Annotated in this window: 45 protein-coding genes and 1 riboswitch (1 of these 46 running past the window's edge); of the genes, 29 read left to right on the top strand and 16 right to left on the bottom strand. The window is 44.5% G+C overall.

The window, feature by feature from the left end:
• Positions 1–2,079 carry the 3' portion of an ATP-dependent Clp protease ATP-binding subunit ClpA gene (clpA, locus tag AB4375_RS13850; RefSeq protein WP_017062108.1) on the top strand. Its footprint begins 195 nt before the window's first position, so the window shows 2,079 of its 2,274 coding nt (coding positions 196–2,274); its start codon lies beyond the left edge, outside the window; it ends in the stop codon at positions 2,077–2,079.
• Positions 2,080–2,280: 201 nt separating this feature from the next.
• Here clpA and infA read toward each other — a convergent pair whose 3' ends face one another.
• The 3 genes from infA to aat form a co-directional block, all read right to left on the bottom strand.
• A complete protein-coding gene (gene infA, locus AB4375_RS13855; protein WP_001040192.1) occupies positions 2,281–2,499 on the bottom strand; it encodes a translation initiation factor IF-1 in 219 nt (72 codons plus the stop codon).
• 81 nt (positions 2,500–2,580) lie between these two features.
• Entirely contained in the window at positions 2,581–3,279 is a 699-nt protein-coding gene (locus AB4375_RS13860) for an arginyltransferase (RefSeq protein WP_017070019.1), read from the bottom strand.
• Positions 3,279–3,989, bottom strand: a complete 711-nt coding sequence (gene aat, locus AB4375_RS13865) for a leucyl/phenylalanyl-tRNA--protein transferase (protein WP_017063504.1) — start codon at positions 3,987–3,989, stop codon at positions 3,279–3,281. Before aat ends, AB4375_RS13860 begins: the two co-directional genes overlap by 1 nt.
• A gap of 53 nt (positions 3,990–4,042) precedes the next feature.
• Between aat and AB4375_RS13870 the strand changes: the two genes are divergently transcribed.
• Together AB4375_RS13870 and aroA are read left to right on the top strand one after the other, a co-directional pair.
• Positions 4,043–4,498, top strand: a complete 456-nt coding sequence (locus AB4375_RS13870; RefSeq protein ID WP_372051820.1) for a glycine zipper 2TM domain-containing protein — start codon at positions 4,043–4,045, stop codon at positions 4,496–4,498.
• A 162-nt stretch (positions 4,499–4,660) separates the two neighbouring features.
• Positions 4,661–5,941, top strand: coding sequence for a 3-phosphoshikimate 1-carboxyvinyltransferase (gene aroA / locus AB4375_RS13875; RefSeq protein ID WP_017062105.1), 1,281 nt, complete (start codon positions 4,661–4,663; stop codon positions 5,939–5,941).
• A 61-nt stretch (positions 5,942–6,002) separates the two neighbouring features.
• On the opposite strand, the gene AB4375_RS13880 is transcribed toward aroA, so the two are convergent.
• Positions 6,003–6,248 carry a YciN family protein gene (locus AB4375_RS13880; RefSeq protein WP_017062104.1) on the bottom strand — a complete coding sequence of 82 codons (246 nt, stop codon included), beginning with the start codon at positions 6,246–6,248 and terminating at the stop codon, positions 6,003–6,005.
• Between the two features lie 439 nt (positions 6,249–6,687).
• On the opposite strand from AB4375_RS13880, the gene topA reads away from it, so the two are divergent.
• The 4 genes from topA (at position 6,688) to AB4375_RS13900 (ending at position 13,599) form a co-directional block, all read left to right on the top strand.
• Entirely contained in the window at positions 6,688–9,318 is a 2,631-nt protein-coding gene (gene topA / locus AB4375_RS13885) for a type I DNA topoisomerase (RefSeq protein ID WP_017067846.1), read from the top strand.
• 524 nt (positions 9,319–9,842) lie between these two features.
• Positions 9,843–11,072 carry a glucose-1-phosphate adenylyltransferase gene (glgC, locus tag AB4375_RS13890; protein ID WP_080582251.1) on the top strand — a complete coding sequence of 410 codons (1,230 nt, stop codon included), beginning with the start codon at positions 9,843–9,845 and terminating at the stop codon, positions 11,070–11,072.
• Positions 11,062–12,516 (top strand): glycogen synthase GlgA, encoded by a 1,455-nt coding sequence (gene glgA, locus AB4375_RS13895; protein ID WP_102394106.1) that lies wholly within the window; start codon positions 11,062–11,064, stop codon positions 12,514–12,516. Before glgC ends, glgA begins: the two co-directional genes overlap by 11 nt.
• 285 nt (positions 12,517–12,801) lie before the next feature.
• Positions 12,802–13,599 carry an alpha/beta fold hydrolase gene (locus AB4375_RS13900; RefSeq protein ID WP_017062100.1) on the top strand — a complete coding sequence of 266 codons (798 nt, stop codon included), beginning with the start codon at positions 12,802–12,804 and terminating at the stop codon, positions 13,597–13,599.
• Between the two features lie 131 nt (positions 13,600–13,730).
• Here the strand turns inward: AB4375_RS13900 and AB4375_RS13905 are convergent, their stop codons facing one another.
• Both AB4375_RS13905 and AB4375_RS13910 read right to left on the bottom strand, forming a co-directional pair.
• A complete protein-coding gene (locus AB4375_RS13905) occupies positions 13,731–14,048 on the bottom strand; it encodes a DUF2007 domain-containing protein (protein ID WP_017062099.1) in 318 nt (105 codons plus the stop codon).
• A 64-nt stretch (positions 14,049–14,112) separates the two neighbouring features.
• Positions 14,113–14,793 carry a TVP38/TMEM64 family protein gene (locus tag AB4375_RS13910; RefSeq protein WP_102394105.1) on the bottom strand — a complete coding sequence of 227 codons (681 nt, stop codon included), beginning with the start codon at positions 14,791–14,793 and terminating at the stop codon, positions 14,113–14,115.
• Positions 14,794–15,170: 377 nt separating this feature from the next.
• Here AB4375_RS13910 and AB4375_RS13915 point away from each other — a divergent pair, with 377 nt between their 5' ends.
• Positions 15,171–15,530 carry a DUF3316 domain-containing protein gene (locus AB4375_RS13915; RefSeq protein ID WP_017067843.1) on the top strand — a complete coding sequence of 120 codons (360 nt, stop codon included), beginning with the start codon at positions 15,171–15,173 and terminating at the stop codon, positions 15,528–15,530.
• Positions 15,531–15,627: 97 nt separating this feature from the next.
• Here the strand turns inward: AB4375_RS13915 and AB4375_RS13920 are convergent, their stop codons facing one another.
• The 3 genes from AB4375_RS13920 to torD all read right to left on the bottom strand — a co-directional run bounded on the left by AB4375_RS13920 (position 15,628) and on the right by torD (position 18,570).
• Positions 15,628–16,218: a TfoX/Sxy family DNA transformation protein gene (locus tag AB4375_RS13920; RefSeq protein WP_019820997.1), complete on the bottom strand. Its 591-nt coding sequence runs from the start codon at positions 16,216–16,218 to the stop codon at positions 15,628–15,630.
• 127 nt (positions 16,219–16,345) lie between these two features.
• Positions 16,346–16,431, bottom strand: a riboswitch (cyclic di-GMP riboswitch).
• Between the two features lie 170 nt (positions 16,432–16,601).
• The gene (gene purR / locus AB4375_RS13925; protein ID WP_017062096.1) at positions 16,602–17,606 is read right to left on the bottom strand and encodes an HTH-type transcriptional repressor PurR; all 1,005 of its coding nucleotides are present in this window, start codon (positions 17,604–17,606) and stop codon (positions 16,602–16,604) included.
• Between the two features lie 316 nt (positions 17,607–17,922).
• Positions 17,923–18,570, bottom strand: coding sequence for a molecular chaperone TorD (gene torD, locus AB4375_RS13930; RefSeq protein WP_017067842.1), 648 nt, complete (start codon positions 18,568–18,570; stop codon positions 17,923–17,925).
• A gap of 285 nt (positions 18,571–18,855) precedes the next feature.
• Here torD and torR point away from each other — a divergent pair, with 285 nt between their 5' ends.
• Positions 18,856–19,569 carry a two-component system response regulator TorR gene (torR, locus tag AB4375_RS13935; protein ID WP_017062094.1) on the top strand — a complete coding sequence of 238 codons (714 nt, stop codon included), beginning with the start codon at positions 18,856–18,858 and terminating at the stop codon, positions 19,567–19,569.
• 166 nt (positions 19,570–19,735) lie between these two features.
• Here the strand turns inward: torR and elyC are convergent, their stop codons facing one another.
• Positions 19,736–20,587, bottom strand: a complete 852-nt coding sequence (elyC, locus tag AB4375_RS13940; protein WP_017062093.1) for an envelope biogenesis factor ElyC — start codon at positions 20,585–20,587, stop codon at positions 19,736–19,738.
• A 115-nt stretch (positions 20,588–20,702) separates the two neighbouring features.
• Here elyC and cmoM point away from each other — a divergent pair, with 115 nt between their 5' ends.
• The 5 genes from cmoM (at position 20,703) to fdhF (ending at position 32,840) form a co-directional block, all read left to right on the top strand.
• On the top strand, positions 20,703–21,488 hold the full coding sequence (cmoM, locus tag AB4375_RS13945) for a tRNA uridine 5-oxyacetic acid(34) methyltransferase CmoM (RefSeq protein ID WP_017063509.1): 786 nt from the start codon (positions 20,703–20,705) through the stop codon (positions 21,486–21,488).
• A 125-nt stretch (positions 21,489–21,613) separates the two neighbouring features.
• Positions 21,614–22,951, top strand: a complete 1,338-nt coding sequence (gene mukF, locus AB4375_RS13950; RefSeq protein ID WP_017062091.1) for a chromosome partition protein MukF — start codon at positions 21,614–21,616, stop codon at positions 22,949–22,951.
• Complete coding sequence (gene mukE, locus AB4375_RS13955) at positions 22,932–23,738, top strand: chromosome partition protein MukE (RefSeq protein ID WP_102482869.1); 807 nt, start codon at positions 22,932–22,934, stop codon at positions 23,736–23,738. Before mukF ends, mukE begins: the two co-directional genes overlap by 20 nt.
• Entirely contained in the window at positions 23,735–28,195 is a 4,461-nt protein-coding gene (gene mukB / locus AB4375_RS13960) for a chromosome partition protein MukB (RefSeq protein ID WP_372051822.1), read from the top strand. The genes mukE and mukB overlap by 4 nt, the downstream gene beginning before the upstream one ends.
• 415 nt (positions 28,196–28,610) lie before the next feature.
• The gene (gene fdhF / locus AB4375_RS13965) at positions 28,611–32,840 is read left to right on the top strand and encodes a formate dehydrogenase subunit alpha (protein WP_372051824.1); all 4,230 of its coding nucleotides are present in this window, start codon (positions 28,611–28,613) and stop codon (positions 32,838–32,840) included.
• A 124-nt stretch (positions 32,841–32,964) separates the two neighbouring features.
• On the opposite strand, the gene AB4375_RS13970 is transcribed toward fdhF, so the two are convergent.
• The 6 genes from AB4375_RS13970 to AB4375_RS13995 form a co-directional block, all read right to left on the bottom strand.
• Positions 32,965–33,945 (bottom strand): alpha-L-glutamate ligase-like protein, encoded by a 981-nt coding sequence (locus AB4375_RS13970; RefSeq protein WP_029235672.1) that lies wholly within the window; start codon positions 33,943–33,945, stop codon positions 32,965–32,967.
• 3 nt (positions 33,946–33,948) lie between these two features.
• A complete protein-coding gene (locus AB4375_RS13975; protein WP_372051825.1) occupies positions 33,949–35,454 on the bottom strand; it encodes an inactive transglutaminase family protein in 1,506 nt (501 codons plus the stop codon).
• 17 nt (positions 35,455–35,471) lie between these two features.
• A complete protein-coding gene (locus AB4375_RS13980; protein WP_017062085.1) occupies positions 35,472–36,212 on the bottom strand; it encodes an ATP-dependent zinc protease in 741 nt (246 codons plus the stop codon).
• Between the two features lie 312 nt (positions 36,213–36,524).
• Positions 36,525–37,496, bottom strand: a complete 972-nt coding sequence (gene cmoB, locus AB4375_RS13985; protein ID WP_017062084.1) for a tRNA 5-methoxyuridine(34)/uridine 5-oxyacetic acid(34) synthase CmoB — start codon at positions 37,494–37,496, stop codon at positions 36,525–36,527.
• A gap of 186 nt (positions 37,497–37,682) precedes the next feature.
• Entirely contained in the window at positions 37,683–38,411 is a 729-nt protein-coding gene (gene cmoA, locus AB4375_RS13990; protein ID WP_017062083.1) for a carboxy-S-adenosyl-L-methionine synthase CmoA, read from the bottom strand.
• 139 nt (positions 38,412–38,550) lie between these two features.
• Positions 38,551–39,456 carry a DUF72 domain-containing protein gene (locus tag AB4375_RS13995; RefSeq protein ID WP_029235140.1) on the bottom strand — a complete coding sequence of 302 codons (906 nt, stop codon included), beginning with the start codon at positions 39,454–39,456 and terminating at the stop codon, positions 38,551–38,553.
• A gap of 314 nt (positions 39,457–39,770) precedes the next feature.
• Between AB4375_RS13995 and aspS the strand changes: the two genes are divergently transcribed.
• The 15 genes from aspS to ybgF all read left to right on the top strand — a co-directional run bounded on the left by aspS (position 39,771) and on the right by ybgF (position 53,492).
• Positions 39,771–41,549: an aspartate--tRNA ligase gene (aspS, locus tag AB4375_RS14000; protein ID WP_017062081.1), complete on the top strand. Its 1,779-nt coding sequence runs from the start codon at positions 39,771–39,773 to the stop codon at positions 41,547–41,549.
• Between the two features lie 170 nt (positions 41,550–41,719).
• Positions 41,720–42,241, top strand: coding sequence for a crossover junction endodeoxyribonuclease RuvC (gene ruvC / locus AB4375_RS14005; protein ID WP_008219936.1), 522 nt, complete (start codon positions 41,720–41,722; stop codon positions 42,239–42,241).
• A gap of 152 nt (positions 42,242–42,393) precedes the next feature.
• Positions 42,394–43,005: a Holliday junction branch migration protein RuvA gene (gene ruvA / locus AB4375_RS14010; protein WP_017062079.1), complete on the top strand. Its 612-nt coding sequence runs from the start codon at positions 42,394–42,396 to the stop codon at positions 43,003–43,005.
• 103 nt (positions 43,006–43,108) lie between these two features.
• Complete coding sequence (gene ruvB / locus AB4375_RS14015) at positions 43,109–44,125, top strand: Holliday junction branch migration DNA helicase RuvB (RefSeq protein WP_017062078.1); 1,017 nt, start codon at positions 43,109–43,111, stop codon at positions 44,123–44,125.
• A gap of 552 nt (positions 44,126–44,677) precedes the next feature.
• Positions 44,678–46,264 carry a cytochrome ubiquinol oxidase subunit I gene (gene cydA, locus AB4375_RS14020; RefSeq protein ID WP_017062077.1) on the top strand — a complete coding sequence of 529 codons (1,587 nt, stop codon included), beginning with the start codon at positions 44,678–44,680 and terminating at the stop codon, positions 46,262–46,264.
• Between the two features lie 13 nt (positions 46,265–46,277).
• Entirely contained in the window at positions 46,278–47,414 is a 1,137-nt protein-coding gene (gene cydB, locus AB4375_RS14025) for a cytochrome d ubiquinol oxidase subunit II (protein ID WP_017062076.1), read from the top strand.
• 31 nt (positions 47,415–47,445) lie between these two features.
• Positions 47,446–47,553, top strand: a complete 108-nt coding sequence (gene cydX, locus AB4375_RS14030) for a cytochrome bd-I oxidase subunit CydX (RefSeq protein WP_000270284.1) — start codon at positions 47,446–47,448, stop codon at positions 47,551–47,553.
• Entirely contained in the window at positions 47,546–47,848 is a 303-nt protein-coding gene (gene ybgE / locus AB4375_RS14035) for a cyd operon protein YbgE (RefSeq protein WP_017062075.1), read from the top strand. Before cydX ends, ybgE begins: the two co-directional genes overlap by 8 nt.
• Positions 47,849–48,020: 172 nt before the next feature.
• Positions 48,021–48,458, top strand: a complete 438-nt coding sequence (ybgC, locus tag AB4375_RS14040) for a tol-pal system-associated acyl-CoA thioesterase (protein ID WP_017062074.1) — start codon at positions 48,021–48,023, stop codon at positions 48,456–48,458.
• Positions 48,448–49,131, top strand: coding sequence for a protein TolQ (tolQ, locus tag AB4375_RS14045; RefSeq protein ID WP_017063515.1), 684 nt, complete (start codon positions 48,448–48,450; stop codon positions 49,129–49,131). The genes ybgC and tolQ overlap by 11 nt, the downstream gene beginning before the upstream one ends.
• A 3-nt stretch (positions 49,132–49,134) precedes the next feature.
• Complete coding sequence (gene tolR, locus AB4375_RS14050) at positions 49,135–49,578, top strand: protein TolR (RefSeq protein WP_017062072.1); 444 nt, start codon at positions 49,135–49,137, stop codon at positions 49,576–49,578.
• 13 nt (positions 49,579–49,591) lie between these two features.
• The gene (gene tolA / locus AB4375_RS14055; RefSeq protein WP_017070008.1) at positions 49,592–50,656 is read left to right on the top strand and encodes a cell envelope integrity protein TolA; all 1,065 of its coding nucleotides are present in this window, start codon (positions 49,592–49,594) and stop codon (positions 50,654–50,656) included.
• 11 nt (positions 50,657–50,667) lie between these two features.
• A complete protein-coding gene (gene tolB / locus AB4375_RS14060) occupies positions 50,668–52,020 on the top strand; it encodes a Tol-Pal system beta propeller repeat protein TolB (RefSeq protein WP_372051826.1) in 1,353 nt (450 codons plus the stop codon).
• A gap of 113 nt (positions 52,021–52,133) precedes the next feature.
• On the top strand, positions 52,134–52,676 hold the full coding sequence (pal, locus tag AB4375_RS14065) for a peptidoglycan-associated lipoprotein Pal (protein ID WP_372051827.1): 543 nt from the start codon (positions 52,134–52,136) through the stop codon (positions 52,674–52,676).
• A gap of 33 nt (positions 52,677–52,709) precedes the next feature.
• Positions 52,710–53,492, top strand: coding sequence for a tol-pal system protein YbgF (gene ybgF / locus AB4375_RS14070; protein ID WP_372051828.1), 783 nt, complete (start codon positions 52,710–52,712; stop codon positions 53,490–53,492).
• Positions 53,493–53,533 lie beyond the last annotated feature (41 nt).

Genomic DNA, 53,533 nt, shown 5'->3' on the forward strand with positions numbered 1-53,533 from the left:
ACCCCACTTATCCCTGAAAGCGACGAAACTCGCGAAACTCAGCCTACGTTGAGCTTCCAACGAGTACTTCAACGCGCTGTTTTCCATGTTCAATCTTCAGGTCGCAGCGAAGTAACAGGTGCTAACGTACTTGTGGCTATTTTTAGTGAGCAAGAATCTCACGCGGCATATCTTCTCAAGAAAAACGACATTAGTCGCTTAGATATTGTTAACTTCATCTCACACGGTATTACCAAAGCGAGCAACGAAGGCGACAGTCCTTCATCATCCGATTCATTTGGTGGTGCAGAAAATGCTGAAGAAGCTAACTCTGAAGACCGTTTAGAAAATTTTGCTACTAACCTTAACGAAGTCGCAAAGCAGGGCAATATTGACCCACTAATCGGTCGTGACAAAGAGCTAGAACGCACTATCCAAGTTCTGTGTCGTCGTCGTAAGAACAACCCTCTGTTAGTGGGTGAAGCGGGGGTAGGTAAAACTGCCATCGCGGAAGGTCTTGCATGGCGCATCGTTGAAGGACAAGTGCCTGAAATCATTCAGAGCAGCGTAATTTATTCTCTAGATATCGGTTCACTGTTAGCCGGAACCAAATATCGTGGTGACTTTGAGAAACGTTTTAAAGCGATTCTTAAGCAACTGGAGAAAGAAGAAGACGCGATTCTGTTCATCGATGAGATCCACACCATTATCGGTGCCGGGGCTGCATCGGGTGGTCAGGTTGATGCGGCAAACTTAATTAAACCACTACTAAGCAGTGGCAAATTACGTTGCATCGGTTCAACAACGTACCAAGAGTACAGCAGTATTTTTGAGAAGGAGCGTGCTTTAGCTCGTCGCTTCCAGAAAATAGATATTATTGAACCATCGCTAGACGATACGACCAAGATCCTGATTGGCTTGAAGCCAAAATACGAAGCTCACCACGAAGTGCGCTACACCAACAAAGCGTTGCGTGCCGCTGTGGAGCTGTCAGCTAAATACATTAATGAACGCCACCTTCCTGATAAGGCCATTGACGTAATCGATGAAGCGGGCGCTCGTAGTCGTTTGGCACCTGCAAGCCGTCGTAAGAAAACGGTAAGCGTGGCTGATATTGAGTCAATGGTTGCGAAAATGGCGCGTATTCCTGAAAAGTCAGTATCGTCTTCAGACAAAGATACACTCCAGAAACTGGATGAGCGCATGAAAATGTTGGTATTCGGACAAGACCCTGCAATCGATGTATTGAGTGAAGCGATTAAGCTGACCCGTGCTGGATTGGGTGCAGACAATAAACCTGTTGGTTCATTCTTGTTTGCTGGTCCTACTGGTGTCGGTAAAACAGAGGTGACTGTTCAGCTGTCTAAGTTGATGGGTATTGAGCTTCTGCGCTTTGATATGTCTGAGTACGGTGAGCGACACTCAGTGAGCCGCTTGATTGGTGCGCCTCCTGGTTATGTTGGTTACGACCAAGGTGGTTTGCTAACGGATGCCGTAATCAAGAACCCGCACTCTGTTGTGTTACTGGATGAAATCGAGAAAGCTCACCCAGATATCTTTAACTTGCTACTGCAGGTAATGGATAACGGCACGCTAACTGACAACAATGGTCGCAAAGCGGACTTCCGCAATGTGATTCTAGTGATGACGACCAACGCAGGTGTGGCTGAAACCGAGAAGAAATCGATCGGCCTGATCCAACAAGATCATGCGCCAGATGCGATGGGCGAAATCAAGAAGGTATTTACTCCTGAGTTCCGTAACCGTCTTGATAATATCATTTGGTTCAACAGCCTTGACCCAAGTGTGATTAGCCAAGTAGTTGATAAGTTCATTGTCGAGCTTCAGGTTCAACTGGACGCTCGTGGCGTGTCTTTAGAGGTTTCTGAGGATGCTCGTCACTGGTTAGCTGATAAAGGCTATGACAAGACCATGGGTGCTCGTCCAATGGGACGTGTTATTCAAGAGAAGCTTAAGAAACCACTTGCTAACGAGTTACTGTTCGGTAGCTTGGTTGATGGCGGTACGGTTAAAGTATCCCTGAAAAAAGACGAATTGGATTTCATCTATGTTGGTGCTAAAGAAGAGGTCATGCACTAACGAAGTGATTGATAAATCAAAGGCTTAAATATAAAACGCATGACTTAGGTTGTGCGTTTTTTTATGCTTGCGAGATGCGAGATGCGAGATGCGAGATGCGAGATGCGAGATGCGAGATTGATGTGCTTGTGTAGTAAAAAGCTCAGGCAATAAAAAACGGAGCCTTAAGCTCCGCTTCTTATTGTATTCGCTAATTAAAAATTAACGAGCACGGAAGACGATGCGGCCTTTAGAAAGGTCGTATGGAGTCATCTCAACAGTTACTTTATCACCAGTAAGAATACGGATGTAGTTCTTACGCATTTTACCAGAGATGTGTGCTGTCACTACGTGACCGTTTTCAAGCTCAACACGGAACATTGTGTTTGGTAGAGTATCAAGGACAGTGCCTTGCATCTCGATTACGTCTTCTTTAGCCATCTAATCCTCTTTCGAAATTTGGCGGTTTTCAACGGCTTGATTGTGCCGTTAAAATCAAAATATGTAAAGTTGTCGCGTATTCTACCCTTGCCACCGCTGATTTACTAGCCTTTGATGACGTTGAAATCGTACTTTATAGTTCATCGCAGGGCATTCATCGATTTGATAACCCAAATATAACCATTGTTTTTGTTCTTTCTGGGCATGTTGGATCTGAAATAGAACGCCAAGTGTTCCCATCGAAATGTCTATATCAGGATCGAAGAAGGTATAAAACGCGCTCGTACAGTGAGCCATGATGTCGGTTACGGCGATACCAACCAACTTGTTCTCATCATAGATGTGCATGAACTTTGTAGTAAGCCACTCATTTTTAGAGAATTGTAGAAACTCTTCTTTCTTGGGTGGGTACATGGTTCCCGAACGGTGACGAGCGGTGATATAGCGACTGTATAAGTCAAACCAGTTGTCATCCATCTCATCTTTCAGTTCCCAACGTAGTGATTTTCCTTTGTTAAGGATCCGTCGTAGGCTTTTGGAAAGCTTAACCTCAGGAATTGAAAGCCGAATCGCTTGGCATGCTGAGCAATTATCGCAATGTGGCTTATAAATGGTTGAACCACTGCGGCGAAATCCATTCGCAAGCAGAACTTCATAGTTATCTGAGGTGTGCATGTGTTCGTCAAGCGTGACCGCCACTCTCTCTTCGAAGTGAGGTAAGTAGCTGCAAGCGTGATTGTCTGTTAATCCAATTCTGATTTGTTGTAAATCTGGATTCATTAAGGCATTTCCTTTAGCCATTGGGTTTTAAAGCATGCATCGTCAACGGAGAACTCTTTGAGTAATTGCAGAGAGCCTAGGAATTCATCCCTATCAACCTCGATAGCGCCCAAGGATTCCAAGTGAGGGTTCATGACTTGGCAATCAATCAGTTGTCCGCCGAATCGGGTAAAGTGTTTACAAAAGTACCACAGCGCAATTTTAGAGGCATTGGTCTTTAGGCTGAACATCGATTCACCGCAAAAGACTTGGCCTCTTTGTAAGCCGTAAAGTCCACCGATCAGTTCATCATCTTGCCAAACCTCAACCGAGTGGCAGAAACCTAATGAAGCGAGTTTGCGGTAGGCTGACTGCATGTCGCTGTTTAGCCAGGTTTCTTCTTCGGGTCTTAGTGAAGAGCAATAACCAATTACTCTGTCCGTCGCTTGGTTGATGCTGACTCGGTAATTGTGCTTTCTTTGAAACTTTTTAAGACTTTTTGACGGTTCGAATGTCTTAGGATTAAATACCGCTCGCGGTGCAGGGCTCCACCAAAGTATAGGCTCACCTGGGCCATACCATGGAAATATACCTTGGCTATAAGCGTTTAAAATTCGCATTGGTGATAAATCACCACCGAAGGCGAGCAGACCGTTGGGGTCATCAAGCGCGTCGAAAGGCGAAGGAAACTCTATACTAGTAGTATCAAGTTCGGTTAGGTATATAGTCATAAGTACCGCATTACAGATTAATCACTGACCAAGAGGTCTTTAGGAGTTTTACCATGAAGAAGTTGCTTTGGATTTTACTTGTTTTGCCCATGTTGGCAAATGCAGCTTACAACAGAAACCAAGCTCGACCAGTAAACGAGGTGGTTTATGGTGAGATTGATGCGGTCAGATACATCACTCAGCAAGAGATCGTTGAGTCGAAAGCGAATGGTTGGGAAACCTTGTTAGGTGCGGCGATTGGTGGCTTGATTGGTAACCAGTTTGGCGGCGGCACCGGTAAAGAAGTGGCGACAGCTGTCGGCGCAGTAGCGGGCGCGGGTATTGCTCGTAACCGAGGTAACACACAATATAAAGTAGAGTACAAACTGGTCGAGTTATTGGTCAAAACCAAAGACGACAAGTTGGTCAACATCATCCAAGATGTCGATAACTCGATGCTGTTCAACAGAGGCGATGATGTACGAATTCTCTATTTTTCAGATGGTGTTCGAGTTGATCTCGTGTACTAGTATATAAATACGATTGATTGGCTAATTAATCACCGGTTTGGGCTGGATTAGCTCTGGAGTTCGTTGGAAAAGTTCGTTAGTCTGCAAGTACGAAGAATTATTCATCACCCGAAAATAAATACGCACCAGTGACTTCGGGTGGTACAAGGACTATAAGATTTAATGGAAAGCCTTACGTTACAACCAATTCAAAAAGTGAACGGGGAAGTTAACCTACCTGGTTCAAAAAGCGTTTCCAACCGTGCACTTCTTTTGGCTGCACTTTCTACGGGAACCACTCGCCTAACAAACTTGCTAGACAGTGATGATATTCGTCATATGTTGAATGCATTGACTCAGTTAGGTGTTGATTATCAGTTGTCTGCAGACAAAACCGTTTGTGAAGTGACAGGTGTTGGTGGTGCATTCTCAAGTGACAAAGCCCTAGAGCTTTTCTTAGGTAACGCGGGTACGGCGATGCGTCCGTTGGCGGCTGCACTATGTTTAGGTCGCGGTGAATACGTTCTTACTGGTGAGCCTCGCATGAAAGAGCGCCCAATTGGCCACTTAGTAACAGCACTACGAGAAGCCGGTGCCGACGTTGAATATTTAGAGAACGAAAACTACCCGCCATTGAAGATCACAGGTACCGGTTTGAAGAGCGGTACGGTTTCTATCGACGGTTCGATCTCTAGTCAATTTTTGACGGCATTTTTGATGGCTGCGCCTTTAGCTGAAGGTGAAGTGACCATTAAAATTGACGGTGAATTGGTTTCTAAACCTTACATCGATATTACGCTGCACATCATGAAGCAATTTGGTGTGGACGTGATCAATAATGATTACCAAGAGTTTGTGATTCCTACCGGGCAATCTTACTCGGCACCGGGTGATTTCTTGGTTGAAGGTGATGCATCATCTGCGTCATATTTCCTTGCAGCCGCTGCTATCAAAGGTGGTGAGATTAAGGTCACTGGTATTGGTAAAAACAGTATCCAAGGTGATATCCAATTCGCTGATGCGCTTGAGAAAATGGGTGCGGAAATCGAATGGGGTGACGACTACGTTATTTCTCGTTGTGGCGAGCTGAAAGGCATTGATATGGACTATAACCATATCCCAGATGCTGCGATGACTATCGCGACAACCGCATTGTTTGCGAAAGGCACAACGGCAATCCGTAATGTCTACAACTGGCGTGTGAAAGAGACAGACCGCTTGGCTGCAATGGCAACAGAGCTACGCAAAGTCGGCGCTGAAGTGGAAGAGGGTGAAGATTACATTATTGTTAACCCTGTGGCTGAACTGACTCATGCGGCGATTGATACTTACGATGATCACCGTATGGCGATGTGTTTCTCGCTGGTTGCTTTGAGCGATACGCCTGTGACGATTAATGATCCAGGTTGTACGTCAAAGACATTCCCTGATTATTTCGACAAGCTGAAAATGCTAAGTCTATAAAAATGCTTAGTATGTAAAGGTTTAGGAACAAAAAAGCTTGCCTAAGTGGCAAGCTTTTTAATTATTGCTGAATTGTAAATTCTTTCGAAAGGTGGTGCGCTAAGTATTTAAACATGTTAAATACCGCGGTTGTATTCTCTGTCGGCATTCCATTGCTGTCTAAGAAGTATTCACCTTTGAAGACGAGTACATCGTCTTTTTCTACTACGCTGTTTGCGCGCATGCCTTCAATGTAGTCATCATGTGATTGGATAATTTGGTTTGCGATAAGCAGTAAATCAAATTCTGCTATTACTTTCTTTGTCATGAGTTTATCTCTGATAACTGAATATAACGTTGAGTTTATGGTGTCGAACTAGAAATTCAATGATTTCACAACCGATTAAGAGAGTCTTTTCAAACATCCACAATTTATTTTGTGATTTACGGCAAAAATAATTGAATGGGGCTCGCGTTAGATTCGCGGACAAGCTTAGTATGAGCCCGTTTAGACGTAATGCCTGATGAATAGGCTCTTGCAAGTATTCTTAGTGAGTACTTTATAGCTTCTTTATATTGTGACCCTTTTATCTATGAGTCGTCGAATTGTCGAGCGATCAGATCCAATTTTGAAAAAAGCGGTTGATCTTCTAGTAATCTCGCACAATAGTAAAAAAAGAAGCAATGAATTTAGAATATCATGCGTAAAAGCCCACAAGCTAAATTGTTGGTGCTGAAGCATCGTGATTAAGGACGTTAGAGTCAATATGGGTAAATCGCTCGTTATAGTGGAGTCGCCAGCCAAGGCTAAAACTATCAATAAATATCTTGGCAAAGACTTTGTCGTTAAGTCGAGTGTAGGTCACGTACGTGATTTACCAACGGCAGGTCAAAGTACTGGTCAAAAGGCTGCTGCAGTTTCAACCAAGGGTATGAGCCCAGAAGACAAAGCTCGTATCAAGAAAGAAAAAGATCGCAAAGCTCTTATCAAAAAGATGGGTATCAACCCGTATAAAGAGTGGGAAGCGAACTACCAAATCCTACCTGGTAAAGAGAAAGTCGTCGCTGAATTGCAAAAACTGGCTGAGAACGCAGACCATGTTTATCTCGCAACCGATTTGGACCGCGAAGGAGAAGCTATCGCATGGCACCTTCGTGAGATCATCGGTGGCGATGAAACGCGATACAAGCGAGTGGTTTTTAACGAAATCACCAAGAATGCTATTCAACAAGCTTTCGAAACTCCAGGTGAGCTAAATATTGATGGCGTAAACGCACAACAAGCACGACGTTTTATGGACCGTGTTGTTGGCTTTATGGTGTCACCTCTGCTTTGGAAAAAAGTAGCACGAGGCCTGTCCGCTGGCCGTGTTCAATCAGTAGCGGTAAAACTACTGGTAGAGCGTGAGCGCGAGATCAACGCCTTTATCCCTGAAGAGTTCTGGGATGTGCATGCTGATACTAAAACAGCAGAGAAAACCGACTTTAGACTGCAAGTTGCACAGAAAGACGGTGTTGCGTTTAAACCTGAAAATGAAGCGCAAACACAAGCTGCTGTTAGCGTTTTAGAAAAAGCGCAATACGAAGTATGTAAACGTGAAGACCGCCCAACAAAGAGTAAGCCGTCTGCACCTTACATCACGTCGACGCTGCAACAAGCGGCGAGTACGCGTCTTGGTTATGGCGTAAAGAAAACCATGATGCTGGCTCAACGCCTGTATGAAGCGGGTTACATCACTTATATGCGTACTGATTCAACCAACTTGAGTTCAGAAGCTGTAGAAGCCGCTCGTGAATACATTGGTTCTGAGTACGGCGCGCAATACCTTCCACCTAAAGCTCTTGCATACGGCAGCAAAGAGGGCGCTCAAGAGGCCCACGAAGCGATTCGTCCTTCAAGTGTAGATGTTAAGTCGGAAGATCTAAACGGCGTAGACGCAGACGCACACAAGCTTTACTCGCTAATTTGGAATCAATTCGTAGCGTGTCAAATGACGCCAGCTCAATACGATTCAACGACAGTAAGCGTTAAAGCAGATGAGTACACGTTGAAAGCGAAAGGTCGTATCCTTAAATTTGATGGTTGGACTCGTGTTCAGCGTCCAATGGGCAAGAACGAAGATACGATCCTTCCAGCAGTACAGATCGGCGATAAGCTTGATCTGATTGCGCTAGACCCTAAACAGCACTTCACTAAGCCACCGGCTCGTTTCACTGAAGCGGCGCTAGTTAAAGAGCTTGAGAAGCGTGGTATTGGTCGTCCTTCAACATACGCATCAATCATCTCAACGATTCAAGATCGCGGTTATGTAAAAGTTGAACAGCGTCGTTTCTATGCTGAGAAGATGGGTGAAATTGTTACTGACCGTCTAGATGGCAGCTTCAATGACCTAATGAACTACGACTTCACTGCTCGTATGGAGCAGAAGTTGGACCAAATCGCAGAAGGCGAAGCAAGCTGGAAAGGCGTGCTAGATAACTTCTTCGAAGACTTTACTGGCGATTTGGAAAAAGCAGACTTAGACGAAGACGCTGGTGGCATGAAGCCAAATCATATCGTGGAAACCGATATTGAGTGTCCGACTTGTAGCCGTAAAATGGGTATTCGTACTGCTTCGACAGGCGTATTCCTTGGTTGTTCTGGCTATGCACTTCCACCAAAAGAGCGTTGTAAGACAACAATCAACCTTGGTGATGAAGAAGGCATTATCAACGTGCTTGAAGAAGACGTTGAAACAGCAGCACTTCGAGCTAAAAAGCGTTGTCCTATTTGTGAAACGGCAATGGATGCCTATCTAATCGATGATAAGCGTAAGATGCACGTATGTGGTAACAACCCGAACTGTGAAGGTTATGTGGTTGAGCACGGCGAATTTAAAGTGAAAGGCTACGATGGTCCACTTGTTGAGTGTGACAAGTGTGGTTCTGACATGGTTCTGAAGAACGGTCGTTTTGGTAAATACATGGACTGTACGAGTGAAGATTGTAAGAACACTCGTAAGATTCTGAAAAATGGCGAAGTTGCGCCACCAAAAGAAGACCCGGTGCATTTCCCTGAACTTCCGTGTGAAAATTCAGACGCGTACTTTGTTCTTCGTGATGGTGCTTCTGGTCTATTTATGGCTGCGAGCAACTTCCCTAAATCACGTGAAACACGTGCACCATTAGTGGAAGAGCTGGTTCGTTTTAAAGACCGTATCTCACCTAAGTTCCAATACCTAGCATCAGCGCCAGTTGCTGACCCTGATGGTAAGCCGACAGTGGTTCGTTTTAGTCGTAAGACCAAAGAAAACTACGTGCGTACTGAAGTAGATGGAAAACCGTCCGGTTGGACTGCGTTGTACATCGACGGTAAGTGGGAAGTTACGGATAAGCGTAAAAAGCCTAAAGAGAAATAACTGAACGTTATTGATGAAGAAGCAGCCTAATGGCTGCTTTTTTTTGATCTCAATATGACTAAATATGCAACTTGTTGACCTGGTGTTTCGTCTGCGAGAATTTATTAAATTCACATTGCAAAATAAATAATGCCAATTAATCAGATTTTCTTATGCAACTTTAACGAGAATGTAACTTAATTAAAATATTGTAACTCACAGATCAGCGTTTAGTTGTATACCTGATGTGTGTCGGGTGTTAATGTAATGTTTCGTCTGGACGGTGTAATGTGAGCTGCTTTAAGTCTTGGGAAAGCAATCAGCTTACGTACCACAGAATGGCGTATTAAAAATTGAATTCGGCCGAAAAGTCGATAACGTATATAAAACCAAGTGCAAAGAATAGTGCACACATAACAACGTTTGGCTTAGGATATTGTCACTGTATGTGAATGGATATTCGCTAAATACCGAAATAAGTGTTGGTGCTCATCCCCCAGAGGAAGATACCTCTACGAGTACTAACATCGACAAGCTATAGATATATGGAGAATAAAATGGCTGGTGTATTGGGAATGATTCTTGCTGGTGGTGAAGGCTCTCGCTTAAGACCTTTAACTGAATCTCGCAGCAAACCCTCGGTTCCTTTCGGTGGTAGTTACCGCTTAATTGATTTCGCTTTGAACAACTTCGTTAATGCTGATCTAATGAAGATCTACGTATTAACACAATTTAAGTCACAGTCACTGTTCCACCATATGAAAAAAGGCTGGAATATCAGTGGTATAACAGACCGTTTTATCGACCCAATTCCTGCGCAAATGCGTAAAGGAAAGCGTTGGTATGAAGGCACAGCAGATGCTATCTACCAAAACATGGGCTTTATGGAGTTGGAAGAACCTGATCAAGTATGTATTTTTGGTTCAGACCATATTTATAAGATGGACATCAAACAGATGCTTGATTTCCATAAAGAGAAGAAAGCGGCTCTAACAGTATCAGCATTGCGCATGCCGCTTGCTGAAGCATCAGAATTCGGTGTTATTGAGGTTGATGCTGACGGCCGTATGATTGGCTTTGAAGAGAAACCTGCAAATCCGAAGTCGATCCCGGGCGATCCAGAATCAGCGCTCGTTTCAATGGGCAACTACGTGTTCGAAGCGAAAGAGCTTTTTGCTGAACTAACGGAAGATGCTGATAGAGAAGGTTCGACACACGATTTCGGCAAAGATATTATTCCAAACATGTTCCCACGTGGTGACGTGTTTGTTTATGATTTCAGCACCAACCGTATTACTGGTGAGAAAGAAGAAGTTTACTGGCGCGATGTAGGTACGATTGACGCGTACTGGCAAGCGCACATGGACCTTCTTAAGAAAGATGCGCCATTCTCGCTATACAACCGTAAATGGCCTCTACACACTTATTACCCGCCACTACCACCAGCTACGTTTACTGATTCGGCAAATGGTCGAATTCAGATCATTGATAGCCTTGTGTGTAGCGGTAGTTATGTACGTGGTTCGCGTATTGAAAAGAGTGTATTGGGCTTCCGCAGCAATATCGCATCAGCGTGTGATATTAGCGAAAGTATCTTACTCGGTGATGTAAAAGTGGGTGAGGGTTGTATCCTGCGCCGCGTTATCATTGATAAAGATGCAGATATCGCACCGGGTACACAGATTGGTGTGAATCTGACAGAAGACAAAAAGCATTACCACGTATCTGACGATGGTGTTGTAGTGATTTCTAAAGGAGCACGAGTTGGTTACTAAGACTCTCTCGGTACTTTTTGTAGCGTCTGAAGTTGAAGGCTTGATTAAAAGTGGTGGCTTGGCTGATGTAGCCAAGGCACTGCCGAAAGCGTTGCAAACACTCGAACAGGACGTTCGAGTGACTATCCCCGCATATAGAAACATTCCAAACATTGATTCAGCAGAAGTTATTTTATCGACTGAACTCGATCATTGGCCTCATACGGCTTATCAAGTTAAAAAACTGAGCGTAGAAGGCGTTCCAGTTTTTGGTATTGAATGTGCCAAGTATTTCGACCGCCCGGAAATGTACGCAGAAAACAATCAAGCTTATGCTGATAACGGAGAGCGCTTCTCGTTCTTTAGTGCAGCCTGTCTTGATATGCTTCCTAAGCTTGGTTTCCAACCGGATATCATTCATGCAAATGACTGGCATACTGGTTTCGTTCCTTTCTTGCTTAAATCGCGTTATCAACAACACGATTTCTTTGAAAATACGCGCAGTGTTATTTCGATTCACAATGCGGTTTTCAAAGGTGTGTTCGCCTACGATGAACTTCAATTCCTGCCAGAGATGCACTGTTACCATGCGCCTGAAGCTTCAGTGAGTGACACTCATGTCACTATGCTAAGAGCTGGAGTGATGTGTGCGGATAAAGTGAACGCAGTAAGTCCTACCTATGCAGAAGAGTTGAAAACGGAATTAGGTAGCCACGGTATGGCTGCAGAATTCCAACACAGATCGGCTGATCTGTTCGGCATTTTGAATGGGTGTGATTATGGGGCTTGGAATCCGGAAACTGATGCTTTCCTTCCTCGTAAATACAAAGCGACCAAGCACAGCATGGCTCGCGGAAAATCAGCTTGTAAGCAAAAACTGCAACAAGATGTAGGTTTACCCGTTGCCGATTGCGCGGTTTATGGCATGGTTTGTCGCTTGACGAATCAAAAAGGTGTTCATTACTTACTGCCTATCATCGAACAGTTTTTGAAAAATGATCTTCAGATCGTGATTGTCGGTACTGGCGATCCGGTTTTGGCGAGTCAATTGAAAGAGCTATCAGCGCTTCACTCAGATAAGTTCTCGTTCGTAGAAGCGTACAATAATGAACTTGCGCACTTGGTTGAAGCAGGCTCTGATTTCTTCTTGATGCCTTCGGAATTTGAACCGTGTGGCTTAAACCAAATCTACAGCATGGCTTACGGTACTTTGCCGATTGTTCGTTCTGTGGGAGGTTTAAAAGACAGCGTGAATGATTACGATGAAGATCCTGAAGTCGCGACTGGGTTTGCTTTTGAAGAGCCAACACCGCAGGCGTTATTGGCTGTGTTACATCGTTCATTACTGCTTTATGCACAAAACCCATCTGAAATTAAGCGTGCTCAGCTTTATGCGATGCAGCAAGATTTTAGTTGGGAAGATGCGGCTAAAGAATACCTAGCTATGTATCATTCAGCATTTTAACTTGTTGACTTAGCTTTAAAATTAGCGGGCGGGCAACAACAGCTCGTAATAAATGAAGGCGCTCTAATTGTTGAGTGCCTTTTTGTTTCCTGGTCAGAGCACATCACGTTTACGAAGACAAAGCTTGCAAACTCATTTTTGTCAGGTAGAAAAGGTGAGGTAGGTATTCACATGACTAATGATAGGTTTGACACTATTATCACTTAAAGTTCTTAATAGCGTGGTATCCTTAGTCATCGCCTCGTGATGAGGCATAGCTCCATTCCAATAATTAAAGCGATAGGTATGTCTGAGAGTTTACTATTTCATAAAACATTTACTCACCCTACGAGCGATGAGTGGGTTGTATTTGTGCATGGCGCAGGAGGCAGTTCCTCCATCTGGTTCAAGCAGATCAAAGCGTATAAACAGCATTTCAACTTACTTCTCATTGATCTGAGAGGGCACGGTAAATCAGACAATATACTTAAAGGGCTGATTTCGAATCGTTATACGTTCAAATCGGTGACGCTTGATATTCTTAAAGTGTTAGACCATCTTAAGATCCGTTCTGCACATTTCGTTGGCATGTCTTTGGGCACGATTATTGTGCGTAACGTTGCCGAACTGGCGGCTGGCCGTGTACGTTCAATGGTACTGGGTGGCGCTGTCACCAAGCTAAACACTCGCTCTCAAGTGTTAATCAAGTTGGGTAACCTCAGCAAGCACATCATTCCTTACATGTGGTTATACAGCCTTTTTGCTTATGTTGTGATGCCACAAAAAAGCCAAAAAGAGTCTCGTCACCTTTTTATCCGCGAAGCCAAAAAACTGTGCCAGAAAGAATTTAAACGCTGGTTTATCTTAACGGCTGATGTAAACCCCTTGATGAAATATTTTAAAGATAGAGAGCTACCAATACCGACTCTTTATTTGATGGGTGAACGTGACTACATGTTTATTAAGCCTGTAAAAGAAATGGTTGCAGCGCATGAATCGAGTGAGCTAGTAGAAATCCCGAATTGTGGACACGTGTGTAACGTGGAAAACCCTGAAGAGTTTAATCAGCGTTCGATTGCGTTTATTCAAAAACAAATTCAGTGATTTTCTAGGCGTGAAATCAAAGATGATGAGTTAATCGAATTGAAATAAAAACGGGAAGCTAACTTTAGCTTCCCGTTTTTAATTGGAGGAGGTATCTGACCGAATCGTTCTATCAGGTCACTGAAACCCTGCTATTCAGGTGAGGCAGCACCGCACTGCCAGCAAGAGCCGAATTGCGCTTCGTTGACTTCATGACACTCACCACAACGCCACTCTTCATAGATGATCGAATCTTGCTGCTTTTGGTAGTCATTGACGAGCATGCGAGCTTTACTGGCCAATTCTGGCTCATATAACCATACGTAAGGGTCAGTTTCTTCGGTGAATGGGATTTCCCCCTTTAATCCGAACAACCCCTCACCACGGACTTCACAGGCAATATTCTCGCTTTCTAATAATCCACAGATGATATGAGCTTCTGTCGGATTCGATGCACTGAAGATTTTCATTGAAATAGAACCTTATTCGGCTATCTGTGTTATTTAGCTATTATAAACTATTCTACTATATACGTTATTCAGCTACGGGTGCTGAGCGAAACTTACCCATCAACCATTTAGCCACTATTGGGAATATACCCAATAACGCAAATGACAATAGTACTGAAGGGGAGACGATGCCCGAAAGTGAATCAATTTCTGCGAGCTGAGTGCCAGCATTCAAGAAAACTGCCGTCCCCGGTAACATCCCGATTTGACTCGTAATGTAGTAACGACTCACTGACATCGGTGTTAGACCCATCAATAGGTTGATAAGGAAAAATGGGAATACAGGAATCAGACGCAGAGAAAACAGGTAAAACGCGCCGTCTTTTTCAACCCCCTTGTTAATCGTCGCCAATTTGTCACCAAACTTGGTTTGAATCCAGTCACGCAACAGGTAACGGCTACTTAAGAAGGCTAAGGTCGCACCGATCGCACTTGCGAAAGATACCAGCAGCAAGCTGTTCCAGAAGCCAAATAGCGCGGCCCCTAATAAGGTCACAACAGCGGCTCCAGGAATGGAGAAAGCCGTAATCATGACATACGCGACAAAATAGATAGCGGCAGCCGCAATAAAGTTGCTGTCAATGTATTCATTTAACACAGCTTGTTGGGCCTTAGCATTTTCAAGCGTTAAGTACTGGCCGAAATTGATGCCCAACAACACGATGGTTACGACCAACACAATACCCAATATCATTTTCTTACTCATTGATACTTCCTCTAAATTTTCAATGCATACCGATAGTATAGATAGACAGGCAAAGCATAGATTAACTTTCACCAGTTGATAAAAAACTATTTACTCTAGACGATGGATCGGGGCAAACAGTTAGCTTAATTGCTTAGTCTTATGTTACCGACAAGTATTGGCGGAATAGAGGTGGAAAAAGATTCGTTGGTTAGAGGTTGTGACTCTCTGCTAGGAACTTGTTTTGTATGCATTATTTTAATAGCGATAATTTGTACCACGTAAAAAGTAACAAAAATTTGAAAGAGTTTTGGTCTTGGCTCGTTCTATATACGTAACAATCGTGGCATGAAGATTGTTTTAGATAATTATTCAGGCAGACAACTAAGGAGCTAGCTATGAAATTATTATCAATGATTACGGTTATTGCTACAACGGGCCTATTCTCTTTCCAAGCCATGGGATCGGGCGTCTATCACCGTGCGGCTGTTGAGTCTAAAGTATTTAAAGGCGATGTAGTGGCGAGCCAATCACAGGCTTACGAATCTGGAAAAAAAATCTGGATGGATATAAACAGTAAGCGCTCATATGAATTGAGCAAAATCTTACCGCAAGCCTCTGAAAAAGTAGATGTACGCTCGTTTGAAATCAAAAACGGTACCATCAAAGTAAAAGAAATAATGGATTCCTCTGGAGAAATTAACTTCATTCCGATGGTTAAAGTGGATTACAAATACTATTACCGTCCATCTTTTTGATCGCAGTGGTCCAGCTATACACAAGACTAGTTTTGTCGACATAAAAAAAGCCGCAGTAAATGCGGCTTAGTTATGTATATAGATTGCACTGACAATGTTAATTGACGCGATTGATAAGCTCTTCGCGACGCTGCTGCGGTATAACAGACCAATGTGTACCATTGATCGCGCCTTCTAGCGCCCAAAGTAGTTCAATACTGACAGAAGACGCATGCGATTCTTTGATGGCGTTAAATGCGTTTACAGAGCCAGATTCATATAAACGTTCTACAGAATCGATCCCTGCCTTTTTCAACATACGCTCGGTAGCGAGTCGAAGATTAGGCAGATCTTTGAGTCGGGTCGGCTTAGCAGAAGACTGCTCAGCTTTTTCTTCTTTAGCAAAACCTAGAGACGTGGTTGCAAGCTGCAAGATTTTCTCTTGGTCTTGCCAGAGGCCTTCAGGTAAAGCGAAATATTTAGTAACGACAGGGAAACCACGTTTTTTGTAGACGTACGGTTGAAACCCTTGTTGTTCGAATTGTTTAGTTGTGCCTTTGTCTGCGCGTATGTGCAACTGGTCATTTACAACCAGAGCAAACATAGTGTCATCAGCAAAAAGACCGAAGCCACCAAACATTGAGCGTGATTTTATTTTTCCTAGGGACTCAAATAACTTCATCGAGTCCTTTAGTATCGGTTTATCCATGTTATTTATCTCGGTGTATTTGAACTACGCCACCAAATAAGCAGGTCCGAGAGATTAGCAAAATGTTGCAATTAAATTGTCAATAAGCCGTAAATTACTAAATTATTAGTAGTTACTGCATTTTGCCATCGGTAACCCCGCTACCATACCAACGAGTGGTTTAGGCCGGAAGCTTTGCGTCTCACTCTTTCGAGTGGTTTGCCCTGTGCGTGACTGATTGAATAGAATAAAGTTTTTGTTGAATGAAGCTCACACTTGATATTTCAAAATGTGATGCTGCTTCAATTAATGATCTTTCATTTATGCATAAGGGTTCATTATAGTTGCTGATAAAAAAAGCGCACCTAAAGGTGCGCTTGATGAAATTAAACTCGAATTATCAATTAATTTAACGTCTTAACTGTACTTCGTTCAACAATTTCAGGGTGCATTTCGAAGACGCGTTTTTCGTGGTCTTTGTCTTTGATGCGCTCCAATAGAATTTCGAATGCATTCTTACCAACACGACGTTTTGGTTGGTGAACTGTCGTTAACGGCGGAGAGAAGTATTCAGCGAGTTCGATGTTGTCGTAACCGATCACTGAGATATCTTCAGGAATGCGGATGCCTTTTTCTTGCAGTCGGCTCATTAAGCCGAGTGCCATTGTGTCGTTAAAGCAGAATACCGCCGTTGGACGATCTTCCATCTCAACGATTTGTTCTGCAGCAAGAACAGCCGTATCACACTCAAAGTTGCCTTCGATGATCATATTTTCATCAGCAGAAATCTTTGCTTCGTTCAGTGCGCGCTTGTAACCGGCAATACGTTCAACACATGCTGCTTTGTCTAAGTGGCCACTTAAACATGCAATCTTAGAGTGACCGCGTTCAATAAGGTATTTGGTCGCTAGGTAGCCACCTTCTTCTGAGTTATCGATGATCTTATCAGCCTGAGAGCTCTCAGGGCCCCAGTCCATGATAACTTTAGGGATGTCAGCGTGACGGTCTAACATCTCTCTTAGTTCTTCAGTTAGGTCAGAACACATAACTAAGATGCCATCTACACGTTTCTCTGCAAGCATTCGAATGTAGTCACGTTGCTTCTCATAGATGCCGCCCGTATTACACAGGATCAAAGTGTAACCTTGACGGTAGCAGTAGCTCTCAACACCATCGATAACTTCAGAGAAGAATAGATTAGTTGATTGAGTCACTAGCATGCCGATGGTGCGTGTTGTATTACACTTCAAGCTACGAGCAACAGCACTTGGTGCATAGTTCAGTTCATCTACGGCTTTGTTTACTTTTTCTTGCGTTGCTTCTGCAACAAAGCGAGTTTTATTGATTACGTGAGAAACGGTTGTTGTTGATACGCCGGCTAAGCGAGCGACATCTTTTATAGTGGCCATGGTTTTATCCTATTAGAAGCTACTTTCCCAAAGTACGGAATAAAGTAGCCGTTAAGCTACCTAACTAAGAGCTTAAATTTGTAGGGCTCTTTGGGTACTAAAAGTGCTAAAAAACAAAAAACCGCTATTGAGCGGCTTGTCTTAACACCGAAATGCTCAAAACTATAATAAGCATAGCATTTCGTGAATGTTTCATATTTTATCGTTTGCGGTCACAATTTTAGACTGACTAGAAATTACTCGCAATAAAATTCACCCGGAAATCCGGGTGAATTGTCACATTCTTCTGAATTTATTTAACGAGTCATCCAATAAGCTATTCACCAGCTAAATATTGAGTGTCTAATTGACAGAATGCGAGTAGCAACGATGAGACGGAGGCGTAGAAACCGAATTCATCAACGTCATGACATTTCACGTTGAACTTTGGTAACCAAGTCAGCAGTTGTTGTTCGATAAACTGCTGTTGAGCGGCAAATGAATTCTCTAGTTCTTCTTCAATATTCGTTTCGTTTGAACGAATGATCAAGTTACCAAGGAAATCGAGTTCGATAGCAATGTGGTCTGCTGGCTCTTTTAGATCTTGGTTCACAACTAAGTTGTGCTTAGCCATGATCTCTTCCATATCTTTTGCTGGCTTATCATTCAAAAGGCCAGTTTCGCCGATATACATAGAAGCGTAAGGAAGAGCACCGTGCTTATCTGTCTTTAAGAAAAGATCGCAAAAGTCTGCAGACAGTTCTAGCTGAGCATCTTCACGTGTTTGTAGACGGTTTAGCGCATCCACTAACTTATCAATCGCTGGCTTTAGTGTTTCATTTTCGCCTAAACCAGTTAGGAAAGAACGAATTGCAACAGAGTGGTAGTGATCGAGTTCTTCTTGAGTGAGCTCTTTGGCAAATAAGCTTGATAGCCACCAGTATATTTCTGCTCTTTGCTCGTTGAACGCTTTCGTATCTTTCATTTGTTAGATCCTGACTTAGTCTTGTGATGTTGCTTATATGCATCTTGAAGTCACTTGGGCATAAGCACACCAAGGCTGAATAACAAGGTTATTTGCGAAACGCAAAGTTACTCGTTAGTAGTAATGCCTATATTGAATTGCGATGGACGATAAATAGCAAGGTTTAAGATTGTCTTGTATCAAAAAAAATCCATGTTTCTGGCTTTTATCTTCTGTACCACTAGAATTGTTACTAGTTATGAATAGAATAGTCACTGAAACTATTAAATAAGAAAAGTGGTGTAGATGAGCTATCACGTATTAGTCGTAGAAGATGATGTGGTAACCCGCAGTAAACTGGTTGGATACTTCCAGAACGAGGGTTACACAGTGAGCGAAGCAGAAAGCGGCGCTCAAATGAGAAACGTGTTAGAAGAAAACAACGTTGACCTCATTATGCTGGACATCAACTTACCAGGCGAAGATGGATTGATGCTAACTCGCGAATTACGCAGTCAATCAGACATTGGAATTATTTTAGTTACTGGACGCACGGATAGCATCGACAAAATCGTTGGCCTTGAAATGGGCGCTGACGATTACGTTACTAAACCCTTCGAACTTCGCGAGTTATTAGTTCGAGTTAAAAACCTACTTTGGCGTATTTCTGCTGCTCGTAAAACAGCAGCGGGCGCAGTCGAAGAAATATCAGATGAGTCTGTGGTTCGTTTTGGTGAGTGGACATTTGATATCCCTCGTCGTGCGTTAAGCAAAAACGGCGAACCGGTGAAACTGACCAAAGCAGAATACGAACTGCTAGTGGCATTGTCTTCTTACCCTAACCAAGTATTAAGCCGCGAACGTATTTTGAATATGATTAGCCACCGAGTGGACGCGCCTAATGACCGTACTATCGACGTATTGATTCGTCGTATGCGTGCAAAAATGGAGTTTGATCCTAAGAACCCACAAATTTTTGTGACGGTTCACGGTGAAGGTTACATGTTCGCTGGTGATTGATTTCCTTAGGAAGTGATTAATCAACAACGACATTTAAACGTAAAAAGCCGAGACACCATTGATGTCTCGGCTTTTTTATTGCTTAGCTTTCATTGTTAACGAACAGAGAACCTAAAAATACTTGCCGACTCAGTCTGCTCAGTATGAGTTTAAAGATTCAATTGGCTTACTGAGGCTGAGCCGCAGAAACTTCACCGTCATCTTCAACTAAGCTGGAAGCTTCTGGAATCACCGGCTCTTCAACAATGTCATTGCTTGTATCAAGCCAATCACGTAAATCTTGCCAAACTAATCCCATGGTTTCGTGCCAGTAACGCTCAGTCTGCTCAAGGTAGAGAGCTTTTGGCATGTACTTATTCCAAGGCTCAACAACGCCTTCTTGTGCAAGGTAGTTGGTTGGTGCAGGCAGTGGTTTCATACCAGCTGCATGGAATTCATTGAGTGCACGAGTCATATGGCTCGCTGAAGTCACCAGAACCATTTTTTTATTCTTAACGAACGCAGCGGCTTGGCGAGCTTCTTCCCAGGTGTCTTTTGCGGTTTCAAGCAGAATGATGTCGGGCTTTGCTACGCCAAGTGCTAATGCAACTTTAGCCATCATTCTTGCGTTACTGACTTCAGTGCCTGCGCCATAGCCAGACAAAATGAGTTTTGCACCAGGGTAAAGGCGTAGAATACGAATCCCTTCACTTAAACGCATCAGGCCGGTGCGGCTAAGTTCTGATGTCGGTGGAATTTGGTCGTCTACGACGTGACCACTTCCGAGAACCATTACGTAATCGACGGTTTCATCGACAGGTAAAAAAGCGGTGTGTTGCCTTTCCATTGGCATTAAAAGTTGACTAGAAACTGGTTGGAAAGCGATTAGGAAAATACCACATAGGGCTGAAAGGGTGATTAAGCAACCCGTCTTCCTTTTGGTAGTAAACATCACTAGGGCTAAACCCAGAAAAGCGAGAATTAACATTGCTGGCAGTGGCATCAATAGCGAAGACACTACTTTTTTCAGCTCAAACATATCCGAATAGTCCGAAAAAACATCACTTAGTAGTAAAAAGAGACATCGCCTCTTTATTCCTGAAATTCCTGTGACAGAATAGCAGGCACGATAGGACATAATAACTCAAGTAGCCGTGACTGAAGACCGTAATTTCGACGATATTGCCCACAAATTTGCAAAAAATATTTACGGCTCTGACAAAGGAGAGATCCGTCAGATCATCGTATGGGAAGATTTAGAACAAGCTTTGAGCAAGTTTGAGCAATCAGCTTCTCCGCTGCATGTGCTTGATGCTGGAGGCGGCCTTGCACAGATGTCGCAAAAAATTGCGTCGCTTGGGCATAACGTTTCTCTGTGTGATCTCTCTTCTGAAATGCTGAAGCTCGCAGAAGAAAGTATCAGCGAAGCGGGTTTGCTAGAGCAATATCGATTTATTCATTCACCAGTACAAAAAGTCGCAGAACATCTCGATGAGAAAGTCGATTTTGTGATGTTTCATGCCGTAATGGAATGGTTAGCCGATCCTAAAGAGGCGCTTGATTTATTGCTTGAACAAGTTAAACCGGGTGGCGTTGCCTCGATAATGTTTTACAACCACCACGGATTAGTCCTGAAAAATGTGATTTGTGGCAACATTCCTCATGTATTGAATGGGATGCCACATCGAAAACGGTTTAAGCTGCAACCACAAAAAGGCTTGAAGCCAGAAGAGGTTTACCAATGGATAGAAGACGCCGGTCTAGAAATCTGTGGTAAATCAGGCATTCGTTCCTTCAGTGACTACATAGGTAATATGGAGTACATGGGCGATTACCAATTTGAAGATGTATTGGAACTAGAAAAACAGCTATGTCGCCAAGAGCCATATCTGTCGCTAGGCCGTTATATTCACGTTTGGGCTCAAAAACCTGCGCAATAACAGCGGTGAATGTGGTAAAAGAAGCCACAACATGCGCTATGCAATCGTAAGAAGCCCGCGTCATAAAGAAATAGGCGTCATATCTAATACATTCGATATGACGAAGAACAGTAACAGGAACCACAATGAGTGAAATGACTCAAACTGCCGAAGAGCAGCCAATTGATGAGTTGGTGGGCTGGGTCAAGCAGCATGATTTTTCATTAAACTTGCCACCAGAGCGCTTAGCATTTTTGATTGCTATCGCAGTACTAAGCAATGAAAGGTTCGATGAAGAGTTGGGCGAGGGTGAACTGCACGATGCATTTACCATCGTCACTCGACTGTTTGAAGATACTGGCGAAGCGTCCGCGTTTCGTGCCAACAATGCCATCAACGAGTTAGTTAAACAGAAGTTGATTAGCCGCTTTACCAGCGAAATCACCGATGGTGCGAGTATTTATCGCTTATCACCATTGGCGATTGGTATTTCAGATTATTACTTACGCCACCGTCAGTTCTCTAAGTTAAAACTGTCTATCCAGCTTTCTATGGTTGCGGATGAGATGGCAAAAGCCATTGAAGCAGCACAAAAAGGCGGAACTCCAGGACATTGGAGAAAGAATGTTTACGGCGTGCTCAAGTATTCTGTTGGTGAAATTTTCGATCAGATTGATCTTAACCAACGTGTTATGGATGAGCAGCAGCAAACCGTTAAACAGCAAATTGCCGACCTTTTAAACAAGGATTGGCGAGAGGCGATTAACAACTGTGAAACCTTGCTTTCAGAAACCTCTTCCACGCTGAAAGAATTGCAAGACACCTTGCAAGCGGCGGGTGATGAACTGCAAACACAGATCCTCGATATTCAAGAAATTGTTTACGGTGACGATGAACTCGAATTCGTTGGCGAAACCCTGTTCGGCTTGCAGATGAAGCTAGACCGAATCACCAGTTGGGGCCAACAAGCCATCGATTTATGGATCGGCTACGACCGCCATGTTCACAAGTTTATTCGTACCGCTATCGATATGGATAAAAACCGCGCCTTTAGCCAGCGCTTGCGTCAGTCAGTCACAGACTACTTTGATGCGCCTTGGTTATTGACCTACGCCGATGCTGAGAAGCTGACCGATCTTCGTGATGAAGCGCTCGTGCTTCGTGATGATGAAGTGATGGGACAAGCGCCAATCGACGTTGAGTACGAAGAATTTGAGCAAGTGAATGATCTGCTTTCAGAACGAATTGCAGAGATGTTAAAAGCTCACAAACAGCAAGGCGCGCCAATTGACCTTGGCCTTGTGCTACGCGATTACCTCGCAGCACACCCTCGCACACACCATTTTGATTTAGCCAGAATTGTTGTCGACCAAGCCGTGCGCTTAGGTTACTCAGAGTCTGACTATCAGGCTATTCAGCCGGATTGGCAGGCAATCAACGATTTCGGTGCAAAGGTACAAGCAAATGTCATTAACAAGTACTGATGATTACATGCCAGAGAAACTGGTAAAAGCGATAGCGAATCCGTTGTTCCCTGCGCTAGATAGCATGCTGCGTTCAGGTAAGCATGTTTCAACAGAAGATCTAGACAACCACGCGTTGCTTTCTGATTTCGAAGTGGAACTTCAGCATTTTTACCAACGCTACAATACGGAACTGGTAAAAGCGCCTGAGGGTTTCTTCTACCTGCGTCCGCGTTCTACGTCTCTGATTGGCCGTAGTGTATTGTCTGAGCTAGACATGCTGGTTGGTAAGGTGTTGTGTTTCTTATACCTAAGCCCAGAACGTCTTGCTCATGAAGGTATCTTCACCAATCAAGAACTGTTTGATGAATTGATGTCGTTAGCGGATGAGAAAAAGCTCATGAAGCTAGCAACGAACCGCGCATCTGGTTCTGACTTAGACAAAGAAAAGCTCTTTGAAAAAGTACGTACTTCTTTGCGTCGTTTACGCCGTATCGGCATGCTGATTGCGATTGGTGAAACCGGCAAGTTCCGTATCAGCGAAGCGGTATTCCGCTTTGGCGCTGACGTTCGTGTTGGCGACGATATGAAAGAAGCGCAATTACGTCTTATCCGTGATGGTGAAGCTGTGGTTCATACCCAAGAGCCTAACCAGGGTAGCTTGTTGAATGAAGAACAAGCGGAAGCTGTATCAGAACTAGAACTAGACGTAGATGAAAACGGTCAACAAGACATTTTTAACGATCAAGCCGGCTTTGACCTTGAGTCAAACGATGGCGAACAAACAAAAGTAGAAGGTGAAGCATGATTGAAAGAGGTAAGTATCAATCATTAACCATGATCAACTGGAACGGCTTCTTTGCGCGTACTTTTGATATTGATGGATTGGTTACAACGCTTTCTGGCGGTAACGGTGCAGGTAAGTCGACCACAATGGCGGCATTCATCACAGCACTGATCCCTGACCAAAGCCTTCTGCATTTCCGTAACACAACGGAAGCGGGCAGTTCACAGTCATCTCGTGATAAAGGCCTTTACGGTAAGCTTCAGCCGGGCGCATGTTATGCCGCGCTAGATGTTGTGAACTCTCGTAATCAGCGTCTATTGTTCGCAGTAAAACTGCAGCAAGTTGCGGGTCGTGATAAGAAAGTCGACATCAAACCGTTCGTTATCCAAGGCCTCCCAAGCCATGTGAAACCAACCGATGTTTTGATTCAGAACGTTTCAGACAGCCATGCTCGCGTATGCCAGTTGAATGACGTGAAAGCGGCGGTAGCGCAATACGAAGGCGCGCATTTTAAAGCGTTTTCTTCGATTGTTGATTACCACTCACAGATGTTTGAATACGGTGTGGTACCGAAGAAACTGCGTAACAGCAGTGACCGCTCTAAGTTCTACCGTCTGATTGAAGCATCGCTTTATGGTGGTATTTCAAGTGCAATTACGCGTTCACTGCGTGATTACCTTCTGCCACAAAATGGTGGTGTGAAGAAAGCATTCCAAGACATGGAATCAGCACTTCGCGAAAACCGTATGACACTAGAAGCGATCAAAACGACTCAGTCGGATCGTGACTTGTTCAAACACTTGATCACTGAATCTACGAACTACGTGGCAGCAGATTACATGCGCCATGCCAACGATCGTCGCAACAAGCTTGATCAAACTATGAAATTCCGTGGTGAACTGTTTGGTTCACGTGAAACCTTGCTTAATCAAAACAACTTGTTGAACCGCGTTCAAGAAGAGCTTGAGCTGTTGGTCGATCAAGAATCGGCACTAGAGCAAGATTATCAAGCGGCTTCGGATCATCTGCAATTAGTTCAAACTGCACTTCGTCAGCAAGAGAAAATTGCCCGCTACAGCGAAGATCTAGAAGAGCTTAACGAGCGTCTAGAAGAGCAAATGATGGTGGTTGAAGAAGCTCAAGAGCGAGTACTTCTTGCTGAAGAGCAGGCAACCATCACTGAAGAAGAAGTGGATAGCCTGAAAACTCAGCTTGCTGACTACCAACAAGCGTTGGATGTTCAGCAAACGCGTGCACTTCAATACCAGCAAGCGGTTCAAGCATTAGAGAAAACTAAGCAGTTGCTTGGTGATGAATCTATTACGGCAGAAAGCGCACTAACTCTGGTTTCAGAGCTAAAAGCACAAGAAGAATCAAGCACTCAAACGCTACTGTCGACGAAGCATAAACTAGACATGTCTTCTGCTGCTTCTGCACAGTTCGACAAAGCACTCGCTCTTGTTAAAAGTATTGTGGGTGACGTTGAACGTAAAGAAGCGTCTAGCAGCGCTAAACAAGCGTTAGAGAAAGGTCGTAACGCAAAACACGTTGTTGAAAATGAACAGCAGTGGCGTGCTCAGCACCGTGATATGGCTCGTGATGTGGCTCAGCAGCGTCAAGTAAAAGAGCTTGCGACTGAATACCAAAAGCAACACAACATTTCACTGACTGACGAAGCGGTTTTCGACGAAGAGCGCGAACGTCATGCAATGCAGATCGAAACGCTTGAGTACGCTCAAGAAGAGTTACGTGAAGCGAAAAGTGAACAGCGTCGTGTACAACAAAACCACGACCAAGAGATTCAAAAACTAGAGTCTATTGCTCCTGCTTGGATCACAGCAAACGATGCGCTTGAAGCATTGAGAGATCAAACCGAAGCTGAGCTAGAAGATAGCCAAGCGGTGATGACTCAAATGCAGCAAGTGCTTGAAGATGAGAAATCGCAAGCGGCAGCAAAAGATCAGTTGGCTACGCGCCGAGCTGAACTTGAGCAAGAGATTGAGCGTTTAGCTTCGCCAGGTGGTTCTAACGATCCTCGCCTCAAAGGTCTGGCGGATACGCTGGGTGGCGTGTTGCTTTCTGAGATCTACGATGACATCACGATTGGTGATGCGCCGTACTTCAGTGCGATGTACGGCCCAGCTCGTCACGCAATTGTGGTTTCTGATCTTGATGGTATTAAAGAGAAGCTGGTGGATCTTGATGATTGTCCAGAAGACCTTTACATCCTAGAAGGCGATGTCGACGCGTTTGATGACAGTTCATTTAATGCCGATGAGCTTGAAGGCGCAGTATGTGTTCAGCTGAACGATCGCCAAATGCGTTACTCACGTTTCCCTGAGATCCCACTGTTTGGCCGTGCGGCTCGTGAACAACGTCTAGAGAAATTGCGCGAAGAGCGTGATGTTGTTGTTGAGAACCACGCGAAAGCCGCGTTTGACTCTCAAAAGCTGAATCGCCTATATCAAGCATTCAACAGCTTTGTTGCGAAGCACCTGCACGTTGCGTTTAACGCAGACCCAGAACAAGCACTTGCTGCGATTCGTGATAAGCGTAATCAAATTGTTCGTTCTCTGGCTGAGCTTAACTCTAAAGAGCAGCAGCAACGTAGCCAGCTTCTACAAAGCAAGCAGGCACTCGGTGCGCTAGATAAATTAGCTCCAATGGTTCGTATTTTAGAAGACGAAACATTGGCTGAGCGCTTAGCTGAATTAGAAGCACAACTAGAACGTCTGAGTGAAGCTAAGTCTTACTTGAATACGCACGGCAAGGCGCTTGCTTCTCTAGAACAGATCGTATCTGCACTAGACGCTGACCCAGAGCAGTTCGAAGCTTTGGAAGCCGAATATCGTCAAGCTGATAACGCGCTACAAACGCTAAAAGGCAAAGTGTTCGCACTGTCTGATCTGATTGAGCGTCGTCACTACTTTGCTTACGCGGATTCTGTTGATTTGCTTAACAAGAGCAGTGAACTGAGCGAGCAATTAAAAGCGAAGTTGGTTCAAGCTGAACAAGCAAGAACCAAAGGCCGCGATGGCTTGAAGCAAGCTCGCGAACAGATGAACCAATACAACCAAGTATTGGCGGCACTGAAGAGCTCACATCAAGCGAAGCAAGAGACGGTTCAAGAGTTCAAACAAGAGCTACAAGAGTTCGGCGTAAACGCTGACGAAGGCGCTGAAGAGCGTGCTGTACGTCGTCGTGATGAACTTCAAGAACGTCTGCACACATCTCGCAGCCGTAAGAGCGAATACGAGCGAACGATTACGTCAACAGAACTTGAGATGAAAGCCTTGGCTAAGCGTCTTAAGAAAGTTCAGAAAGAGTACACAGAGCTTCGTACTTTCGTTGTTGCAGCAAAAGCAGGCTGGTGTTCAGTACTTCGCTTAGCTCGTGAAAATGATGTTGAACGTCGTCTTCATAAGCGTGAACTGGCTTACCTAACGGCGGGCGAGCTTCGCTCTATGTCGGATAAATCACTGGGTGCGCTACGTCTAGCTGTAGCTGACAATGACGACCTACGTGATTCGCTGCGTCTATCTGAAGACAACGCACATCCAGAGCGTAAGGTTCTGTTCTACATTGCGGTTTATCAACACCTTCGCGAGCGTATTCGCCAAGACATCATTCATACGGATGATCCGGTTGAAGCAATCGAAGAGATGGAAGTTGAGCTCGCTCGATTAACAGAAGAACTGACGCAGCGTGAAAACCGCTTGGCGATCAGCTCTGAGTCGGTAGCAAGCATCATCAAGAAAACGATTCAGCGCGAGCAGAACCGTATTCGAATGCTGAACCAAGGGCTGTCGAACATCTACTTTGGTCAGGTTAAAGGCGTACGTTTGAATGTTAAGATCCGTGAAAGCCACGAAATCTTGCTATCGGGCTTAGCGACTCAACAAGAGCAGCATAAAGACTTGTTCGAAACGACTCGTTTCACCTTCTCTGAAGCAATGGCGAAGTTGTTCCAACGTGTGAACCCACACATTGACATGGGTCAACGTTCTCCGCAAGTTCTGGGTGAAGAGCTACTGGATTACCGTAACTACCTAGAGCTAAGTGTGGAAGTTAACCGTGGTTCAGACGGCTGGCTACAAGCAGAATCGGGTGCACTTTCTACCGGTGAGGCGATCGGTACTGGTCAATCTATCCTATTGATGGTTGTTCAGAGCTGGGAAGAAGAGTCTCGTCGACTTCGTAGCAAAGACATCGTTCCATGTCGTTTGTTGTTCCTTGATGAAGCAGCTCGTCTGGATGCGAAATCTATCTCTACCTTGTTCGAACTGTGTGACCGTTTGGGTATGCAACTTCTGATTGCAGCACCTGAAAACATTAGCCCAGAGAAAGGTACAACCTACAAACTGGTTCGTAAGGTCTTCAAAGACCACGAACACGTACATGTTGTTGGCCTGCGCGGTTTTGCTCAAAACAAACCAGCATCTCCGGTGCAAGAGCTTATCGAAGAGACTGAGCAATAACTTTGATAGCCGAATTATAATCTTGATAGCCGAGCAATAACCTTGATAGCCGAGCAATAACCTTGATAGCTTAGCTATAAGCTCGAAAGCGACTCAATGATATTTGTTCAAAGCCCCTAATCATTAGGGGCTTTTTTGTACCTTGAATCTAATTTCTTACTTCTTACTTCTTACTTCTTACTTCTTACTTTTTACTTCTACAGCAGAACCCCTCCCGCTTAATCCTTTCGTCGACACTGATAAGACCACTCATATATTAGGGTTATTATCAATGGAACTTGTTTGAGGTCACACGCACAAAACCACAAATAATGTATGGTAATGACATAGATTTAATAATATTAATAATATTGTATTACTTAAATTTTAATTATTGATAACTCGCGTGTGCGAAAGGTAAAGGTAGGACTTAGGTATGATTCAAATCGTGATTGATGGGAAATATCGAATCGTCGAGCAAGGACAAACCGTTCTTGAAGCGGCAAAAACATGTGGTTTGGAAATCCCATCTTTATGTGGTTTGAACAAAACAGCGGATAAAGTGCCGTGTGATTTGTGTGTCGTTGAAGTTGATGGCGTTGGTGTTACTCGCTCTTGTGAGCTTGAAGTGTCTAATGGGTTGAATATTACCACTCAGTCAAAACAGTTAACGAATCATCGACAAGAAGCGTTGAATCGCATTATGACCGATCACTACGCTGACTGTGAGGCGCCATGCCAAACAGCCTGTCCTGCTGGGGTCGACATCCAATCTTACCTGCACCATATTGCTCAAAATGATCACATCAAAGCGATTGAAGTGATCAAAAAGACATTACCAATGCCGCTTTCAATTGGTCGTGTGTGTCCTGCTTTCTGTGAAACCGAATGTCGTCGTAACTTGGTTGATGAATCCATTGCGATTCGCCAACTCAAACGACACGCTGCCGACGCGGATTTAGCGACTCAAGAGAGCTACATGCCAGCTAAGAAACCGAATAAAGGCAAGAGTATTGCAATTGTCGGTAGTGGCCCCGGTGGGCTTACGGCGGGTTATTACCTATCTAACGAAGGCTATGATGTCAGTGTCTATGAGTCGATGCCGCAAGCGGGTGGTTGGCTGCGTTACGGTATCCCTGAATATCGCTTACCTAAGTCGATTCTAGATAAAGAAATCGAGTTGATGTGTCGCAACGGAATGGTGGTTGAGTGCGGTAAAAAACTCGGTGTTGATTTTACACTGTCTGATTTAAGTAACGATTTTGATGCGGTTTGTTTAGCCGTTGGCGCATCACAAGCGGTCGAGATGAATTACCCGGGTAGTGAACTCGGCGGTTGTTATTTGGGTGTCGATTATCTGAAAGATTACGTGACCGATCAGCAGTACGTCACTGGTAAAAAGGTTGCCGTGATCGGTGGCGGTAATACAGCGATTGACTGTGCTCGAACCGCAGTTCGTGATGGCGCGGATACTACGCTGATTTATCGTCGTACTCGAGATGAGATGCCAGCAGAAGATTACGAAATCGAAGAAGCTGAACATGAGGGTGTGAAGTTCCACTTCTTAACCAACCCTGCAGAAAACATAGCCGATGAAAATGGTCATGTATCAGAAATACGATTAGAGCGTATGGCTTTGGGTCCGGCTGATGCTTCAGGCCGCCGCAGCCCTAAACCAACTGGCGAGTTCTTTGTTGAAGCGTTTGATACGGTTATTGCTGCCGTGTCGCAAAAGCCTGATCTGAGCTTTATGGACAATGAAGCGATTGATATTCCTCTTACTCGTTGGAATACCGCAGATGCTGATCCACAAACCATGCATACCGGAACCGGAAATATTTTCAGTATTGGTGATTTCCGACGCGGCCCTGCAACCGCAGTCGAAGCGGTGGGGGATGGGCGTATTGCTGCACAAGCGATCGATCGCTTCTTCCATGGTGATATGGACAATATTCCAGCCAAACCGTTTAACTCAAGAAAGCACAAACAGCTCAAAGCGGTGGATCCTGAGCAATACCAGTCGATACAACGCATGGCCCGTAAGATCATGCCAGAACTAACGCCCGAGCAGCGTGAACAAAGCTTTGATGAAGTAGAAACAGGGTTTGAGAATGCTGATGCAATAGCGGAAGCTGCAAGATGTCTAGAGTGTGGCTGCCAAGCTAATACAGATTGCGACCTACGAGACTACTCGACTGAATACAAAGCAACGCAAACCCATCCTGAATACAAAATCGATGTGGCTTCGAATGAGAGTTGGCAGGCGATTCGTGCTGAAGAAGCGAAGGTCGGGTTAACAAGACAAAAATTTTCGGTCGATGACAGTTCTGAGTTCATTATCTTTGACGCCAACCGCTGTATCAGTTGTGGCCAGTGTATCCAAGCCTGTCGCGAACAGAATGTTCATGGCGTTCTAAGCTTCATGAATCAATCGGATGGCAAACCTGCATCAAGACCCGAATGTCGCCCTAACTTTGGGGCGGACAAGACCTTAATGGGCGACTCAAACTGCGTTCAATGTGGATCGTGTATTCAGGCGTGTCCAACCGGTGCAATGGTGGATGCTCGCGACAGAAAGCAGGGAGACACAGACGTACTCAAGAAAGTCGATACCATCTGCACCTATTGCGGTGTCGGCTGCAAGCTAACCATGCATATCGATGAGCAGAAAAACAAAATCCGCTATATCGAAGGCGGAGACTCTCCGGTTAATGAAGGCATGTTGTGTGTTAAGGGACGATTTGGCTTCGATTTTGTGGGCAGCGATGCGCGTTTAACCACACCATTAATTCGTAAAGATGGCTGGTTGCAACCTGCAAGTTGGGATGAGGCAGTTAAGCTTATTGCCGAGAAGTTTACTGCGATTAAGCAAGGCTTTGGCAGTAACGCTTTAGCGGGGTTCTCGTCGGCGAAAACCACCAATGAAGATAACTATGCCTTCCAAAAATTCATACGTCGTGAACTCGGTACCAATAACGTCGATCACTGTGCGCGCCTTTGTCACGCATCTACTGTTACTGGTTTAGAGGCTTCGCTAGGTAGCGGGGCGATGACCAATGATATTCCAAGCATCAAGCACTCAGATGTGATCTTTATTATTGGCTCCGACACCACGTCAGCACACCCAATTATTGGCTCGCATATCAAGCAAGCTGTGAGACATGGTGGAGCGAGATTGATCGTTGCCGATCCAAAACGAATCGATATTGCTGACCATGCTGAACTTTATTTAGCGCACCGACCGGGTACTGATGTAATGTTGATCAATGGTGTGATGCAGCAAATCATCAAACACGGTTGGTACGACCAAGAGTATATCGAAGACCGTGTGGATGGCTTTGATACCTTGCTTCAAGAGGTAATGTCACCAAGCTATTCACTAGACAAAGTGGAGCTGGTAACTGGCGTTAAAGCGGAAGACATCTTCGCAATGGCGCGATTGATTGGTACTGCAGAGCGTACAGCGGTGTACTACTCGATGGGCATTACGCAACATACCACTGGTCACGATAACGTTCGATCAATCGCTAACCTACAGCTCTTGTGTGGCAATATCGGAATTGAAGGCGGCGGTATCAACCCATTACGTGGTCAATCCAATGTTCAGGGTGCGTGTGACATGGGCGCATTGCCAAATAACCTTCCGGGTTATCAGAAAGTGTACAACCCAATGGTTCGTCAAAAATTCGCGATGGAGTGGGGTGTTTCTGACCTACCGGCTGAAACAGGCTTAACGTTGACCGAAATTATTGATGGAGCGTGTCATCGAGATGTTCGTGGTCTGTACGTAATGGGCGAGAACCCAGTGCTGAGTGACCCGAACCAAGCGCATGTGATTGAAGGTCTTGAAGCGTTAGATTTCCTCGTGGTTCAAGATATTTTCTTAACCGAAACCGCTCAATATGCCGATGTGGTGCTACCGTCTTGCTCGTTTGCTGAGAAGTCTGGTCATTTTACTAATACCGAGCGTCGTGTTCAGCGTATTAACCCGGCGGTATTGCCTCCAGGTGAAGCGAAAGAAGATTGGGTGATTATCCAAATGTTGGCTAATGCGATGGGCGGCAATTGGGAATATGACTCGGTTGCTGATATCACCAATGAGATAGCGCGTGTCACGCCACAGTATGGTGGTTTACGTTGGGAGAACATTACGGTGAACGGCGTGCAATGGCCAAGTAATAAGAACAACCCTGATGGCACACGTATCATGCACCAGACCCAATTTACGCGTGGGCGTGGTCAAATGGAGGCGATTCCGTTTAGATACGCTGCTGAGCTACCGGATGCGGAATACCCGTTAGTATTAACGACAGGCCGTATTCTAGAACAGTTCCACACCGGAACCATGACACGTAAAACAAAAGGGTTGGATAACTTAGCAGGGCCGCGTGCCATGGTGAGTGTTCATGATGCTGAAGCGCTAGGTATCTCGAATGGTCAGATGCTTAAGGTCTCAACACGTCGTGGTGAAATCGAAATCGCGGCCTTTGTGACTAAACGAATGCAAAAGGGTGTGGTATTTATTCCATTCCATTTTGTTGAATCACCAGTTAACCGTTTGACTACCACAGCGACTGATCCACACGCGAAGATCCCTGAATTTAAGGTGGCGGCTGTGCGTATTGTTCCTATTCGTGAGCCTGAGTGTGAAGTAACAGAGGCTTAATCATATTAGCTCGGTGAAGACGGCTGGCATTAAAAAGCCGCGTAACTCTCAGAGTTATGCGGCCTTTTTATCGAGCTAGATTCAGTATCAATAACTGAGTCGTTTCGCTTTAATTTAGATGAGCTTAGTTTTGAACAATTTCGCTACCGTGAACACCAAATTGCTTAGCAGCGTAGGCAACGCGCTCTGCTGGTTTTGGGTATTCAGCCGGTGTGCCCAGGTTTTCAATATGATGCAAGCGAGGTAATAAACCTGCGCCGTTTGCAATCTGTATTGCTAATCCAGGGCGAGCGTTTAGCTCCAGTACCATCGGGCCTTCTTCTTGGTCTAAAACCATGTCAGTACCCATGTAACCAAGGCCTGTCATTTCCCAAGCACTTGATGCAAGTGTCAGCAGCTTTTCCCAATGGGGTACTTGTAGTAGCGCCAACTCTTTACCCGTATCTGGGTGGTGAGTCACTGGGTGGTCAAATTGAACCGCACGAACGGCTTTACCCGTAGCGATACAAATACCTACGCCCACAGCACCTTGGTGCAAGTTAGCTTTACCATCAGAAGCCGAAGTCGATAGACGCATCATCGCCATTACAGGGTAGCCCTTGAATACAATGATTCGTACATCTGGTACACCCTCGTAACTGAAGCCGTCAAAACACTCGTCAAACTTGATGAGGTTTTCAACTACAGCAACATCGTTCTTACCACCGAGTGAGAAAAGACCCGCGAGAGCGTTACTGATGTGGCGCTCTACGTCTTCTTCATTGATAGTCGAACCCGATGGCTTGGTGTAAACGCCGTCCTTGTGAGAAGTCACAACAAGGATTCCTTTACCGCCGCTGCCTTGAGCTGGCTTGATTACGAAACCCGGCCACTCTTTTACCATCTTGTGGATTGTTTTTACTTCAGCTTGATGACCAATAACGCCAATCAGTTTTGGCACAGTAGCGCCAGCCTGTTCAGCAATGATTTTAGTCTTAAGCTTGTCATCAACGAGTGGATACTTGGAACGATCATTGTAGCGACCAATATAACTATGGTTACGCTTGTTCATTCCCATTATGCCTTTGTCTTTCAACCTAAACGGTGAAGTAAACTGATCAAACATAACTTAGTCCTCCGCTAGCGGTTTAAAGCGACGAAGCTCGGTTAGACGGTATCCTGTGTAGTTACCTAGTAGCAAGATGGTCGCTAGAATAACAAGTTGTAAACCAATAAAGTTAAACGTTAAGTGCTGAATGAACGGGTTAGTCATGCCTAAGTAAACAAGAACCGCAGTGAATAGAGAACCACCACCTTGCAGCATTACTTCTTTCGCGCCTTCTTCTTCCCATAGGATAGACATACGTTCGATAGTCCAAGATAGGATAATCATAGGGAAGAACGTAATGGATAGACCTTCAGTCAGACCCACTTTAAACGCGACCACAGTGAATACAGAAATAATCATGATTACCGTGATGATTACGGCGGATATCCTAGCGACCAGTAGTAAGTTGAGTTTGGACAAGTAACTTCGAATAATCAGACCCGTACCTACGATAAGTAGGAAACCGACAATACCCGTTACCAATTGTGTTTGCACAAAGGCTACCGCAATCAGTACTGGCATGAAGGTACCGGACGTTTTCAGACCTATGATGACACGAAGGAACACAACAATCAGAGCACCGATAGGAATCAGCATGATGGTTTTAAACATCGCTTGCTCTTCTAGCGGCAGACTATGAATGGAAAGGTTTAACAGTTGATCCGCAGAGACTTTACTGTTGGTTGCTTCAGTGGGAGTCACCTCCTGAGCAATCATCGAGAAGTGAACTTTACTGTTCTTACCGCCAACCACGTCTAATAGAGATACATTTGATTCATCCCAAATTAGCAGGTTTGGCTGAACTTGCTGTTCGCTTGATTCAGGAGAGAATAAAACCCATTGGTCGTTATCCCAGATCTGGTTCATTTGCTGGATAGATTGACGACGACGTCCATCTTCTAGCTCGATAACACCAACCACTTTATTGTGAATGTTTGCTGCTGAAAGTAGCTTGTGTGTCGCTTCCACTTTAGTCATGTTATTCAGAATAAGCGCTGAGTTTTGGCTGTCTGGATCGTTAAGTGTTTTGATGAGCTCACGGGTAAAAGTGAGGTTGTCTGCAGAACGCTTTGTCGCTCTATCAATCAATGCAAAAGAAGCGGCTTCTTCAGGGCCGTCGAAGCTTGGCTGTGCGACTTCGCCTTCTGGCGGTATAGCATCAACTTTTGCTTGGTTGTCGACTAGGAATTGTGTTTTGTAGTAGATAGTTTGAGGGCCATCTGCGTATCGAATAGACCACTCTGCGCGGCGACCTGATTCGGTATTCAAGTAAGAGATACCATAACCTGGCGATGAAGCCGATTCGCCGATAAGTGTGTAGTTAGACTGAGTATGAGGAGCCGCTAAGGAAACTTTTGCTTCTTTGCCTACTGCGTTGAACTCGATGCGAGCTTCAACGTCCCAAACCTGTCTGGTTTCCCCTGGAGTCCAAGGTACACCGTAGGTCGTATGTCTGAACATACTCAGTGTTATACCTGCCACAATAAGCAGGAATATAGAGATATAAAATGGAATTCTTGACGTCATAGCTTACCCTACTATTGTTATTTAACTTCCGTTTGTACGTACTTTTTACTTACATCTACTAGCGCTATGTCTTTGATAAATTCGCGCCCTAGTAACACAGGGTGACTCATTTGAGAGCGATCCGCCAATGTAAATTGCGCTTTTTCATGGATTTTTCCAACTTTCACCCATAATTCGATCACAGCTCGACGTTCTGCTTGATCATTGGTTGATTGACGGATTTTTACATAACGTACAACAGGCGCTTCAATCCATTTCTGGTCTTCTTTAGCTTGGGCTTTGTCGTCTAGGTGAAATTTAACCCAGTTCTTGCCGTTACGTTCGAATTCTTTGATATCGACAGCGTTTAAAGAGGAGGTGGTTGCACCTGTATCAACACGAGCATCAAAGCTTTGCTTGATAGAGTCGATAAACACTTTTTCGATGCCGCCAAGGATAGTCGGTTGTGATATAGGAGCGATAGGAGCAACGGCAATAGCGACCGGTTCCTCTTCCTCTAGCTCTTCAATAACCTTGTGTTCCATGCTCGTTAGATGGGTATCTAATTGACTAGAAAGGGTAGTAATTTCGTCTTCTAAGCTTTCAATATAGTCACTTTGATTGCTTAGTTGCAGTTCAAGATTTTGAACCTTATTTGCGATGTTTGTCTCTGAGCGGGAAATAGCGTCGAGAGTTTCTTGGTGGTAGGTAGCACCATTTGTAAGAGTACAACCAGAGAGCAAACCAACCGCCACAATAGGCGATAATCGCTTAAACATAAAAAAACCTTTGAGAATTAGAGAATAGTTCAGACTATTTAGAAGTTTAGCCCACAAAAAAGGATGCGTGAAGCATCCTATTGTAAGAGTCTGGTCATATTGAATCGCAATGTGAGCGCTACGCCAATTATTGCTATTTGGAATAGCTCACTTATTAAACACAAGTCAATTTTTGTTCAATTCTTAAGCTAAGGAAGCAAGGTTCACCGCGAAATTAACAGTGGCTTTTTGACCATGCAAGCAATTGTTTTGCTGCCTTAATAGGCTTGTGCTTTATTTACTCAATATGCCACTGCTTTGTGGGCAGTAAATCTATGGCTTTGTTGCTACCAGAATCGCACGTCTCGGTGCAGGGTGACCTTCAACCGTTTTACTTGGATCGTTCGGATCGAGGTAATCTGGAAGAGAGTTGTGTGTCATCCATTCTGTGGTGCGTTGTTCACCAATTGTCGTGACATTTTCGTCAACGATTCGTACGTCTTCAAAACCAACTTGTTCTAGCCAGCGTTTCAGTGCGCGAGCTGAAGGGAAGAAGTAGACGTTTCTCATTTGCGCGTAACGGTCAACCGGAACTAATACTGCGTTCTCATCGCCTTCAATCACCAAGGTTTCAAGAACCAGTTCACCGCCAGACACCAATTGGTCTTTCAGTTGAATCAAGTGGTCCAGTGGTGAACGACGATGGTAAAGCACGCCCATGCTGAATACCGTGTCGTAGGCTTCTAGCTTTGGGAGCTGCTCAATACCTAGAGGTAATAGGTGAGCTCGTTGGTCATCGCCCATCAACTTACGAATTGCTTCAAACTGAACCAAGAATAGGTGGGAAGGATCGATACCAACCGTTAAGCGAGCACCTTCACCCAGCATGCGCCACATGTGGTAACCATTGCCACAACCTACATCGAGAACCGAACGGTTTTTTAATGGAGATATATGTGGAAGCACACGATCCCATTTCCAGTCACTGCGCCACTCTGTATCGATATGGATGTCGTGAACCGTATAAGGACCTTTTCTCCACGGGTGGAAAGTCTTCAATAAGCTTTCTAGCTTTTTCAGTTCGCCTGTGTGGTATGGCGTAGAACTACCAATCGTCACTGAATTTTTCAGGTCAACTTGATCTGGCACGTCTTGTGGAATCTTGTTTAGTGCACGTAGCCAGCGGTCAAAGTCACCGTGCTCTGCATTTTGCCAATCGGTCAGTTGCTGTGGCAGGACATTTAGCCACGGCTGAAGGCGAGTATCTTGGGCAATAAGTTGATAAAAATTGGCAAAATTAAACATAGGTTTTCACTGAGTTGGTGGTGTAGAAATTAAATTTGTCACTCCATTAAAAGTGTGGACAAACATGCTAGGGAATCTCGTTTATCGTGTTTGATAAGAGATCCCCAATTCGTTTGTTCCTCGCTCTTGAGGATGACATTTTAGTACGTGCTAACGGTGTCGCGACGGTTACGTAATCTAAAATGTTTACTTTATCGCGAACATTGAACCAAAGTTGAAACATTGGAACCAGACTTCGCTGCTTGAGAAGCCAATCTTATCAAATCGCTCTCTGTGAACAGGGATCGAATCCGGGCGCATCACGTTTTCAATTGCGCTACGTTTCTGACTTACTTCTAGCTCGCTGTACCCGTTAGCACGTTTGAAATCATGGTGCAGGTCGATAAGCAGTTCATTTGAGCTTTCATCTTCGAATACGTATTTTTCTGACAGGATTAAGATCCCGCCTGGGCGCAGGCCAGCATGAATTTTCTCAAGCAGAGCGTATCGATCGTCTGGAGAAAGAAATTGCAGCGTAAAGTTAAGCACCACAACAGAAGCGTCTTTGATTTCCACTTCACGGATGTCGGCTTCAATCACTTCTACCGGTGTGTCACTGCGGTAAGCATTAACGTGCAATTTGCAGCGCTCAACCATGGCTTCTGAATTATCGATCGCGAAAATCGTGCAGCCTTCTTGCTGAATGTGACGACGCATAGAAAGTGTCGCAGCACCAAGCGAGCAGCCAAGGTCGTAAATATTTGAGTGTGGCTTTACAAAGCGCTCAGCCAGCATGCCGATTGCAGAGATGATATTGCTATAGCCAGGCACCGAACGTTGAATCATATCCGGAAATACTTCAGCAACCCTTGCATCAAAGGTGAAGTCTCCAATTTTATCAATAGGAGCGGAAAAGATATTGTCTGTGTTGCTCATAGCATTTTCTCTCGACAGTCAGCGTAATTGGCACAAAATTCGTACCAAATAAAAGGGGGCGTATTTTACGTAAAAAAAACGCCACTGTCACGAAAACTGAGATTTAGCTCAAGGTTCGAAGCTACTTACAAGTGAGAGGTTAAAACATCGAGATTTGGTGATTGCCTTTTTGAGCTGGAAACTGAGCCAGTTCGGGCAGTAATAATGATGTATTTTCAGAGACTTGCTTTTGTAGCCTCTTATAAATAGCAATCGCAAGTTCAGGTGCGTGGTTATTGTCTGGGGTGTGGATCATTAAATAGGGCTGCTTGCCTTCATTAAGCCAGTTTGGGATTTTGGCAAACCAAGGCTTAAAAAACTCAATATTAGGTTCTTGGTCTGGGTGACCAATAAATCGAATCATCGGGTTATTGGCGGTAGCAATTGCATGAACAGGAACACGCGGTTTTTTCTGATGCGCATCGATCACCGCTTCTGTGGTGGGTGGCGCAGAGAAAACGGGGCGGCTGTCCATAATGATGCGATTGATGCCTTCCTCAACCAGCCATTGGTTGAAGCGTTTTTCCGCATCGCCCTTATCAAAGAAACCTAAGTGTCGAACTTCGACGCCAAGCTGCATATCTTTTGGGAATAAGGTGCAAAACTTTTGTAGGGCAGGCAGCATGCTGGGCTCAAAACTGTGCGGCAGCTGAATCGTCCATTGACCAATACGGTCATGCAGTGGCGACATCGTCATCAAGAACTCTTTGAGTTCGGCTTGGCAGTGTCTCAGTTGTTGCTGGTGGGTGATGAATTTGGGCAATTTGAAGGTGAACTTGAAATCATCGTGACTGGCGGCTTTCCAATTGTGAACGGTAGACATACTTGGCGTAGCGTAAAAGGTGGTGTTGCCCTCAACGGTATGGAAAACTTGGGTGTATTTTTCCAAGCGTTCGGCAGGCTTGGTGCCTTTACCGTAGAACTGACTTTGCCACTCAGAATGAGACCACATAGTTAATCCAAGTCTTAGAGGTAAAGTTTCTGTTGTTATTACACGATTATCCATCTATTACACCGTTATCCATCACGCCATCAGTCATTACAAAAAGTTTTTGGGTTGAAACGAAAATCTACTTTACGAGAGTTTTGCTGATTAAGGTACTTTCGAGATATAATTATCGCAATTTTTTCGGTTTTGATGAATCTTTGCGCACTTGATGGGCTAAAAAGCAGCAAAGCCAGATAAAACACAATAAATTCGAATGTGGAAGGTCGATTTTAAGCGAGTTTCCGCGTATAAATGTTCCTTTGCTCTGTTGTGTGGAATGACCACTGACAGCTTGGAAATTAGTAAATAATTAAGAGATTGGGAAATTCATTATGCGTACCCATTACTGTGGTAACCTGAACAAGTCCCTGGCGGGACAAACTGTAGAATTGTGCGGCTGGGTAAACCGTCGCCGTGATTTAGGCGGTCTTATCTTTATTGATATGCGTGATCGTGAAGGCATCGTTCAGGTTGTTGTCGATCCAGATATGAAAGATATCTTCCCGATCGCTAACCAACTGCGTAATGAATTCTGTATCAAGTTTACTGGTGAAGTACGAGTTCGTCCGGACAGCCAAGTAAATAAAGACATGGCTACTGGTGAAGTAGAACTTTACGCGACGGGTCTAGAGATCATTAACCGTTCAGAAGCGCTTCCACTAGACTTCAACCAAACGAACTCTGAAGAGCAGCGTCTTAAGTACCGTTACATCGATCTTCGTCGTCCAGAAATGAGCGACCGTATTAAGCTTCGTGCACGTGCTTCTAGCTTCGTTCGTCGTTTCCTAGATGAGAACTTATTCCTAGACATCGAAACGCCAGTACTAACGAAAGCGACACCAGAAGGTGCTCGTGACTACCTAGTACCAAGCCGTGTTCACAAAGGTAGCTTCTACGCACTTCCTCAATCTCCTCAGCTGTTCAAGCAACTGCTGATGATGTCTGGTTTTGACCGTTACTACCAAATCGTTAAATGTTTCCGTGATGAAGATTTACGTGCTGACCGTCAGCCTGAATTTACTCAAATCGATATCGAAACATCTTTCATGACTTCTCAAGAAGTACGTAACGTGACTGAGAAGCTTGTTCACGATATGTGGAAAGAACTTCTAGATGTTGAACTAGGCCAATTCCCAGTAATGCCTTTCTCTGAAGCGATTCGTCGTTTCGGTTCTGATAAGCCAGATCTACGTAACCCACTAGAGCTAGTGGACGTTGCTGACTTGGTTAAAGATGTTGAATTCAAGGTATTCTCTGGCCCAGCTAACGACGAAAAAGGTCGCGTAGCAGTTATCCGTGTTCCAGGTGGTGCTAAGCTAACTCGTAAGCAAATCGACGGCTACGCTGAACACGTAAACATCTACGGCGCGAAAGGCCTAGCTTGGATGAAGGTTAACGACCGTGCTGCAGGCATGGAAGGTATTCAATCTCCAGTTGCTAAATTCCTAAGCGAAGACGTAATCAACGGTATTCTAGATCGTACTCAAGCTGAATCTGGCGATATCATTCTGTTCGGCGCAGACAAAGCGGGCATCGTTGCTGAAGCAATGGGCGCACTTCGTCTTAAACTAGGTACGGATCTAGAGCTAACAGACACATCTGCATGGGCTCCACTGTGGGTTGTTGACTTCCCAATGTTCGAAGAAGACGGCGAAGGTAACCTACACGCAATGCACCACCCATTCACATCACCACTAGGTGTGAACGCGGAAGAGCTAAAAGCGAACCCAGCAGCAGCAAATTCAGATGCATACGACATGGTAATCAACGGCTACGAAGTAGGCGGCGGTTCTGTACGTATTCACAACGCAGAAATGCAAACAGCGGTATTCGGTATCCTAGGTATCGAAGCACAAGAGCAACAAGAGAAGTTCGGCTTCCTACTTGAAGCGCTTAAGTACGGTACGCCACCACACGCTGGTCTAGCATTCGGTCTTGACCGTCTAGCAATGCTGCTTTGTGGTACAGAGAACATCCGTGACGTTATCGCATTCCCGAAAACAACAGCAGCAGCATGTCTACTAACAGACGCGCCGAGCCTAGCGAACCCAGCATCGCTGGAAGAGCTAGCAATCGCAGTTAAATTGGCAGAGAAAAAAGAGCAAGCGTAAGCCTGTTATCTTTTCTTGTTGATGAAGAGATCCTAGTTGATAGAGAGCTCTTAATTCATTAGCCAGACCTGTCAGTAATTAGAAAATGCCCGTTAATTTGACGGGCATTTTTTTTTGCGTTCGATATACTAAGCTCATAAAGCATGTATAAATAATCAGTATTTGAAGTTATGTCTATTATCTTAGGGATTGACCCTGGCTCACGCATTACCGGTTACGGTGTTATTCGTCAAAATGGCCGCCACCTATATTACTTAGGGAGTGGTTGCATTCGCACCTCAGAAAAAGAGTTGCCGGGCCGACTCAAACAAATCTACGCCGGTGTGAGCGAAATCATCACTCAGTTCCAACCGGATGTGTTTGCGATAGAGCAGGTCTTCATGGCTAAGAATGCAGACTCAGCGCTTAAGCTTGGACAAGCGCGTGGCAGTGCGATAGTGGCAGCGGTAAATGCTGATCTCCCCGTTCATGAATATGCGGCTCGTCTAATCAAACAAGCGGTGACAGGCAATGGTGGTGCAGATAAGTCGATGGTTCAGAACATGGTGATGAGCATGCTTAAGTTACCCGCTAAACCACAGGCCGATGCTGCCGATGCTCTAGGCGTAGCGATCACTCACGCCAACACCAATAAAACTTTGATAGCGCTTGCGGGTAAAGCAACAGGTGCAAGAAAAGGGCGTTACCGATAACCTAGGCTATGGCGTTTCTGAAGCCAGAATCATTCGGTTTCTCAAGCTAAGCAAGCTTAAATAAATCATCCCAATAAACACAAAGAACTGGATAAGCATCCAGTTCTTTTATATTCTGTCCCTCAAATTATATTCCATCAAGAGAGTGAATTGTGATCGGACGTCTACGCGGTACATTAATAGAAAAACAGCCACCAGAATTACTAATCGAAGTGAGTGGCGTTGGCTATGAAGTTCAAATGCCAATGAGCTGTTTTTACGAATTACCAAACGTGGGCGAAGAGGCAATCATCTACACGCACTTTGTTGTACGTGAAGATGCGCAGCTACTTTATGGTTTTAACACGGTTAAAGAGCGTGCGCTGTTCCGTGAAGTGATCAAAGCGAACGGTGTGGGCCCTAAGCTAGGCCTTGGCATTCTTTCAGGCATGACGGCTAGCCAGTTTGTTCAAAGTGTTGAACGTGAAGACATCTCGACGCTGGTTAAACTTCCGGGTGTGGGTAAGAAAACCGCTGAACGTCTGGTTGTTGAAATGAAAGACCGCCTGAAAGGGTGGGGCGCGGGTGACTTGTTTACTCCAGCGACAGATGCAGCTCCGATTGATTCTATGCCAACCGTTCACGACGCGGAAGAAGAAGCGGTAAGTGCGCTACTTGCATTAGGCTACAAGCCGACTCAAGCTTCCAAGGTGGTTTCTCAAGTGGCTAAAGATGGCATGACCAGCGAACAGTTGATTCGCGAAGCTCTGAAATCGATGGTTTAATACCCAATATACTTGTTCGACAAAATAGACTCATTCACTTTGCCTTTACACAGAGTCAAGAAGCGCAGAGTCAACAAGAGCATAGTTAGGAATAGCAGAATTTATGATTGAAGCCGATCGCCTTATTGCACCGGATAACCCAGTATTCAAAGATGAAGATGTCATTGATCGTGCAATACGCCCTAAAGCACTGGCTGACTATCAAGGTCAGGATCACGTTCGTGGCCAGATGGAGATTTTCATCAAAGCGGCACAACTGCGTAACGAGGCGCTCGACCATCTGTTGATATTTGGCCCTCCAGGCTTGGGTAAAACCACGTTGGCGAACATTGTTGCCAATGAGATGGATGTCAACATTCGTACGACTTCAGGCCCTGTTCTAGAAAAAGCAGGCGACCTAGCGGCGTTACTGACCAATCTCGAAGAAAATGATGTCCTGTTCATTGATGAGATTCACCGTTTAAGCCCTGTGGTTGAAGAGGTGTTGTACCCTGCAATGGAAGACTACCAATTAGATATCATGATTGGTGAAGGCCCAGCGGCACGCTCTATCAAGATTGACCTTCCTCCTTTTACTTTGATTGGCGCAACCACTCGTGCTGGCTCACTGACATCGCCGTTACGTGACCGTTTTGGTATTACTCAGCGTCTTGAGTACTACAAGGTTGAAGATCTACAAAACATCGTTCAGCGCAGTGCAGATTGCCTTGGTCTTTCTATGGAGTCCGAAGGGGCGCTAGAAGTTGCTCGCCGAGCTCGTGGTACGCCACGTATTGCTAACCGTCTACTGCGCCGTGTTCGTGATTATGCGGAAGTAAAAGGCGACGGGCATATTTGTCCGGAGGTTGCTGACAAAGCGCTAAACATGTTGGATGTCGATGCTAAAGGTTTCGACTACATGGATAGAAAGCTTCTGCTGGCGATTATGGAGAAGTTTGGTGGTGGTCCGGTAGGTATCGACAACATGGCTGCCGCGATTGGTGAAGAGAGAGACACTATTGAAGATGTGTTAGAACCTTACTTGATTCAACAAGGTTACCTACAAAGGACGCCAAGAGGTCGAATCGCGACCGACAGAGCGTATTTACACTTTGGAATAGATAAACCCTCCAATCGTTAAATTATTCATTTTTAAAGATCCCAGTTGCATAAGCGCTGGGTTTTTTTGCTTTTTACTGAATAACAACTCTTTGAGCGAGTCGATAAAAAGATCGAAAAGGGAGCTTCAAAAATGGAAACTTTGATTTCAGGTTTAATTTAGATAACAGGAAATGAAATAAGTTGTCATATTTTTTGTTAATACTTTATAGGTAGTTGTAATTCGGATGTTGAGGCGGTGCTGAGCATTTGTCACAGATATCATGCACTGTTATTAAGACAAGCATAATTGGTGTGATTTTAATCATAATTGTACAAAAATAACTCTAATTTGCTCGAATAAATTTGATACAAATCAACGCAGGGTTCTCCCATAAACCTTTTGAAACATACTGATTTTACCAGTAATATTAGCGCCAGCTATATTAGCTCATGCTTAACAATAATCTAACTATAACGGTACGTTTTTGCTACAAATTTCAACTTGTAATAACAATTACATAAATTGTTTTAACATGGATTTTTGCGGTGAATAATCACACAAGTGTCATTCAGCCGACACAAAGGAGTTACCATGATTGATGTTGTTGATCTGTCGCGATTGCAGTTTGCATTTACAGCGATGTATCACTTCCTATTTGTTCCACTGACTTTAGGTATGGCATTTCTACTTGCCATTATGGAGTCAGTTTATGTAATGACTGGCAAGCAAATTTACAAGGACATGACCAAGTTCTGGGGTAAATTGTTTGGTATTAACTTTGCTCTTGGTGTAGCGACAGGCTTAACCATGGAGTTCCAGTTTGGTACTAACTGGTCTTACTATTCTCACTATGTTGGCGACATTTTTGGTGCTCCGCTAGCTATCGAAGCGCTTGTTGCATTCTTCCTAGAGTCTACTTTTGTTGGCCTATTCTTCTTCGGTTGGGACAGACTGTCAAAGCGTCAGCACTTAGCGGTAACTTGGTTAGTAGCACTTGGCTCTAACTTCTCTGCGCTTTGGATCTTGGTAGCAAACGGCTGGATGCAAAACCCAGTGGGTGCGGAATTTAACTTTGAAACTATGCGTATGGAAATGGTGAGCTTCGCTGAAGTTGTACTAAACCCAGTAGCACAAGTTAAATTCGTACACACAGTAGCGTCTGGTTACACAACGGGTGCAATGTTCATCCTTGGTATCAGCTCATACTACATTCTTAAAGGTCGTGACCTTGCCTTTGCTCGTCGTTCTTTCGCGATTGCAGCGTCTTTCGGTATGGCGGCGATCTTGTCAGTAATCGTACTAGGTGATGAATCTGGTTACGAGCTTGGTGAAGTTCAAAAAGTGAAGCTCGCTGCTGTAGAAGCGGAATGGCACACTGAAGAAGCACCAGCAGCATTTACTGTTTTTGGTATTCCGAACCAAGAGACAATGAATACTGACTACGCAATTAAAATTCCTTACGTAATGGGTATCATCGCAACGCGTTCGCTTGATACTGAAGTAACGGGCCTACGTGACCTACGTGATGACCACGTTGATCGTATCCGTACTGGTATGTACGCGTACGAGCTGCTTGAAAAGCTACGTGCAGGCGATAAGTCTGAAGAAAACATGGCTGCGTTCGACGAAGTGAAAGGTGACCTAGGTTACGGCTTGCTTCTTAAGCGCTACACAGACGACGTTGTTGATGCAACTGAAGACCAAATCCAAATGGCTGCGGATGATTCTATCCCAACAGTTTGGCCTCTATTCTGGTCATTCCGTCTGATGGTTGCTTGTGGCTTCATCATGCTGTTTGTATTCGGTGCTGCGTTTGTTCAAACGTGTCGTCAGAAAATCGAACAGAAACCATGGGTACTTAAAGCTGCGCTATTCTCAATCCCACTTCCTTGGATTGCGATTGAAGCAGGTTGGTTCGTTGCTGAGTTTGGTCGTCAACCATGGGCGGTTGGTGAAATCCTACCGGTTAACGTTGCTGCATCAGCACTGACTATTGAACAGCTTTGGACTTCTCTATTCGCTATCCTGGCACTTTACACAGTGTTCTTGATTGCTGAAGTTTACCTAATGCTGAAATTCGCACGTAAAGGTCCAAGTAGCTTGAAGACAGGCCGTTACCACTTCGAACAAAACGATAACTCTGTTGAAGACAAAGTTAGCCGTTCAGTTGAAGTATAAGTGAGGGAATATTATGTTTGATTACGAAAGCTTACGACTTATTTGGTGGGTATTGATCGGTGTTCTACTGGTTGGTTTCGCCGTAACTGATGGCTTTGATATGGGTGTTGCCGCTCTGTCACCTGTTATCGGTAAGAGCGACACTGAACGTCGTATTATGCTAAACACGATTGCCCCTCACTGGGATGGTAACCAAGTTTGGCTTATCACTGCGGGTGGTGCATTGTTTGCTGCATGGCCACTGGTTTACGCGACGTCTTTCTCTGGTTTTTACTTCGCAATGTACGTAACGCTAGCTGCACTTTGGTTACGTCCACTTGCTCTTGACTACCGTTCAAAGATCGAAGATCCAAAATGGCGCAAAACTTGGGACTACGCACTTTGCTTTAGTGGCGCAGTACCACCAATCATTTTCGGTGTGGCATTTGGTAACCTACTACAAGGTGTTCCATTTGAACTGAACGAATTTATGATGTCTAAGTACCATGGTACGTTCTTCGCTCTGCTTAACCCATTTGCATTGCTTTGTGGTGTGTTGGCTCTGATGTTGTTCGTGATGCAAGGTGCAACATGGCTTCAAATGAAGACAACAGAAGCGCTGCACGCTCGTGCTCGTAACGTTGCTCAGATCACTGGCCTAATTGCTATTGCTCTATTCGTTATTGGTGGTTTCTGGGTTCAATCTATCGAAGGCTATGTAATTACGAGCACTATCGATACGTTTGCTGACTCAAACCCACTAAACAAAGAAGTATCACTTCAAGTGGGTGCTTGGATGACAAACTTCGAAACTTATCCAGCAATGTGGGCTGCGCCGATCCTTGGTGTAGCAATGCCACTGCTTGCTGTGATTGCATCTCGCTTTGAGCGTGGTGGTTTCGCATTCTTGTTCTCAAGCCTATCGAACGCTGGTGTTATTCTAACGGCTGGTTTTGCAATGTTCCCATTCGTAATGCCATCAAGCCTGAACCCTAACCAAAGCTTGACTATGTGGGATTCAACAGCAAGTGAGCTAACGCTTGGTCTTATGACTGTCGTTGCGGCGGTAATGGTTCCTGTGATTCTTGGCTACACAACTTGGACATACTACAAAATGTTCGGTCGTCTAGATAAGAAACACATCGAAGATAACGACGTTTCAGCTTACTAAGCTAGAAGTTAAATAACTTAGGAGAAATTTTATGTGGTATTTCGCATGGATTTTGGGTGTACTTCTAGCATGTGCATTCGGCATCATCAATGCTCTATGGCTAGAGCATTCAGAAATGATGGACAAAGACAGTGAGTAATCTCGCAGAGCAAATCGCTAAGCTGCATCAACCAATGGATAAGACTCTGCTTAGAGCCTTAGCCCTAGTATTGGGTTTCATGCATGTGGGTTTAGTGATGTGGGATCCTGAAGCGTATGCGACAAGCATCGGTGGCTTTAACGCGATCATCGGACCAATGTTTATTTGGGCAGTATGCTCAAGCATGGTTTACGGTATCGGATTTAAGCCAAGAGCTTGGATGTGGCAGCTACTGTTTAGCCCATATGTTTCACTCACAATTTTGCTCTACCTAACGGTGCTGCGCCTTCTATAAAAGGCAAAGGATTTAGGTTCATAACAACGTGAGCCTTTATACTTGTTGGGTTTTTAGCCAAAAAGAGGTCATCTTATACAGATGGCCTTTTTTTTCGTCTCTCAAATCAAAAAATTCACAGCGATATACTATTAATGATAAGGAGTTAGGTTATAGTGAGATCTTTATCGTTTTGGATTGTGGTAGCAAATTGCAGGGATTATCTAAGCTATTTACGTGGCCAGTGACTGTGTATTACGAAGACACCGATGCGGGTGGCGTTGTATACCATTCAAACTATCTTAAGTTTTTCGAACGCGCTCGAACTGAGATGTTGCGCTCAATTGGCGTTTCTCAGCAAGTATTGTTAGAACAAAACATCGGTTTTGTAGTCCGACATATGGACATTGATTTTATTCAAGGCGCGCGTCTTGATGATTCTTTACAAGTCATAACAAATATTTACGAGTTGAAGCGAGCTACCTTGGTCTTCTGTCAAGAGATCGTAAATCCTGATGGCAAGGCATTGTGTAAAGCAATGGTTAAGGTAGCATGTATCGATAATCAAAAAATGAAACCCAAAGCAATGCCAACATTTATTCTCACGGAGCTAACGAATAGTGACTGCTGAAATCTCAATCTTAGGCCTAATTTTAGAAGCTAGTTTACTAGTTAAGATGGTCATGCTGACTCTTATGGGCATGTCTGTTGTTTCTTGGGCGATGATCATAAAAAGAAGTAAAGTGTTATCTCAAGCTTCTAAACAAACAGAAGTGTTTGAAGACAAATTTTGGTCAGGCGTTGATCTTGCAAAACTGTACCAAGAGAGCAACAAACGCAAAGACGAGCTTTCTGGTACTGAAGAAATTTTCTACGCAGGCTTTACTGAGTTCGCTCGCCTTCGTAAATCGAATGCAACATCACCTGACTTCATTATGGAAGGCACTGGCCGTGCGATGCGCGTTGCCGTTGCTCGTGAGATTGATGAACTAGAAACTAACTTACCTTTCTTGGCGACCGTTGGCTCTATCAGCCCATACATCGGCCTATTTGGTACGGTTTGGGGCATCATGCACTCATTCATCGCATTAGGTGAAGTGAAGCAAGCGACGCTCGCAATGGTTGCTCCTGGTATTGCAGAAGCACTGATCGCAACAGCAATGGGTCTATTCGCTGCGATTCCAGCGGTAATGGCGTACAACCGCTTCAGCAGCCGAGTAGGCAAGCTAGAACACAACTACGCGACTTTCTCTGAAGAGTTTCACAGTATTCTTCACCGTCAAGCGATGGCTGGCAGGGAATAATAGATGGCTGGATACCAACCTAAAAAACGCAAAATGACAGCAGAGATTAACGTTGTACCTTACATCGACGTTATGCTTGTTTTGCTGATCATTTTTATGGTGACTTCGCCGTTTGTTACTCAAGGCGTTGACGTTGAATTGCCTCAGGCTTCAACGGCTAAATCGGCACAAGACCTACTGGGTGACGACAATGCAAGTTTCATCATCGTTGAAGTGAACAAAGACGGTGAACTTGGCTTGAGCGTTAATGACGAAGAAGTACAGCGTGGCTTATCAATGGAAGATATTATCGTCCGTGTGAAAGCCGAGTTGTCTCTGAAGCCAAACTCTCCAGTGGCGGTTGGTGGTGATGCCGCAACGCCATACGCTGAAGTGGTTTTATTACTTGATGAATTAAGCCGTGCAGGTGTGCCAAAGGTTGGCCTTTTAACGGATATAAGGGAATAGCTCCGTAGCATTCATGAAAGCGAATAATAAAAAATCCAATAATTTCAGATCACCGCTTCTTATTTCTCTTGGGCTGCACGTCATTTTATTCGTTGCGCTCATTTGGGGGGCGGATTTCACGATGTCAGAGCCAAAGCCTACAGGGCAGATGGTTCAAGCAGTGGTGATTGATCCTCAGTTGGTTCGCCAGCAAGCTCAACAGATTCGTCAACAAAGAGAAGCGGCAAGCAAGAAAGAGCAAGAGCGTCTTGACAAACTAAGACGTGAAAGCGAACGACTTGAAAAGAATCGTAAAGCTGAAGAAGAAAATATTCGCAAGCTAAAAGAACAGCAAGCGAAAGAAGCTAAAGCAACTCGTGAAGCTGAAAAGCGTCGAGTTGAGAAAGAGAAACAACGCAAAGCTGAAGAAGCGCGTTTACAGCAAGAGCAAAAGAAAGCCGCTAAAGCCGAAGCTGACCGTAAGCTAAAAGAAGCTGCGTTAGTGAAAGCCGAGAACGAGCGTAAAGCCAAAGAAGCGGCAATCGCAAAAGCTGAACAAGAACGCGTGGCAAAAGAAAAAGCAGCGAAAGAGGCAGCAGACAAAGCTCGTAAAGAGAAAGAAGCCGCTGAACTCGCGGAAAAGCAACGCATAGCGAAAGAGAAAGAAGCGGCAGCCGCAGCAGAGAAAGCCCGTAAGGCAAAAGAAGCTGCAGCAAAAGCAGAAAAAGAGCGTAAACAACAAGAAGCCGCATTGAACGATATCTTTGCTGGGCTTGAAACGGAAGCGACTCAAAACTCTTCAGCAAGACAGCAATTTATTACTGATGAAGCACAGCGTTACGGTGAAATCTACAAACAAATGATACAAGGCAATTTACGTGTTGAAGATAGCTTCTCAGGTAAATCATGTAGAGTTAATTTACGTCTACTTGCTACAGGTTCAAGTGCTATCGTTAAAAGCGTAAGTGTTTTGAGTGGAGATAGTCGCCTTTGTGAAGCAAGTAAACGCGCAGTTGCTCAAACGGGAACATTTCCATTGCCGTCTGACCCTGCAATCGTTGACAAACTGAAAGACATCAATTTAACCGTTGAGCTATAAAGGAATGTAGTGTGTTTAAAAAACTATTATTAACTCTGAGTATTTTACTGTTTAGCGGTGTTCAAGTCGCAAATGCAGCTCTAGAGCTTGTCATTACAGACGGTATTAACTCTGCAAGACCTATCGCTATTGTACCTTTCCGTTGGGAAGGCTCAGAGCCATTGCCACACGATGTATCAGCGGTTATCGCTTCTGACTTACAACGCAGTGGTAAATTCAGCCCAGTTGCAACAAGCAAAATGCCTCAAACGCCTTACAGCGAAACTGAGGTTAACTTTGATGCTTGGACTAACCTGGGCGTTGATTCACTGCTAACCGGTAGCATCACTAAAAATGCCGAAGGGCAGTATGTGGTGAACTACCAACTTATCGACATTGTTCGTGGTCAACTGACTAAAGGACAAAGCCGCGCACTAAGCGATGAAGGCCAATTGGTACTTTCTAAAGATCACGTTCTATTCAATAAGAAGGCTACGGTTCCTGGTAATCGCTTGAGAGAGTACGCACACCGTATCTCAGACCTAGTGTATGAAGAGCTAACTGGTGAGAAAGGCGCGTTCTTAACTCGTATCTCTTACGTGGTAGTGAACGATAAAGACAAGTACCCGTATCAACTTCGTGTTGCTGACTACGATGGCTTTAACGAGCGTTTAGTACTTCGTTCTAAGCAGCCTCTCATGTCTCCAGCATGGTCACCAGACGGCAAAAAGCTAGCTTATGTGAGCTTCCAGAATGGCCAAGCTGAAATATTCATCATGAATATTTACACGGGTGAACGTGAGAAAGTGACGTCATACCCTCGTCACAATGGTGCGCCAAGATTCTCGCCAGATGGTAAAACATTGGCATTGGTATTGTCGAAAACGGGCAGCCTTCAGGTGTACACACTTGACCTTGCTAGCCGTAAGCTGACTCAAATTACCCGCGGCCGTTCGAATAATACTGAACCATTCTGGCACCCAGATGGCAAGTCTCTTATTTTCACATCGGATCGTGGTGGTAAACCACAGATTTATAATGTAAATTTGTCCAATAATTCGACTTCTCGTATTACTTGGCAAGGTAGCCAAAACTTAGGTGGCCAGATCACTCCTGATGGTCGATTCATGATCATGGTTAATCGCAGCAACTCAGGTTTTAACTTGGCTAAGCAAGATTTGGAAACCGGTGCGGTTCAGGTACTAACAAAAACATTGTTAGATGAGTCTCCAAGTATTGCACCGAATGGAGGTATGGTTATCTATAGCTCTATTTACAACGAAACAAATGTACTATCGATGGTTTCTATCGATGGACGTTTTAAAGCTAGATTACCGGCAACTAACGGACGCGTTAGAGCGCCTGCATGGTCACCGTTCCTCTAGGGAAAATTACATATTCTTTTAGCTATTGATAGTGTTAACTATTGTGGCATTTAACTATCTATAGCACTCTTAGTCGCTGTAGAAACTAAGTTTGATAACGTAAGGAAAAAAAGATGCAACTTAACAAAGTTCTTAAAGGCTTGATGATTGCACTACCAGTGATGGCAGTAACGGCATGTAGCTCAACTGATGAAGCAACATCTGCAACATCTGGTACTGAAAGCAACCAAACAACTTCAGGTTCAGAAGGCAATGTAGACACAACTGTTGTAACGCCAATTGACGCTAACGGTCAACTGTCTGAGCAAGAGCTTAAAGAGCAAGCGCTACGTGAAACTCAAACAATCTACTTCGCATTCGATAACTCTACTATCGCTGGCGACTACGAAGAGATGCTAGCAGCTCACGCAGCATACCTAGTTAAGAACGTTGACATGAACGTTACTATCGAAGGTCACGCTGATGAGCGCGGTACTCCTGAGTACAACATCGCACTTGGCGAGCGTCGTGCACAAGCTGTAGCGAAATACCTACAAGCTCTAGGTGTTCAAGCTGACCAAATCGCTATCGTAAGCTACGGTGAAGAGAAGCCACTTCTTCTAGGTCAATCTGAAGATGTGTACGCTAAAAACCGTCGCGCAGTACTAGTTTACTAATTTTAGTAGACTATATAATTGAGGAATTGCCTCATGTTCAGTAACACAAAGCGAGTCATTTTGCTTTCGTTACTGGCAAGTGCAGCGAACACCGCGTTCGCTGCACCAGCTCCAGTATCCGATCTCAATAGCACCGCAACCAATTCATCATCTTCCTCTCGATCAGCATCTAACGAATCAGATATTGAGCGTTTAGAGCGCCTGCTTCAAAATCGCAATCTCGTTCAGCTTCAAATGCAACAGCAAATCGACGACATGGCACTGGAGCTCAGTGAACTTCGTGGTGAGCTGGAACGAAACAGCTACGATATGAAGCAAATGCTAGAACGTCAGCGTGAACTGTTCATTGAACTGGATCGCGTAAGAGGCGAGGTGAAAGCAGCAGGAACAGCAACGGTAGCAGTGGCGGCGAGCGAAGGCTCTAAGGACGCTTCTGGTACGTTCAGTACTGATGTGGATGAGCAAACTGCTTATCAAAATGCTGTAGATATGATTCTAAAGCAACGAGACTACACGGGTGCGATTGCCGCATTCCAAAAGTTTCAAAAAGACTTCCCAGATTCTACCTTCACACCTAACTCACATTACTGGTTAGGCCAGCTTTATTTTGCTAAGAAGCAAGATGAAGAAGCCGTGAAGAGCTTTGCTGCTGTTGTGTCTTACAAAGACTCAAACAAGCGAGCAGATGCACTGGTTAAGCTTGGTGACATAGCTGCGCGCAACAACAACGCGACGCAAGCTAAGAAATATTACCAACAAGTCGTAACCGAGCACCCAAACAGTGCTTCGGCTAAAGTGGCCAAAACCCACTTATAACCAAAATAGGGGTGCTTAGGCGCTAATGCCGATCAGTTAAA

Origin of the sequence: Vibrio sp. 10N.261.51.C6, assembly GCF_041471785.1 — a bacterium.
Taxonomy (GTDB): domain Bacteria; phylum Pseudomonadota; class Gammaproteobacteria; order Enterobacterales; family Vibrionaceae; genus Vibrio; species Vibrio crassostreae_C.

Excerpts from the sequence above, each read along its gene's own strand:
- infA (WP_001040192.1), bottom strand. The coding sequence starts at position 2,499 with ATGGCTAAAGAAGACGTAATCGAGATGCAAGGCACTGTCCTTGATACT.
- AB4375_RS13860 (WP_017070019.1), bottom strand. The coding sequence starts at position 3,279 with ATGAATCCAGATTTACAACAAATCAGAATTGGATTAACAGACAATCAC.
- aat (WP_017063504.1), bottom strand. The coding sequence starts at position 3,989 with ATGACTATATACCTAACCGAACTTGATACTACTAGTATAGAGTTTCCT.
- AB4375_RS13870 (WP_372051820.1), top strand. The coding sequence starts at position 4,043 with ATGAAGAAGTTGCTTTGGATTTTACTTGTTTTGCCCATGTTGGCAAAT.
- aroA (WP_017062105.1), top strand. The coding sequence starts at position 4,661 with ATGGAAAGCCTTACGTTACAACCAATTCAAAAAGTGAACGGGGAAGTT.
- AB4375_RS13880 (WP_017062104.1), bottom strand. The coding sequence starts at position 6,248 with ATGACAAAGAAAGTAATAGCAGAATTTGATTTACTGCTTATCGCAAAC.
- topA (WP_017067846.1), top strand. The coding sequence starts at position 6,688 with ATGGGTAAATCGCTCGTTATAGTGGAGTCGCCAGCCAAGGCTAAAACT.
- glgC (WP_080582251.1), top strand. The coding sequence starts at position 9,843 with ATGGAGAATAAAATGGCTGGTGTATTGGGAATGATTCTTGCTGGTGGT.
- AB4375_RS13900 (WP_017062100.1), top strand. The coding sequence starts at position 12,802 with ATGTCTGAGAGTTTACTATTTCATAAAACATTTACTCACCCTACGAGC.
- AB4375_RS13905 (WP_017062099.1), bottom strand. The coding sequence starts at position 14,048 with ATGAAAATCTTCAGTGCATCGAATCCGACAGAAGCTCATATCATCTGT.
- AB4375_RS13910 (WP_102394105.1), bottom strand. The coding sequence starts at position 14,793 with ATGAGTAAGAAAATGATATTGGGTATTGTGTTGGTCGTAACCATCGTG.
- AB4375_RS13915 (WP_017067843.1), top strand. The coding sequence starts at position 15,171 with ATGAAATTATTATCAATGATTACGGTTATTGCTACAACGGGCCTATTC.
- AB4375_RS13920 (WP_019820997.1), bottom strand. The coding sequence starts at position 16,218 with ATGGATAAACCGATACTAAAGGACTCGATGAAGTTATTTGAGTCCCTA.
- purR (WP_017062096.1), bottom strand. The coding sequence starts at position 17,606 with ATGGCCACTATAAAAGATGTCGCTCGCTTAGCCGGCGTATCAACAACA.
- torD (WP_017067842.1), bottom strand. The coding sequence starts at position 18,570 with ATGAAAGATACGAAAGCGTTCAACGAGCAAAGAGCAGAAATATACTGG.
- torR (WP_017062094.1), top strand. The coding sequence starts at position 18,856 with ATGAGCTATCACGTATTAGTCGTAGAAGATGATGTGGTAACCCGCAGT.
- elyC (WP_017062093.1), bottom strand. The coding sequence starts at position 20,587 with ATGTTTGAGCTGAAAAAAGTAGTGTCTTCGCTATTGATGCCACTGCCA.
- mukF (WP_017062091.1), top strand. The coding sequence starts at position 21,614 with ATGAGTGAAATGACTCAAACTGCCGAAGAGCAGCCAATTGATGAGTTG.
- mukE (WP_102482869.1), top strand. The coding sequence starts at position 22,932 with ATGTCATTAACAAGTACTGATGATTACATGCCAGAGAAACTGGTAAAA.
- mukB (WP_372051822.1), top strand. The coding sequence starts at position 23,735 with ATGATTGAAAGAGGTAAGTATCAATCATTAACCATGATCAACTGGAAC.
- fdhF (WP_372051824.1), top strand. The coding sequence starts at position 28,611 with ATGATTCAAATCGTGATTGATGGGAAATATCGAATCGTCGAGCAAGGA.
- AB4375_RS13970 (WP_029235672.1), bottom strand. The coding sequence starts at position 33,945 with ATGTTTGATCAGTTTACTTCACCGTTTAGGTTGAAAGACAAAGGCATA.
- AB4375_RS13975 (WP_372051825.1), bottom strand. The coding sequence starts at position 35,454 with ATGACGTCAAGAATTCCATTTTATATCTCTATATTCCTGCTTATTGTG.
- AB4375_RS13980 (WP_017062085.1), bottom strand. The coding sequence starts at position 36,212 with ATGTTTAAGCGATTATCGCCTATTGTGGCGGTTGGTTTGCTCTCTGGT.
- cmoB (WP_017062084.1), bottom strand. The coding sequence starts at position 37,496 with ATGTTTAATTTTGCCAATTTTTATCAACTTATTGCCCAAGATACTCGC.
- cmoA (WP_017062083.1), bottom strand. The coding sequence starts at position 38,411 with ATGAGCAACACAGACAATATCTTTTCCGCTCCTATTGATAAAATTGGA.
- AB4375_RS13995 (WP_029235140.1), bottom strand. The coding sequence starts at position 39,456 with ATGGATAATCGTGTAATAACAACAGAAACTTTACCTCTAAGACTTGGA.
- aspS (WP_017062081.1), top strand. The coding sequence starts at position 39,771 with ATGCGTACCCATTACTGTGGTAACCTGAACAAGTCCCTGGCGGGACAA.
- ruvC (WP_008219936.1), top strand. The coding sequence starts at position 41,720 with ATGTCTATTATCTTAGGGATTGACCCTGGCTCACGCATTACCGGTTAC.
- ruvB (WP_017062078.1), top strand. The coding sequence starts at position 43,109 with ATGATTGAAGCCGATCGCCTTATTGCACCGGATAACCCAGTATTCAAA.
- cydA (WP_017062077.1), top strand. The coding sequence starts at position 44,678 with ATGATTGATGTTGTTGATCTGTCGCGATTGCAGTTTGCATTTACAGCG.
- cydB (WP_017062076.1), top strand. The coding sequence starts at position 46,278 with ATGTTTGATTACGAAAGCTTACGACTTATTTGGTGGGTATTGATCGGT.
- cydX (WP_000270284.1), top strand. The coding sequence starts at position 47,446 with ATGTGGTATTTCGCATGGATTTTGGGTGTACTTCTAGCATGTGCATTC.
- tolR (WP_017062072.1), top strand. The coding sequence starts at position 49,135 with ATGGCTGGATACCAACCTAAAAAACGCAAAATGACAGCAGAGATTAAC.
- tolA (WP_017070008.1), top strand. The coding sequence starts at position 49,592 with ATGAAAGCGAATAATAAAAAATCCAATAATTTCAGATCACCGCTTCTT.
- pal (WP_372051827.1), top strand. The coding sequence starts at position 52,134 with ATGCAACTTAACAAAGTTCTTAAAGGCTTGATGATTGCACTACCAGTG.
- ybgF (WP_372051828.1), top strand. The coding sequence starts at position 52,710 with ATGTTCAGTAACACAAAGCGAGTCATTTTGCTTTCGTTACTGGCAAGT.